The sequence below is a fragment of the Selenomonas sp. oral taxon 920 genome, from assembly GCF_001717585.1.
GTDB lineage: Bacteria > Bacillota > Negativicutes > Selenomonadales > Selenomonadaceae > Centipeda.
In genome coordinates this window covers 1,416,513-1,472,004 of record NZ_CP017042.1, presented here as the reverse complement: position 1 = coordinate 1,472,004, position 55,492 = coordinate 1,416,513, and the positions used below count along the sequence as shown (strand labels likewise).

Here is a 55,492-nt window from a genome sequence, read left to right as displayed (position 1 = left end):
TCGGGACAGCAGAGGACATCGGCAAGCCGGTTGGCAGCGATGAGAAGAACCATAAGTCGACCTATGTGAGCCTGACCTCTCTCGCGGAGGCGCAGGAACTTGCACGCCGTACAGCAGCAGAGGCGGAGGCGGCACTTAGGATCTTTGGCGATGAGGCTTCCTTCCTGCGCGACCTCGTAGCGTATCTGGTCAATCGGAAGCAGTAGGGGATATTTTGAAGAAAGAGCGTTTGGATGTGCTGCTCGTGGAACAGGGATTTGCACCCAGTCGGGAGCGTGCGAAGCGGCTCATCATGGCAGGGCAGGTGCTCGTCGATGAGCAGCGGATCGATAAGGCGGGCACAACGATTCCTGCGGATGCCGCATTGCGCGTTGTCGGTGAGGATCTGCCCTATGTCAGCCGCGGCGGGTTGAAACTCGAAAAGGGGATGGCGGTATTCGGTGCCGTCCTCGCGGATAAGACAGCGGCGGACATCGGTGCCTCTACGGGCGGCTTTACGGACTGTATGCTCCAGAACGGTGCGGCGAAGGTATTTGCGATTGACGTCGGGTACGGGCAGCTCGATTGGAAGCTGCGCACGGACGCGCGTGTCGTCAACATGGAGCGCACGAATATCCGCAATGTCACGTCGGAGATGTTGGGTCAGATGCTCGATTTTGCTTCGATTGACGTGGCATTTATCTCACTCGACAAGGTGCTGCCCGTGGTTCGAACATTGCTCGCAGAAGACGGCGCGTTGATCGCGCTCATTAAGCCGCAGTTTGAGGCGGGGAAAGGGCGCGTCGGCAAGAACGGCGTTGTCCGTGATCCCGCCGTGCATGAGGATGTGATTCGCACAGTCCTTACCGTGGCAGAGGAGCAGGGCTTTTTCCCTGCAGGATTGACGTTTTCCCCCGTGAAGGGACCCAAGGGGAATATTGAATACCTCCTGTATCTGAAAGTACAGGGGGAGGGGCAAGAGCCGTTCGATGCGGCTTCCGTGCATGAAATTGTGACAGAGGCACATCGCACGTTGGATGGATGAGGTGCGGACAGTTGATGACGGTTGCGGTTTTTCCAAATTTAATCAAGCCGGAGACAAGTGCGGTTCTTCGGCGGATTTGTGCATTCTTCGCCGCGCGGGGCGCACGTATCATGCTGCCGCGGGCGCGTGCGGCAGAGTTCGGTATGGCGGACTGCGGCGTGGACGGGATCGAGCGGCTTCCGGCAGACGTTGCACTCAGCCTCGGCGGAGATGGAACTCTGCTCGGCATCTGCCGCAGGTATGCCGAGAATCCCGTACCCGTCTGCGGCATCAATATGGGGACGCTTGGCTTCATGGCGGACATCGAGCAGAACGAATTGGAGGAACGGCTCGAGAAACTCTGTATGGGCGACTACCATGTGGAATGGCGCCGTTTTCTTGCAGGCTACGTCACAAAGCCGGATGGTGCGGAGCATTTTTTGGGCCTCGCCATCAACGATATCGTTGTGATGAAGGGAGATCCCGCACGCATTATCTCACTTGGTCTTGTGGTCAACGATACACCGCTTGTCGAGTGCAAGGCGGACGGCTTCATCGTTGCCTCACCGACCGGTTCCACGGCGTACTCACTCTCGGCGGGCGGTCCCATCATGAATCCGATGGTAAAGGGGATCGTACTCACGCCGATCTGTCCGCATACACTCAACATCCGTCCGCTTATCATCCGCGAGGAGGACGCTGTTCACATCCATCTCGTTGACACGCGCCAGAGCATTATTGTGACCCTCGACGGACAGGAGACAACGCCGATTCATCCAGACGACACTGTCACCGTCAAATGCTCGGATGTGCGCGCGGGCATTGTCAAATTTGAGGACAAGGACTACTATCAGATTCTGCGTACGAAACTTTGGAAAAACTGCTAGGAGAGAGAGGAATGAAAAGTCGGCGCCACGAGCTTATCAAGAAGATCATCGGTGAGGAGATCATCGAAACGCAGGAAGCGCTTGCAGAGGCACTGTGTGCGCGGCATATGCGCGTCACGCAGGCGACCATTTCACGGGACATCAAGGAGCTATACCTGATTAAAGTGCCTGCGGGCAATGGTCGCTATCGCTATGCTGTGTCTCCGCACGAGAGTGTACGCTTCTCTGAAGGGCGGATGAAGCGCCTCTTCAAGGACAATGTGACGTTCTGTAACCACAGTGAAAACATTGTCGTCGTCAAGACCATTCCGGGGGAGCAGCAACGGTTGCGGCGGCGCTGGATTCCTCGGATTGGCCGGAGATCATCGGTACGGTCGCGGGGGACGACAGCATCTTCGTGCTTGTCAAACCGAAGGACGCGTCAGAGGAGATCGTCGCACGTATTCAAGGCCTCATTCGCTGAGGGGAGGGAACACCATGCTGCAAAGCCTGCGCGTGTGGAATTTTGCGCTGCTGGAAGAGGTAGCCGTTGCGTTCGGTGCGGGGCTCAATATCCTCACAGGTGAGACCGGTGCGGGGAAGTCCATCCTGATCGACGCGCTCGGCGCGATCCTCGGACATCGTATCTCCGCCGACGCAATTCGGAGCGGCTGCGATGCACTGCGTGTCGAGGCAGTATTTTTGCTCGATGAGAAGGAGACAGAGCTCCGTTCCTTGCTCGCGGATCAGGAGATCGAATGCGAGGATGAGCTGATCATTCTGCGCAAGGTGGCACGCACGGGCAAGGGATCGATCCTCATCAACGGGAACCATGTTACGCTGACCTTTTTGAAAAAACTGGCTCCTTACCTTGTGGACATTCACGGACAGAACGAGAACCTTGCCCTCCTGCGTGAGGATGCACAGCGGGACCTGCTCGAGGGCGGGGACAGTGATCTGCGTGCGCATCTTGCGGCATATACAGCGGTCTATGCGGACTGGAAGGAAAAGACGCGCATACGGGAGGAGCGTGCCGAGGAGATCGAGGACATCGGTGCACGTCTGGATATGCTGCGCTGGCAGGAGCGGGAGATGGCCGAGGCGGATCTGACAGAGGGCGAGGATGAGGAGCTCGCGGCGGAGATTCGTCGTCTTTCCAATGCAGAACGCCTTGTGGAAAATGCGGCCGAGGCAGGGAATCTCCTCAGCGAAGATGGGGAGGCAGGGATATCTGTCCTATCCGCGCTCGCACGCATCACGCATGCACTCGATGAGATTGCGCGCTATGACGATGGGCTCGCGAATGCGCAGGCGATGATCGAGGAGGCATACATCTCGCTTCAGGAGGCATCCTATGAGGTGCGTGACTATCTCGACGGCATTGATGCGGATCCTGCGCGGCTCGATCAGATACAGATGCGCATGGATGTCATTGATCGTCTCAAAAAGAAATACGGCGGGACGATTCCGGCCGTACTCGATCGGCTTGCTTCCGTTCGGAAAGAACTGGAAAGCATCGATAACTATGATGTAGATATGGAGCAGCTTGAGAAGGAGATTGCTGCCCTGCATGAACGACTCAAAGCCCTCGCGGCAGGGCTTACTGCACGCCGGCAGGAGGTCGGCACCGTGCTCTCTGCCGACATTGCGCGTGAACTGCAGGGCCTTGGTATGGAAAAGGCGCGTTTTCGCATTGTCGTTACCCCCGAGGAGAAGTACACAAACCGTGGTGCGGACAGTCTCAGCATGCTTTTTTCGGCAAATGTGGGCGAGGAGGAGAAGCCCCTCGAGAGGGTCGCCTCGGGCGGCGAGCTCTCACGCATAGCGCTCGCGATCAAATCCATCATCGCGGCGCGCGACACGGGCGGGATGAGCATGGTGTTCGATGAGATCGACACGGGCATTGGCGGGCGCACCGCCCAGATGGTCGCCGAACGCATCGCCTTTGTCGCGCACTACAAGCAGGTCCTCTGCATCACACACCTTCCGCAGATCGCGTGTATGGCGGACGAGCACCTATACATTGCAAAATCTGTCAAGGGGGACACGACCATAACACAGGTGACGGCACTCTCCGACGAGGAGCGCGTGCGCGAGATCGCACGCATGGCATCGGGCGATGATGTCACCGAAGCGGCACTGGCAAATGCACGTGAAATGCTTGCGGGAGCAGGGAAGAAGAAAGCTGCATTTCAGACGAAGAAAAAAGCAGCAAAGAAATGAGAGGTTTACCAATGAAGACATATGGAATGAAGCGTATGCTGACTGTCGGTCTCGCGGCTTCGGTGCTCTGTATGGGAAGCGTCCATGCAGCGGAGAATCCGCAGCAGATCCCGTCGCCGCTCGTTACGTATACGAGTGTGCGCGACGCATGGGCAGTCGTAGGATTGCCTGTCTACACGCCGACACTCCTGCCTGTCGGCTACGCGCAGAAGGACATCATTGTCATCGACAAGAGCATCGCTGAGATCTTCTACCGCAATGACGCGGGCAAGGAGATACTCTTCCGTATGGCGAAGGGCGATGCGGACATCAGCGGGGACAGCACCGTCTATGAGGTCAATCAAGTCGTGCAGATTGGCCGCCAGTATATCCGCGTCAAGGGAACAGAAAAGCTCGTCAGTCTCGCCCTCTGGTCGCGCGGCGGCTATACCTTCTCCCTCTCGTTTGAGGAACCCATTCCTGTCGAAGCCGTCCAGGCCATCGTCAGTACGCTTCCTTGGAGCTAACAGACGGAATATTATTGATTTCCTGTTTAACAACGGTACCACTGAAAACCTCATACTTGTGTAACGGCACCGCCATTTCCGGCGGTGCTTTTATCGTTGGAAAGATTCATCAATAATGCAAGACATTGGATCATACAGTGCAAATGACACGGAATTTTTCGCGGGGATGTGCTATTCTATAAAACATGGGAAGCTTTGAGGAAGCAAAGCCCGTTAAGATGGCGCGGCTGATTTATCGGTGCTTCCATACTTCAAAGCCAGCAGCCGGCAGTGAGGAGAGATGGGATTGAAGAAGATTGCGTTCTACGGCAAGGGCGGCATCGGAAAGTCGACGACGGCGGCGCATGTGTCTGCCGCATTCTCGCAGATGGGGCGGCGGGTCTGCCAGATTGGCTGTGATCCGAAGAATGACTCGACGCGGCTGCTGCTCGGACGCATTGCGCCGTCCACGGTACTGGATGTGGAGCGCGTGAAAAAGGGGACACAGCTGACGCTCGGCGATCTTGTGCATATGGGGTGGAACGGCATCCGCTGCATCGAGGCGGGAGGCCCGGATCCCGGTGTCGGGTGTGCGGGGCGCGGCATCAATGTCGCGCTTGAGCGTCTGAAGGCACTGCATGCCTTCGACGATGTCGATGTGGTTCTCTACGATGTGCTGGGCGATGTGGTCTGCGGCGGCTTTGCCGTACCGATCCGCGAGGGCTATGCATCGGAGATCTATATTGTCTCTTCGGGCGAGCTCATGTCGCTCTATGCTGCAAACAACATTGCCAAGGGCGTGTGTCGTTTCGCCGCACGCGGGGAAGTAAAGCTCGGCGGCATCATCGGCAACGGACGTGATGTGCTGCATGAGGAGGAGCTGCTGACGGCGTTTGCCGCGCGGCTCGGGACGCAGCTCATCGCCTATATCCCACGGTCGCGTGCTGTGCATGAGGCGGAGATTCACCGGCAGACGCTCATCGCCTACGCACCGGACGCAGAACAGACGCAGTGCTATGTGCAGCTGGCAAAAGACATTGACCGCAACGAACACTTTGCGGTGCCGACACCGATGGCGTTTGAGGAATTGGAGGACTTGGTGGAGCAGTATGGCGATTGAGGTAAAACGCGCAGGCGTGCGGCGTGCGCAGTGCAGCTGCAGCATGCCCGCTGTCTGGTGGGCGCTCTCGTACGTGCGGGGAGCACTGGTCATCTTTCACAGTCCGCGCTCCTGCGCCCATGTGGTGCGTGAAAAGGATGTCGGCAGCTTTCATCGTCTGGTCGGTGCGGGCACGTATGCACCGCCGTCGCCCGTACCACTCCTCACGAGCGGCATCGGCGAGGGGGATGCGGTGTTTGGTGCGGTGGATCGGCTGCGTGCGTGCGTCCGCTATGCGGCGGAGAAGTACCATCCGCGTGCTGTCTTTATCGGAGGTTCCTGCGTGAGCGGCATCATCGGAGATGATACGCGGGCAGTGGCGGAGGAGATGGAGGAGGAACTTGGTCTGCCCGTTGTGGCAGTCCCCACGAGCGGTTTTTTAGACAATGAGTCCTTTGACGGCTATCTCTCGGTTGCGCGTGTGCTGACCGACCGCTTTATGCAGCCGCCCGCGCGGATGCGGCAGGGGACGGTGGCGTTTCTCGGGGACTATGGCGGCTTCTACAGTGCCTATGTGCAGGAGCTGAAGCGTCTGCTCGCGGGGATCGGGCTGCAGCTTACGGTACAGTTTCCCACCTATACGCCGCTGGATGAGATACAGGCGGTACCGGAGGCGGAGCTGCTCATTGTGCTCGGCAGTGCGATGTCGGACGAGAAGCAGGAGATGCTCATCGCGTTTGCAGAGGAGCTGCATACGCGCTTTGGCACACCGTACTTTGCCGAGGCGTTTGCAGGCGGTGCGGAGGAGACGGCGCATTGGCTGCGCTGCATCGGTGCACAATGCGGGCGCGCGTCGGAGGCGGAGGAGGTGATCCGACGTGAGGAGGAGGCGTTCGAGCGCGTTCTCGTGCGTGCGCGGGAGATGCTTGACGAGCGGCGTACGGTGCTCGTCGTCGGGCGCGAGCTGCACTGGCTGCAGCCGGAGATTCTCCTGCGCCTGATCGAAAAGGCGGGCGTATATCTCGCCGGAATCATCCTCCTCGCGCTTTTTACCGAGGAACAGCGTACAGCAGTGGAGGAAGGGCTGCGTCAGTGCACGGACGTACCGATCCTTGCGGTGGAGGATCCTGCGAGTGAGGAACTGCTGCGGTCGGTGGATTTCGTCTTTACCACACATGAACTCGTGGACGCAGAGCTGCGGCAGATCCTGCTCGGCAAACTGCCCACGGTCGGCTGGGCGATGGAGCGGCAGCTCATCGAGGATATGGAGCATGTACTCTATCGGCATACGGACAGAGGAGGGTTGATCTATGGATGAGGAATTTCTCTCCTTCGACGATATGTCCGTGTGGATGGAGAGCTGTGCACTGACAGGCGCGGCGGCGTTCTTCGCAGGGCTGCGCGGCTGTGCCGTGATCGTCAACGGGCCGCTGTGGTGTTATCTCTTTACGCAGCGGCACATCGAGCAGAGCCAGAGCGACATCTCGCACCGCATGAAGTGTACGCAGCTCGACAACGATGCAATCGTGTTCGGTGCGGAGGCGTATCTGCGCGAGGCACTGCAGCCGCATATTGAGCAGCCGCCCGCGCTGCTCGCCGTCATCAGCGGCAGCTCTGCGAGCCTGATCGGCGACGATGTGGGAGCGATTGCACGTGCGGCGGGGGTGACCTGCCCCGTAGTCGCCATTGACAGCGGCGGACTGATCGGCAGCTTTGCAGACGGATGGGCGCGTGCCTCCTGCGCGACGCTCGATGTGTTGCTCAGAGAGACACGGGGAGAGGTGCGGCGCGGGGTCAACCTCATCGGCATGACCTCGTCCTACTACAACGGTGAGAACGATGCACGGGAGCTTGTACGCCTGTTGACGGGGGCAGGATATGAGGTGCGCCACGTATTCGGCTGCGATATGCCGCTCGCGAGCATTGACGATCTTGCACAGGCAGAGCTCAATATCGTTGTGCATGACGAGCTCGGACTTCCGGCGGCAAAATATATAGAGGAGCGCTGCGGCACGCCGTATATCGCGCCGCTTCCCCCGTACGGCCGTGCGGGAACGCGGCGGTGGCTTGCGGCGATCTTTGCCGCGCTGCCGCCCACGCGCGGGGAGGATGCCGTGGCGGAGATTGCGGCGGCGGAGCGCAGGGATTTCCTGCGGATCAACGATCTCAAGAATACCTGGGGAGAACTGCTCTTTGATACCGCGCTCATCCGTACACCGCGCTCGACGGCGTGGGGACTTGCCGAGGCGCTGCGGACAGAGTGGGCGGATGTGCGCCATCTCGCGGTTGCAGCGCAGCTGCGCGAGGACGCTGCCGCCGCACAGATCGCGGACGAGCAGCTCTCGGAGACGGACACGGCGCGGGCACAGGAACTCCTCACGGCAATGGAACGTGGGCTGCTCATAGGGAGCAGCAGCGAGTCCGTGCTTGCCGACCCACACAGGATGCTCTACATTCCCGTCGCCTATCCCGTCGTGGATCGTCTGCATATCTCGGATCAGCCGTTTATGGGGCTGCGCGGCGCACGGCACATCGAGGACACGCTCTGGAACGGGAGCGTCCTCAGGCGCGAGCTATCTGTCCGCGCAGGTCTGCACGGATAAGACGGTTGTTTTATGAAATAAGCATTTTCTTTCGTCCCTATTCACTGTTGAATCTCATAGGCGGCTGTGTTATCCTAAAGTCAACATAAGGGATGAATGGAGGTGTTTTTGTGAACTACTGGAATCTTTACGACGAGATCATCGATGAGCTGCCGCAGGATATCCACATCGATGACTATGCTGTCGGGCGTCCGTGGACGTACGTCCGCGCCGGTGATCTGGTCGGTGTCTGCATGACAATCCCTGCGTACAGCCGTCCGCGTCTGCGCAAGGAGAGCTTTCTCGGCTGTTCGCTGCGTGAGGTGGGAGAGTATGTGCGCTCGTGGCAGGGACAGGAGGCATCCATTGCCGCCGCTGCCATCAACGCCTTTTACAATCAGCCGTCGAAGGTAGAGGCGATGCAGGGATTTCACGGAGACAATGCCTCTGCCAAGACACTTGGCGAGCGCAAGAAGCTTGAAGCATTCGCCATGTACATGGAGCAGATTCGCGGGAAGAAGGTTGCTGTTGTCGGACATTTTCCCCATTTCCAAAAGAAATGGGAGCCGATCTGCGAGCTTTCCATCCTTGAGATGCAGCCCGAGTGGGGGGACTATCCTGCGGAGGCGGCGGAGTTCCTTCTGCCGCAGCAGGACTTTGTCTTTATAACGGGAGCGACGTTTGCGAATAAGACTCTGCCGCGCCTCTTGGAGCTCGCAAGGAATGCGGTAACCGTTCTCGTCGGGCCCTCGGTGCCCATGCACCCCTGCCTCTTTGACTACGGGGCAGACGGGCTTTCGGGATTCACTGTAACGGATGCCGCGCTTGCCGCTGATCTCGTGCATTTCGGCTATGAGACCGATATTGCAAGCTGCGGTAAGATGGCAGATGTTCTTCCGCATCTGAATTGAATAACGGAGTTGTCGTACATTTTCGCAGCTTACGGCGGCCATTAAAAAGTGAATGCTGCATGAAGGTTCGAAAACCCTCGTGCAGCATCCACCTTTTTGTATCCGGCGGTATAGGTAATTACACCATTTCTTTTTCCCATAAACGAATGGTGTTGAAGTTGAGCTTGTCCGCCGTGCTTTCAATCAGCGCGATCTCCTCCGGGGTGAGCGTTATCTTCATTGCCTGTACGGCATCTGTGACATGGCTCTTTTTTGTCACACCAATGATGGGCAGCGTGCCCTTGCCGATCGCCCATGCGAGGGGGATCTGCGCGATGCTGACCTTGTACTTGTCTGCGAGCAGTTTGAGCGAAGTGTTCAGCATCTCGATTTTATCCATGATGGGATTGTAGATTGCTGCACGTTCAGAGTTGTTCGGCATAGGATTCAGCGTGCTGTACTGCCCCGAGAGCGCACCCTGCTCGAGCACCATGTACGAGAAGAATCGGATGTCGTTTGCGCGGCAGTAGTCCAAAATCCCCGACTCCTCGGAGGAACGGTTCATGAGACTGTAGTGGTTCTGTACCGCACCGAGTTTTCGCCCGTGCGCGCGAAGGATTTTGTCCGCCTCCTTGATCTCTGTGAGATTGTGGTTTGAGACACCGATCATCGGCGCATCGGCTTTGCCCTCAAAGAACCTCGCTATGCGTTCAATCCAGCGCGGAGCTTCTGTTGTGTTATGCAGCCAGTAGATGTCCATGGTCTCCACGCCGAGCATCTTCCGCTGCATTTCCCACATATCCGCCACGGGGGTGTCCGAGGACGGATCCAAGCACTGTGGCGTGAGCTTGTCCGCGATCAGATAGGAGTCGCGTGCACGTCCTTTGAGGAATGCACCGAGCATCTGCTCCGATGTGCCCATGCCGTATGCGTACGCCGTGTCCCAGAGATTCAGCCCGTGAGCCATCGCATCGTCAAAGACGGGGCGCAGCTGCTCCTCTGTGTAGTTTGTGCCGAATGTGCCGTCGTTGCCCCATGCCCATGCACCAAGCGCAATCTTTGGCAGATCTGTCATTGTGGATCCCTCCCATTTTGTAGAAACAATTCTCTTGCTACGAGGTATAATTTACTGTATGAGGTATTCGGTGCATCAGAGGTGTTTTCCTTTGTCGATAGTTTTTTTTCTTGCCTTGCATGGAGAAACAGCGTACAATCAAAGCGGAAGTTGGATGTATTATGGTATAGGAGGAAGACCTCGCGACTGGTCGCTTGTAATCGCCAATTCGCCGGGCATCATCTTTGGTCTGACGGCTGCGATTACCGCCCGGCTTTAAAAGTGCATAATATCCATTCGGCAGCTGCATCCAGAAGGGGGACATCTTCTTTCTCGGGCGTGAGAATGCGAGCGTCGTTGCCTACGAATGTGAGTGTACGTGGCAGAAGCTTCGCGTCTGCTGCAACTTCCGTGCGGCGAAAGTCGCACGGATGGAGAACAGACGCGCGGCACCCACGGATACGGGCCGGTCGAAACTCTTCGACAACTAGGAGGGCCTTGCGGCGGATCTGCACTCGTACGAGATCGTCGTGCGTGAAAAGTAACTTATACAGATGAATATGGATTTTCAACAACCGCTCATTGGACAGGATGGGCGGTTGTTTTTCCGCTGTAAACAGATAGTTGTTGTCCAAGTATGATTCCACGAATGGAAGTACTTGACGGAATGATATGAGATAAGGTATCATACACAGTGCAGAGATAGTTTCATTATCATTTGCATTGATAATAATGTGGGTTTTAGGAGGTATCTTGATTGACACTGAAGGATGGGAAGACAGGAATGACACTGAAGATTCTGCAAATCGGTGAGTCACCGCTCAAGCAGCGTCTCATGTCGATGGGACTCATTCCGGGAACGAAGGTGACGGTTCTGCGCTCAGCCCCCATGGGGGATCCGATCGCGATTGGCATTCGCTCGTACAATCTCGCGCTGCGCCGTGAGGATGCAGTACTTATATCCGTCGAGCAGGTCGGTTAGGGGAGGGCCGGAATATGTCAACACTTGCAGTCGCTCTGACCGGCAATCCGAATACCGGTAAATCGACCATTTTCAACGCGCTGACGGGAGCACGTCAGAAAATCGGCAACTGGCCGGGGGTTACGGTCGACAAGAAGATCGGCCACACGCATTATAAGGGGCGGGCAATTTCCATCGTTGATCTTCCGGGGACGTACAGCATCAACGCACGCTCGCCGGAGGAGAAAATCGTCATTGACTATCTGACGAATACGAAGCTGGATCTCGTCCTGAATGTTGTGGACAGTTCAAACATCGAGCGCAATCTTTTCCTCACGGTGCAGCTCCTTGAGAAGGGGATTCCGCTCCTCATCGACCTCAATATGCAGGACGATGCACAGCGGCGCGGCATCAAGATCAACACGGCGAAGCTCGAAGAGGCACTCGGCATGCCCACGGTCGAGACGACGGGGCGCAGCAGCAAGAGTACAAAGACGCTGCTCGATGTCTTTACGAGTACGGTCATGGCGAGGTATCAGCCGAGTGATCTTGTCAAGGAGCACATTGCGAAGATCCATGAAATCGAGGGCAGTTCGCGTACGGAGGCGGAGAAGGAGGAGGCGATCATTGAGGCGCGCTACGCACTCATCGATCAGGTCATGGCGCAGGCGGTGACGGTTCAAAGTGTCGGTGCAACGCGCTCGGAGAAGATTGATCGTTTCCTTGCAAATGGAGCTCTTGCGCTGCCGATCTTCTTCCTGATTCTCTATGCTGTGTTTCAGATCACGTTTACATGGATTGGACAGCCCATTGCCGACGAGCTTGAGGTACTCATCAATGATGAGTTCTTGAACTTTGCAAAGGATTCGCTTGTGGCGGCGGGGGTTGCGGACTGGATGGTCTCGCTCGTCACGGACGGCATCATCGCGGGTGTCGGCTCGGTGCTGACATTCGTCCCGCTCATCTTCGTCCTGTTCTTCTGCCTCTCGTTCCTCGACGGCACGGGCTACATGGCGCGCATCGCGTTCATCACCGATCCGATCATGCGCCGCTGCGGTCTGACGGGCAAGGGCATCATGCCTCTGATGATGGGCTTCGGCTGCGCTGTTCCTGCCATCATGGGTGCACGTGCGCTCGACTCGGAAAAAGACCGCATGGTCTCGATCCTCGTTACGCCATTCCTGACGTGCGGTGCGAAGCTGCCGATCATGGCACTGTTTGCAGCGATGTTCTTCCCCGATAATGCGGCGAACGTTGTCTTCCTCATGTATGTTATCGGCATGGTCATGGCAATCGTTGTGGCAAAGCTGCTCGGCTCGACCATGTTCAAGGCACAGGGCTCAACCTTCCTGTTGGAGCTTCCGCCGTACCGTATGCCCGATATGAATTCGGTTCTCTTGGAGACATGGGATAAGGGCAAGGGATACCTCATCAAGGCCGGTACGATTATCTTTGCGGCATCGGTCATCCTCTGGTTTATGTCGAACTACAACTTCAGCGGGCCGTGCGAGATCGAGGAGAGCATTCTCGCAACACTTGGCAGCTGGATGTCTGTGCTCTTCACATTCCACGGCTTTGCAACGTGGGAGGCCGGCGCGGCTGTCCTCTCCGGCATCATGGCGAAGGAGACGGTTGTTGCGACAATCGGCATTCTCTACGGTGTTGCCGATGTCTCGACAGAGGCGGCAGATGCAGTCGATACGGCTTCCACGATGCTCCAGACGGGAATGGGCGCAGCGTTTACAAGTCTTTCGGCACTTGCCTTCATGGTGTTCTCACAGCTCTACACGCCGTGTGTCACGTCACTCGGTACGCTCAAGAAAGAGACGGGCGCGTGGAAATGGGTCGGCTTCTCTGCCGTCTATATGTTCGCGATTGCTTGGTTTGTTTCACTTCTCGTCTATCAGATCGGTCGGACACTCGGATTCTGATGAAAGGATTCGTTTTCTGAGGAGGGATTCCTATGGCGACCTATGTCGTTGGTGCATTCGTGGCGGTCGCACTCTTTTTTGCAGTCCGCCACGTCTATCGGAACTTTTGTCTGGGCAGGGAGGACTGCTGCGGCAGCAGCTGCTCGTCCTGTGACGAACCACCTTCTTGCTGCCATTCATCGGAACAACTGAAAAAATAAGACAAGCGCGCTCTCTAGGGGGGCGCGCTTTTTGCTGTGTGCAAACGAGCACAGGGATATCGCATATGAAGGAACGCTGAAAATAGTGCCATGTTTGCGGATATCATTCGCCGGATTGTGTCTTTCGGATTCGCTGTGCGATCAGCGCGAGTACAGGCAGCTCGATCAGCGGGCCGATGATGAGGGCGAGTATGGTCAGAGGGCGGTCGGGGAATGCAGCAGCGGCGATTGCCAGTGCGAGCGGTGAGTTGCGTGCGAGGGTGGTGAAGCTGAGTGCCGTGAGGTCTGCGCCACGAAATCCCAGCCGTGTGCCAAGACGGCGTACGAACACATAGTTGACGATGAAGAAGATCAGCATGACGAGGAGCATATCGGCGAAGAGCTTAGGATGTGCACACAGCAGCGTGCTTTCCGATGCAAACATAGCAAGGACAGCGGTCATGAGAAAAGCGAGCTGCAGCCCGTCTCCCCATCTGCGGAGGTGTGTGATGCCATGTGCCGCGCGCGGAAAGGAACGTCCAGGTATTCGGCTGCATACGGCAAGAGTCAACGGCAGGAGCAGCACAATCAGCGCGCTGCGAACAACCTCTGCATCGGTCATGTGGACAATATCCCCGTAGAATAGAGCCAGATCGACGGGCAGGAGCAGGATTTGCAGTGTGAGGTTCAGCGGCAGGATTGATGCCCCGAGCACGGTGTTTCCACGCGCCTGTGCCGTAAAGACAAGGTACCAGTCCGTGCATGGCGTTACGAGAAGCATCATCAGGCCGATCTGCATATCAATGCTTTCATGAAAGAAAAGAAGTCCCAATGCATAGGAAAAAACGGGAGTCCACAGGAAATTGACAGCGACGGCGGTCAGCGTGAAGCGGACATTCTGAAACGCCGCACGCAGCTTGCTGCCGTCGGCGGAGAGAAAGACCATGTAGAGCAGTGCCGCCAGTGAGGGCGTAATGATATGAGCAGAGGCTTCGCGGAGTCCCTCCACAGATCCGAGAATAATCCCTGCCAGTGCCGCTGCAATGATGAGCAGCGGCTGATATATTGCAGAAAAAATCATCCATTCACCCCCTCTGCAAGAACATAATTATAGCATACTTTTGCATACGAGAATTTGTTATGGTCGAGCAACCTTGCAACATAAGACTTACATTGAGTGTGTGCAAGAATCTTTGTATCGCTCTTGAAGAATCAGATCTTCAATGTGCAGGGGTACACAGAACCTCATGGTGGTGTCTTGGCAAAGATATTTTACAGGTTTGATTCTGTATAGTCTCCTTCTTTGCGTATCCGATTTCGTTTTACAATGAACCTCCTACAGAGCCGTCCCACGGAAATTGGGAATTAAGCCCTTGCGCGCCGTCCTCAAACATGATATACTAACCCTTGTCGCGTGAGCGTGTGCTTTTTTCGTGCGCGCTCACATAGGAGTAACTCTGCCGCTGCACAAAGCGGCGGCCATAGACCGAAGAGGAGGTGATTTCGTGAGATTGTACGAAGTCATATTTATTGTGAAGCCGATGGAGGAAGAAGCGACAAACGCCGTCATCGAGAAATTCACAAAGCTCATTCAGGCAAACGGCGGTAAGATCGAGAAAGAAGACCGCTGGGGCAAGAAGCGCCTCGCCTATGAGATTAAGGACAACAGTGAAGGATACTATGTTCTGCTGTACGTCAATGCAGAGCCCGCCTGTGTCGCTGAGTGCGACCGCGTGATGAAGATCACGGACGAGCTTTTGAAGCACATGATCGTCCGTGCGGACGGCGTCGAGGAGTAATCGACTGACGGGAATCCATGCAGGAGAGAGAAACCGATGAACAGAGTCATATTGATCGGTCGCCTTGCGCGCGACCCGGAGATTCGCTACACACAGAGCGGCAAGGCGTTTTGCCGCTTCACGATCGCGGTGGATCGTCGCTTTTCGCGGGCGGCACAGCAGGAAGGTCAGCAGACGGCGGACTTTATTCCCGTCACTTGCTGGGAAAAACTTGCTGAAATCTGCGGAAACAATCTGACGAAGGGGCGCCGCGTCGGCGTTGAGGGGCGCATCCAAGTGCGCAGCTACGACGGCAATGACGGACAGCGCAAGTATGCGACGGATGTTGTGGCGGACAATGTCGAGTTTCTCGATTCCAAGAATGCCGGCAGTTCCTCTGGCGGCTATGACGCGCCGATGGGGCACAGTGCCGCGCCCGCTGCGGGCGGCGGTACACCGGATATGATGGGTCCCGTGATTCCTGACGACGACATTCCATTCTGAGCGCGTGATGCTCAGTACATCCCGTAATAAGGAGGGACAGCGAAATGATGAAACGAGATCGAGGCCGTAAGCCTCGTCGTAAGGTCTGCTCGTTCTGCGTGGACAAGGTGGATCATATCGACTACAAGGACGCCGCAAAGCTGCGCCGCTTCACGACGGAGCGCGGCAAGATTCTGCCGCGCCGTATTTCCGGCAACTGCGCGAAGCATCAGCGTCAGGTGACGCTTGCGATCAAGCGCGCGCGCAACATTGCGCTTCTTCCGTTCACAGCGGAGTAAGGGAGACCTCAGCGTCGCACCTGATCGGTGCGGCGTTTTTAATTTCATAACTCTAACGCATTGTTTACCTCCGCTTAAATACACTCCAACCCAAAGGCAGTAGGGTAAAGGTGGGAGGAACACGTGGCAAAGGAGCAAAGATCATGAAGAACAAAAAATATATCTCTGGTGTTTTGGCTGCAGCTTTGGGGCTTGGCATTATGGCGGTATCTCCTGCGGCGGAGGCGACACCTGTTTATCAGCCGCTTGAATGCATCAGCGGTGCAGCGAATGAGTACAGCTTCCGCATGAAGGAGGAGGATCGCGTGCACGAGCAGAATGTGCGCAAGATCCGCTTTGAGTTCCAACGTGACGGCGATCAGGCGAAGTATGACCGAGCGATGCAGGAGGAGCAGAAGCGCCACGATCAGGCGGTGAAGAGGATCAAGAGAGACTACAGAGATCGGACACCGTGGAAGCATTGACCATTGACAAATAAAAGAACTTATCCCATGTCGACCTGTCACATGGGGTAAGTTCTTTTATTTGTGCAGTTCCACTGCATCCAATACACGCCCGTCTAAAGTCTCACAGCGGATGTGAAGGCGCTGTGTGTCCGCTTCCATATAGAGGTAGTTGGACGGTGTGGGATCGGGACCGGCGATGATGTCGTATGTCTCTGCGGGGACGTTGAAGTATTGATTCCCCGCAGGTCCCGCGAGGAGGTAGAGAGTTCCATTCTTGTCCGTCTGACGTGCGCGCATTTGACGGCGGCGGTAGGCGTGAACGTGTCCTGAGACGACGAGATCGATGCCGAGACGATCGAATGTGTCCAAAAAAACCTGTCCCACGTCGCTGATGCCGTGATTTGTATTCTGCTCGACCTGATAGTCACCGTAGGCGAGAATATCCTTGTGCATGAGGACGAGCTTCCACGGTGCTGTGCTTGCCGCAGCATCCTTTCTTAGCCAGTCCATCTGCTCTGCCCTCAGTGCCGCGCCGCGTTCCTCCGCCTCAAGGAACTGGGTATCGAGGACCATGCAGTGCACCGCGCCGAGGTCAAAGGAGTAGTAGTGTCCGCGAAAATCACGGCTGCCGTTGTCGGGCAGGGCAAAGGTGCGGAGATAGCGGACGGGCGGCACGGCAGTCCACTGCAATCCGTAGTATTCGTGATTGCCAAGGACGGGGATGTGGGGATGGCGGGCGAGCGGTGCACCTGCCGCCTCCATCGCCTCGAAGAATGAGCGCCAGTGCCATGCGGACTCCCCGTTGTCCGTGAGGTCGCCGACGATGGCGGCAGCGTCAGCGTCCGGATGACGCTGCCATGCCGTCTGATAGGTCGTGCGCCACACATCGTAGCTCTCGCCGCACTGACTGTCCGAGAAGAGCAGGGCACGTACCGGATTACCCACACCGAGTAGTGGGATCCATTCCGTCGCACTTCCCGCATGCGTGACGCGGTAGGCACTGTCCTCAGCGAAAGAAATCTCTGCATGATAGATAAACTGTACCTCGTCGTCCATCGAAAGATAGGTGTAGGCGGGGATCAGGCTCTCCACTTGCTTGTGGGGGCTGCGCAGCTCAACGCGCACATTTTGGAGCAGCTGCGGGCTGTCCCACTGAATCATGCGCGTGCGTGCGGGATTCGCCGTCACGATCTGGCGCAGATGATGGATGCCGTCAGCAGCGGCGTGGGCAGAGCGGGACGAAAAGAGACCGCCGAAGCTCATCGTGAAGATGGTCTTGGCGGCAGCCTGCAAAAACGAGCGTCGCGTCATTCTTTTTTCTCCATTTCCTGTGGGACAGCCTCTTCACGCATGAGATGTTTCTCGTAGCGAATGGCAGCGTAGATCAGGATACCGGCGGCGATGATGACAATGATGAGGCGCGTGTTGTTCTCCTGCTGCATGATGATGTCATGCCCGATGATTGCCTCGATGCCCGTCGAGGGGAATTTGCCGACGAGCGAGGCGAGCACATAGTCGCGGAAGCGAATCGAGGAGAGGGCACCGACGGCGTTCATGACGGCAGAGGGGAGATAGGGCACCATACGTCCGATCAGCATGATGAAGAAGCCCTTGCTGCCGCTGTATTGATCAACCTTTGCGAGGAAGGGGCTCTTCGCGATTGCCTTTTCCGCCGCTTCGCGGAAGTAGAAGCGCATGAGGGCGAATGCAATCGTAACTCCGACTGTCTCTGCCACGCAGGAGAGGATGATGCCGGGAACGATGCCGAAGAGAATGACGTTCGCCGTCGAGAAGATGACGGCAGGCGGGAAGCCGAGCGCGTTCGTAAAGAGGGTGAGAAGGAAGGCGAAAACGAGTGCGCCTTCACCAAACGAGCGAATGTACTCCACCGTTGCAGGGATATCGCCGCTGGCGAGCAGGGCGAACATCTCGGGCAGAAATTCTGGTGCGATGAGGTGGATGATGACGAAGAGCAGGACAATCGCCAGCGCGGCGCAGACCTTCAAAACGCCCATACCCATTTGCTGTTTCATGAAAATTGAACCTCCTAGGTGGTCAGCACCAGCGTGAGTGCACCGAGAATCAGCGCAATGCTGAATCCCTGCATGGCGTTTGCGATGCTCTTTCCATAGGTTCGGGAGTATCGTGCGACAATTTTTCGCAGCTCGAAGATCAGGAAGGAAAGGCAGAAGAAGATGAGCGGCAGATCGCCCTCCGTCCAGCCGTAGGCAAAGATCAGCGCGGAGAGAACGATGCCCGTCTGCTCGCCGCGTGAGAAGATGCGCTCGGGTTCCTTGTCGTGTTCCCGTGCGTCGATCTGCGCACGCGTGAGTGGAATGCCCATTTCATCGACCTTCTCCTGATCGCGGTCGAACCAGCGGTAGTGAAACCCCATCGTTCTTCACCTCCTGTGTGTTATGTTGCGATACGCCGCTGTGCGGGATTCGGATTTGGTTTCGGCAGATCGGGACGTTTGCTCGGCTTGATGTTCGGCTTTGCCGGTGGGGGCTGCACGGGCGGGTTGGGGCTGCTCGGTGTCGGATGTGAGGGGCGTGTCATGCCGTTCCTGCGCTGTGTCTCCTCCATCTGTGCGCGGATGCGTGCACGCTGTGCTTCCTGTGCCTCGCGTTCACGCTGCGCGATGCGCAGACGCTCCGCTTGCAGCTCCTCGGATGCGTAGTAGAGACGTGCCTGTTGGACAATATCGGGCATCTGGGCGTAGAGATAGCGGCCGGGACAGGCGGTCGCGTTGAGGTCGCGGTGTCCCTTGACCGTACCCTGCCACCGTGGGTCGAGCTGATAGATCGTGCAGAGCGAGGCGATGAGATGCGCCGCTGAGGATTTCTGCGCCTCGGTTGGAGCCCCGATCTCGAAATTGCCTGCGAGATTGATGCCAACGGTATGGTTGTTTTCGCCGTAAACATGCGCACCGATCGTGCCGAGCGGTCGACCTTCCTCGATCGTGCCGTCTTTGCGGATGAGGAAGTGATAGCCGATGCCTGCCCACCCTTGATTCAAATGCCATTCATGTACGGTTGCTGCTGCGACGTCGTCGTCGTTTGGCATGCCGATGTGATGGACGACGATACAGTCCGTCACAAAGCGGTTTTCAAGAGATTTGAATTTCAAATGTGTCGGGCGAATGCTGACACCCGGCAGTACGGATGGTATGTACCATGATGCCTCCGCTGCGGAGGGGAAGAGGGGGAAGACAGCGGCACCGATGCCGATGAGCGCCAGACGGCGTAAAAAATCTCTACGATTCATGGGGGATCTCCTGATAGGTATACGTTTGGTTTGATAGGTGGAGCTCCCTGTCATGAAGGGCAAAAAGGGTCGAGCGATGTCCGACGCTGATGATGCTTGCGTTGGGGAGTTCCTGATATAAGAGTTGATAAAGAGCGTGTTCGCGTGCCTCATCGAGGGCAGATGTCGCCTCGTCGAGGAAGATCCAGTCGGGGCGGATGAGCAGGATGCGGGCAAAGGCAAGCCGCTGCTGCTCGCCGAGCGAGAGGATGCGGCTCCAGTCGTCTGCATCGTCAAGGCGTGCGGAAAAATGCGTCAGTCCGACCAGCCCAAGAACGCGTGTAATCTCCGTGTCGGGCGCTGTCGCCGTGCGCGGATAGGAGAGCGCGCGGCGCAGAGTCCCAAGGACGAGATATGGGCGCTGCGGGAGAAAGAGGCGAGAGGAATCCTGCGGCATTTCGACTGTGCCGCTGCCGTACGGCCAGATCCCTGCGAGTGTGCGCAGCAGCGTGCTCTTGCCCGCCCCTGAGGCTCCCGTCACAAGGATGCGGCTGCCGTGTGGCAGCGTGAGCGTGCATGCTGTGAGAAGAGGTGCGCCGTCCGGCAGGGCGATCGAGAGATTGTGCAGCGCAAGTGCATCTCCTGTGCCTTCTCTGTGTACAATATTGCTCGTGACGCGAGCGGATTCCTCCATGTGCTCCGTAAAGCCGGAGAGTCGCTGAATCACGGCTGCAAGTTCGGCAATCGAACCGTAGGAGTCGACAAAGAATGAGAGCGCATCCTGCACACGGCCGAATGCAGATATCGTCTGCATGAGCCCGCCGAGCGCCATTTCGCCTGCGTAGTAACGCGGAGCCGCCATAATGAGCGGGAAGATGATCGCGAGCTGACCGTAGCCGTTGACGTAGAAGTTCAGCAGCTTCGTGCGCCGCATGAGCCCCCAGTAGTTCTTGATGACGTTTGCAAAACGCTCCTTGAACCCGACACCCTCCGCCATCTCACCGCGATAGAATGCGATGCTCTCGCTGTTTTCGCGCACGCGCATCATACTGAAACGGAAGTCCGCCTCATAGCGCTGCTGGTCGAAGTTCAGGCGGATGAGCTTCTTTCCGACGACGTGGACGAAGTATGTGCCAAGCCCCGAGTAGAGGAGGGACAGCCAGAACATATAGCCGTAGATGGTAAACTCTGTGCCGCCGACGGGGACGGTGATCGCGCCCGAGAGATTCCAGAGCACGACGGCGAAGGCTCCGAGCGTCGTCAGCTGTTTGAGGATGCCGATGAGCAGCGTCAGCGTCAGGCTGACGAACTGGTTGATGTCCTCGCTGATGCGCTGATCGGGGTTGTCCGTGTCGCTGCGCAGGACTTGCAGACGGTAGTAGACCTGTCCGTGCATCCAGCGTGCGAGGTACTGCTCCGTCATCCATGTGCGCCAGTTGATCGTAAGCATTTGCCGCAGATAAACAGCGTAGACTGCAATGACAATATAGATGAACGCGAGTCCCGTGAACTCACCGATGAGCGGCCAGAACGATGCCCAGTCATACGCCTGCAGCGCGTCGTAGAAGACGCGATACCAGTCGTTGATCCGCACGAGCAGATAGACCATGATAAGGTTGAGCGCGATGACCGAGGTGAGCAATCCGCGTGCCTTCCACTTTTCGGGGGAACTCCAATATCCTTTGAACAGATGCCAAAAACCGCGTGCAAGAGGGAACTTCAATCCATATCCTCCTTCATTGAACGAACGGTTTTCATTATAATATTTTTTCACATGGTCTGCAAGACATTCGGTGCTGATAAAGCATTATAATGATATTTGTTATCGTTGACGCAAGAATAAATATATAGTAAAATAGGGGAAATTATCAGACGATGATTGCACTGTCATGCCCCACAGGGGAAAGAAAGGTTGTACGAATGGAGTTTATTTCACAAGGCTTTGATTTTTTTCGGCAGGGTGGTCTCGTTATGTACTTCCTGCTTGCGGCATCCATTTTTGTTGTCTTTATCGGCATTGAGCGCGCATTCTACTTTGCCCGCGCAGATGCGGGACGCGCATTTGCACGGGAATTCATGCTGAATATTTCCAACGAGCGCTTCAAGGAGGCAGTCGAGCTGACGAACACGCAGCGCGGTTCGATTGCGGACATCCTGTTTGGTGCTGTTACGAAGAACAGCAAGAACTCGCGCAAGATGTCCTCCTACATGGAGATTCAGTCCGGTATCGCACTTTCGAAGCTGCGCAGCCGCATGTACTATCTGAGTGTGATTGTCACAATGGCGCCGCTCCTCGGGCTCCTTGGTACGATCAGCGGTATGATCTCGACGTTCAGTGTCTTCAACATCGAGGCGGGGGAGCCGAGTGCCATTACAGGCGGTGTCGGCGAGGCCCTCATTGCGACGGCAATGGGGCTGTGCGTTGCGATCATCGCGCTTGCCGTACACGCGTATTTCTCGCAGCGCATTGAGAACATTGTCACGGATATGGAGATGTGCTTCTCGGCTGCTGAGAGCAGCCGTGTAGAACTGGCGCGTGCGGCAGGAGTCAAGGGCGTGATTGATACCTCTTTGCATATGGGAGAATCGGTGGAAGGTGATGGGGTATGAGGCTGCGCGACAGGAGGGCGTTTGAAAAGCCTGAGATCATGATCATCCCCATGATCGATATCATGTTCTTCCTGCTTGTGTTCTTTATCATGAGCACGCTCTACATGGTGAACCTCAAAACCGTGGATGTGAATCTGCCAAAGGCACAGACGGCACAGACGCAGCTGAACGTGACCTATCTCGTTACCGTGCGCAAGGACGGCTCGCTCTGGCTTGAGGATCAGCAGATCGACGAGGCGACGCTCCTGCGCCGTGCGCGTGTCGAGAGCCAGAAAAATCAGCGGTTCGCCGTTGTTGTCCGTGCAGATGGGGATCTGAACTACAGCGGTGTCATGGAGCTGCTGGACAAGTTCCGCAGGGAAGGGATCACGCGGTTCGGACTTGCGGCGGAATGAGGATGTATATGAAAAGACCGAAGTCATTGCGGCTTCGGTCTTTGTGTTATGGGGATATTTCGAGATTCGGATGCGACTCCATCCGAATCTCGAACGTGCGTGGCCACGGATAGTATGCCGTGATATTGCTCCGCACCGCACGCAGCCGTATATTGTTTTGCACAAACGGGGCGCGAAATGCGGCGGTGGATTCATAGCTGCGGATGCGGCGGTTCAGATCGTTTGCGAGCAGATCATTTGCCCAGCGCCAGCTGCGCGTGAGGTCGAGGTCGGCAGTGTTCCGATAGCCCGCATTGCGGAGCGCATCGTTGACGCGGTCGATCGTCTCCTTCAGATAAAATTCGTCCTCTGCGATGCGTCCCGTGAGAAACGCGAGATTTGCATAGGCGGCACGCGCGCGCTCCTCTGTGTTTTCAGCTCTCTGCATGGCACAGTGATAGAGGACAGCCTGCGCGAGTGCCGTACCGATCGCGTTGCTCGCCGTATTCCATCCCGCATATGCCGCGAGTGCATTTACAGGTACGTTCTTTCCCACCAGAATCGGGAGCAGCGTCTCCTCCGCGTGAAAGTGACGCGAGAGATCGACGAGCGCAACGGGTGTCCTTGCTGCCAGCATATCCTTGACGGCGGCTGCGGCGGGGGCTCGCGTGCCGAGCGTATCCGCACCGCTGTCTCCCGCCGAGATAAGGAGGGTAAGGTCGCTGCTCGTGCCGTTCTCTGCGAGAGCTGTGCCGAGCATTGCAATCTTCTCCCGTGCCGTCACATCGTTCGAGACCGCCATGAATGGGAAAATCATATCTGCCATATCCGCCCGCGCATAGCGCAGGGCGATGCGCGGAACAGCACCGCCGTGTGTGCGCAGTTCATCCACGGAGAGCCGTGTAAGCATGGAGAGCGCGATCTCGTCCGCGCCGTGCACGATCATCGCCCGCTCTTGGGCGATGTTCTTTTGTGCAAGCAGGGCGGCAAGTTCCTTTTTTTTCAGATTGCCGACGGAGTACTCCTCGCCGTCGTCCTGCCCGAGGATGAGACGCGTGAGCACCCCCTCCTCCGTGAGCTCGATGAGCATGGAGGCAAGAGCCGTGCTCTCATCGAAGTGCGCAAGATATTTTTCCAGATCGTCGGGCGGGAACTCTCCGCGCAGCCGCTCCATCTCGTCCTCATCGACGGGCAGTCCTTCGCCTGCACGTCCGAGGAGACGTGCATAGGCGAGCAGTGCGCGTCGCTCACGCCAGCCCTCGATCCCGTCCTGCGGAATCGCACGCGGCAGGATGTAGAAGGCGTGCAGTGGTGTGCTTGGATGCGCCGCGTGCAGGGTGCGCAGATATGCGGCAAGCTCGTTGATGTCGGCATGAGAAATATGTGCCTCACGTGCTGCGAGCAGTCCCCCCGAGAGCAGCTGATCAATCGAGAGAATGACGGCATCCGCCCCGCCCGCTTGTTCCGCAAGCCAGTGGCGCAGTGCTTTTGTGTCGCCGGGCTTCGAGTAGTAGTCCATATACTCTGTCGGCGGCGTTATGATTTCGCGCCCGATAATTTTTCCGCCATTTACAACAAACTCTCTGCAGGGGGGGCGTGAGTCGAGCGGTACGAGGAGAATCGGATGCTTCCTCGCATCATGCTCCATTTCCGTCGCAGTGGACAGCGTGCGCCACTCATCCGCATCGGTCGGATGAAATACAATGTGAAAGAGGAGGAGGGAGAGCATAAGAAAAACGGCGACAATCCCGAAATCCTTTCTCATGCAACATTCTCCTCTCTTTTGCTGCGTCATTCGTGTCCATCAAAAGTATTTTACTGGATACCGCTGTGTTCTGCAATCCCGTGTTTCCTGTCGAACGATTTCCTCTACGAAAAGGTGCAGGGAAAAATGCACAAAATCATGCGCAGTGCTTGGTAAATGTGACCATAGCAAATGAAATGAAATACAACGAGATCGGAGGGATGACCTATGACGACAATGAATAATTTACGCACATAGGCGAACTGAGAATATCGACCTGTTGAAATACGAATGCGAATTGTGGTAGAATAGGAAAGCCTATAGTAGAATAGCGGGAGGAATGCGATGCGGATCATTACGGGCAGTGCGCGCGGCACACGTCTGAAATCCCCTGCGGGGGAGGGGACGCGTCCGACGGCTGACCGCACGCGTGAGGCTCTCTTTAGTATGCTTGGCGCACGCGTCTATGATGCACAGGTACTCGATCTCTTCGCAGGGACGGGGGCGCTTGCACTTGAGGCACTCTCTCGCGGAGCGGCGCGCGCCGTGCTTGTGGATCGCACAACATACGCGATTTTGGCGGAGAATGTCCGTCGGACGAAGATGGAGGCGCACGCAGAGCTGCGCCGCGGCGATGTCTACGGGCAGCTTGCAGCTCTTTCGCAGGAGGGGTGCACATTCGACCTCGTCTTTGCCGACCCGCCGTATGCTCGCGGTGACAATGCACGTGTTCTCGCCGCAATGTCGGAGGGAACTCTGCTCTCTGCAGACGGGCTGCTCATTCTGGAACAGGGCGCGGACGAGGCTCTGGTTGAGCGGCGCGGCAGACTGTCGCTCGTGCGTGAGCGGCGCTATGGTGCGGCGCGCATATGTTTTTATGCCGAGGAGGTGCAGGAATGAGACGAGCGGTATTTGCCGGCAGTTTTGACCCCGTGACCACGGGGCATATCGACATTGTGGAACGCGCGGCGTCCATGTTCGATGAACTCATTGTCTGCATTTTTCACAACGTCCAGAAGGAGGGGTGCTTTCCTCTGGATGACCGCATTCACTTTCTGCGGGAGGCGACCTCTCACGTACCGAATGCACGTGTGGATGTGTTCTCCGGTCTCCTGACGGACTACATGAAGCAACAGAATGCACGCGTTGTTGTGCGTGGTTTGCGTTCGGTGAAGGACTTCGAGTATGAGGAGAATCACGCGGCGATGATCCGCCACCTCATGCCGGAGAGCGATACGATTTTTTTGCTGACGCGCCCCGATCTGACCTTTGTCAGCTCCTCGGGGGTGCGTGAGCTCATCCGCTTCCGCGGACCGGTGCAGGGGATTGTGCCTCCGTCGGTGGAGCGGGCAATATTGAAGCTGTATGGAAGGCCGTCTCGTGGATAAGATGCTCGAGGCTGTGCAGGAAAAGGAGATAGATTTATGGCTGTAGTTGATACGCTGAAAAAGCTCGAAGATCTGGTTGCGGATGCATCACACCTCCCCTTCAGCGACAAGGCTCTTGTGAATGATGATGAGATTGTGCATCTCGTGGAGGAGCTGCGCATGGATCTCCCGAAGGAGCTGAACCGTGCGGCGGAGATTATGCAGGAGCAGGAAAGCATTATCAATCGTGCGCGTGAGGAGGCAAAGGAGATTGTCGACTCTGCGCAGGCACGTGCGAATCAGATGCTTGAGGACAGCGAGATTGTCATTCAGGCGAAGGAACGCGCGCGCGCAATCATGCAGCAGTCGCAGGACCAGGCGCGTGAGATCATGGAGCAGGCGCAGACGAGCGCAGCGCGTCTCCAGAGTGATGCGGATGCCTATGCAAATCAGGTATTCGAGCAGCTGATCGCACATGTCGGCAGCACCTTCAAGGGCGTGCAGCAGGCGGAGATGGGACTGAATCAGGCGATGAATGTCCTGCGCACCGCAAAGGCGCAGATGAACGCCCCGCAGGATGAGGTGGCGGAACTCTAAAAACCCTCCTTGACAACGCCGAAAACCGCCGCTATAATGTGAAAGGTCATGCGTTATGATGAAGCTGGATGTTGCTGAGGGAGTATTTCCCCTTGGTGAGAGCCGCACATTCTCATTTGTCATTGCACCGGAATCCCTGGATCTGGGGGACGATACCGGGCACTTGCGTGGGGAGATCTGTGTGGATGGAACGGTGATGAACACCGGATCGTCCATGCGTGTTGCGGGGACTGTCCGCACATGCCGAAGCTTTGTCTGTGACCGCTGCCTCGCAGAGGGGGAGCGGGAAATCACGCTTGATTTTTCTGAGGACTATGCGAAGACTCCGGGAGAAACGGATGAGGCAGCAGTCTGTGATGGTGAGACCATCATTCTGGATGACCTCGTGCGTGATACCCTCCTTGTGGCTGAGCCGCTGCGTGAGCTGTGTAAGTCTGATTGCAAGGGGCTTTGTCCTATATGCGGGCAGAACCTCAACGAGGGATCGTGCAGCTGTGATACGTTCGTGCCCGATCCTCGACTGGCGGCTTTAGAAAGCCTACTCAAAAACGATTAAGGAGGTGTATCCAAAGTGGCAGTACCAAAGAGAAAGACGTCGAAAGCACGCCGTGACCGCCGTCGTGCAAATTGGAAGCTCGAAGCGCCGCACTATGTATCGTGCCCGCAGTGTCATGAGCCGAAGCTCCCGCATCACGTGTGCATGGAATGCGGCTATTATGACGGAAAGCCTGTGGCCGAGGCGGCTGAATGAGAACCGTTCGGAGCTGCTGTGAGAAGTCGGATTGACTTTTTGCAGCGGCTCTTTTTTATTTTTTAATCCGTTCCTCTTGCAATTCTTTTTAGTACCTAGTATAATGCGTTCATATTGATAGCAGCAGGTGCTAAAAACAACGAATTTGTGTACGCAGCTATGTGTTGCGGATAAATTCGAGAGAGGAGCGGCGCGATGACGGAGAAGAAACGACGGCGGCAGGAGACGCTTGTCATGGCCGTACGGAAGGAACCGTTCCTGACGGACGAGGCGCTTGCGAAAAAACTTGCCGTAAGTGTACAGACAGTACGGCTCGACCGTACAGAGCTCGGGATTCCCGAGCTGCGCGCCCGCGTGCGCACGCTCGCGGAGAATGCGCGCGAGAAGGTACGCGCCATTCCGCACACCGAGGTGATTGGTGATCTCCTCTCTCTCGAACTGGGCGTACGGGGGACATCGGCGCTGCGCGTGACAGATGATCTCCTCTTCGCGGACTTGGATATTGCACGCGGCACAGCGCTCTTCTCTCAGGCAAACTCACTCGCGCTTGCGATTATTGACGCGCCCATCGCTATGACTGGAGTTGCAAATGTAAAGTACAAGACGCCGATCAAGAAGGGGGATACGGTCATCGCACATGCGGAGATCGTAAAGGTGCGCGGGAATAAAATCTTTGTCTGGGTCAAAACCTATCGAGAGGATAAAGAAGTCTTTCGTGCAAAGTTTATTGTGGTATCTCTCGAGCGATGAGAGAACGGCATGGGGGAAGGGAGTGCAGGATGCGTATAGCGATTGACGCTATGGGCGGTGATTTCGCCCCGAAGGAGATTGTACAGGGCTCGGTGGACGCGGCGAAGAAGTACGACTGCGAGATTGTGCTGATCGGCGATGAGCAGCAGATTCGCGCAGAGCTTCACGGCGAGGATCCTGCAGCTCTGCACATTTCCATCGTTCATGCCTCCGAGGTGATCGGTATGGATGAACATCCTGCTGAGGCAGTGCGTTCCAAGAAGGATTCCTCCATTGTCGTCGCGACGCGGCTGGTGAAGGAGGGCAGCTGTGACGCGGTGTTCTCCGCCGGCTCGACGGGCGCGGCAGTTGCGGCGGCGCAGCTTATTCTGCACCGCATTCGCGGTGTCGGGCGCCCCTCGATTGCAACGCCGATGCCGACACCCGAAGGTGTGACGCTCATGCTCGACTCGGGTGCCAATGTGGACTCAAAGCCCGAACACCTTGTACAGAGTGCGGTCATGGGATCGCTCTATGCACAGCACGTCTTCGGCATTGCGCACCCGCGCGTGGGACTCCTCAATATCGGTGAGGAGGAGACGAAGGGAAACGAGCAGGCGAAGGAAACCTATCCACTGCTCCAGACGGAGCCGAACATTCACTTTTGCGGCAATGCAGAGGGGCGTGATGTCCCGAAGGGAAACTTCGATGTCGTCATTTGTGATGGATTTGTTGGGAATGTTGTGCTAAAATTTGCGGAGGGGCTTGCAAAAACAATTCTTGGACTCATTCGGGAGGAGATTCGCGGAGCAGGGCTGATGGCCAAACTCGGAGCACTGCTCCTCATGCCGACGCTCCGCCGCCTCGGCAAGCGGCTCGATGTCAGGGAGTACGGCGGCGCGCCGCTCCTCGGTGTGAATGGCTGCTGCGTGATTGGGCACGGTTCCTCGGATGCCAAATCCGTTGCAAGCGCGATCGGCGTGACCGTGGACTATGTGAATGGGAAAGTGTTGGATCAGATCCGTGATGCTCTGGCGAAGGAGGGGGAGAGAGACCGTGCCTAAGATCAGTGCAGGCATCCTTGGGACAGGCTACTACGTTCCGGAACGGGTGCTGACGAATTTCGACCTTGAGAAGATGGTTCAGACGAATGATGCGTGGATTGTTGAGCGCACGGGCATTCACGAGCGCCGCATTGCAGCGGATGGGGAGCCGGTTTCCGTGCTTGCACAGCATGCGGCGGAGATGGCGCTTGCAGATGCGGGGGTGGATGCCGCAGATCTCGATCTGATCATTATGGCAACTCTCACATCCGACCGCATCATCCCGTCGACGGCGTGCGTCCTGCAGGATCGTCTCGGGGCAAAACGTGCGGCGGCGTTCGATCTCTCGGCAGCGTGCTCCGGTTTTGTCTACGCTGCATCGATTGCGGCGCAGTTTATCGAGAGCGGCATCTATCGTCATGTTCTTGTGATCGGCGGCGAGGTGCTCTCCAAGGTTGTTGACTGGCAGGATCGCAATACCTGTGTTCTCTTTGGGGACGGCGCGGGTGCGGCTGTGTTCGGACCGGTCGAGGAGGGGTACGGCATCCGCTCCTTTGATCTCGGCAGTGACGGTTCGGGCGGAGATGCACTCGATATCCCGTCGAGCGGCAGCCTTTGCCCTGTGACACCTGAGACAATTGAGCAGCGTCTCAATTTCGTTCATATGGACGGCAAGGCGGTCTTTCGCTTTGCAACCAAGGTTATGGGACGAACGGTGGAGACCTCCCTTGAGCGTGCAGGAATGGAGCGCGCAGAGCTCGACTACCTCGTTCCGCATCAGGCGAATATCCGTATTATCCAGGCGGCAGCCAAGCGACTTGACATGCCGATGGACAAAGTCATTATAAATATTCATCGTTACGGCAATATGTCTGCCGCATCCATCCCTGTCGCCCTCGCGGAGGCGGCGCACGCGCAGCGGTTCAAAAAGGGAGACAACATCGCCCTCGCAGGTTTCGGCGCGGGACTTACATGGGCATCGTGTATTATGAAGTGGGCGAAGGAGGAAAACGGTTAATGTTTGAAAACAATCCGATTTGTCAGATGCTTGGCATCAAGTATCCAATCTTCCAGGGCGGCATGGCATGGATTGGCACAGCAGAACTTGCCTCTGCCGTTTCCAATGCGGGCGGGCTTGGTCTGATTGGCGCTGGGCATATGCCCCCCGATGCACTCAGGAACGAAATTCACAAGGTTAAGGGGTGGACAGAGAAGCCCTTCGGCGTGAATGTCATGCTCATGAGTCCCTTTGTCAAAGAAGTCATGCAGGTGGTGCTGGAGGAGCGTGTTCCCGTCATTACGACGGGCGCAGGAAACCCCGGCGAGTATGTGCCGGCGCTCAAGGAGATCGGCTCAAAGGTCATCCCTGTGGTTGCATCCGTGGCTCTGGCGCGTCGGCTCGTGCGCACAGGCGTGGATGCTGTGATCGCAGAAGGGACGGAATCCGGCGGTCACATTGGTGAGATCACGACGATGGCGCTCCTGCCGCAGGTGGTTGACGCGGTCGATGTACCCGTCATCGGTGCGGGCGGTATCGGTGACTCGCGCGGCATGGCAGCAGCGTTCGCACTGGGCGCACAGGCAATCCAGATGGGTTCGCGCTTCGTGCTGAGCGAGGAGTGTATTGCACATCCGAACTACAAGAATGCTGTGCTCAAGGCGAAGGATCGTTCGACTGTCGTCACGGGGCGTTCGCTTGGACATCCCGCGCGTGTCCTGCAGAACAAGCTCTCCCGTAAATATGAGGAGATGGAGGCGGCAGGCGCCTCGAACGAGGAGCTCGAGCAGCTCGGCGTCGGCAGTCTGCACCGTGCGACGCACGAGGGTGATGTCGACAACGGATCCGTCATGATCGGCGAGATCTCCGGCATGCTTTCGGACATCAAGCCAGTCGCGCAGATCATAGAGGATATTGTAAATGGTCTGCCGGGGGCATTCGATGCCGCGCGCAAGACCTGTGAGTGAGGAACTGGGCTATGGGAAAACTCGCATTTTTATTCCCCGGACAGGGAGCGCAGGTCGTCGGCATGGGAAAGGACTTTTTCGACACCTATGACCTCGCAAAGAAGCGTTTTGCCGAGGCGGATGAGGCACTTGGCTACTCCATTCGCAAACTCTGCTTCGAGGGACCTGCTGATCAGCTGCAGCTGACCGAGCATACGCAGCCTGCGATCCTCACAGTGGCGGTTATTGCCGCTGAGCTCCTGCGCGCTGAGGGCGTAGAGCCTGAAATTGCAGCGGGGCACAGCCTCGGTGAGTACGCTGCACTCGTTGCGGCGGGCGTGCTCTCCTTCCAGGATGCCGTCCTCCTCGTACACAAGCGTGGTGCCTATATGCAGGAGGCTGTTCCTGTCGGTGAGGGCGCGATGGCTGCGGTCATCGGGCTTGACGATGAGGTGATCATCGAGATCTGCGCTGCGGCAAGCACAGTGGGCGCTGTTCAGGCGGTCAACTTCAACTGCCCCGGACAGACTGTCATTGCGGGTACGGCAAAGGGCGTGGAGAAAGCAGTTGAGATGCTGCAGGAAAAGGGAGCAAAGAAGGCGGTCATTCTGCCGGTCTCTGCACCGTTCCACTCGACGCTGATGGAGCCTGCCGCGAAGAAACTCGCAGCGGAGCTTGACAAGGTAGAGCTGCACGATGCGGTGTTTCCCGTCGTCTCAAACTATACGGGCGGACTTCAGCAGACGGCAGCAGAGATCAAGGCGAATCTCGTGGCGCAGGCGGATCATCCCGTGCGTTGGATCGCGTGCGTCAATACGATGCGCGAATTCGGTGCGGATACCTATGTCGAATGCGGCCCGGGCAAGACGCTTGCGGGCTTCAACAAGCGCATTGACAAAGCACTGAAGAGCCTGAACGTCGAGAATGTGGAATCACTGCAAAAAACACTTGACACACTAAAGAAGTAATGATTAAATGAATTCGGTGCGATTAAGGAGGAAATCCATGCTTCTTAATGGTAAAGTTGCTCTTGTTACGGGCGGTTCTCGCGGCATTGGGCGAGCGATCGCCATTCGGCTCGCACAGGAGGGGGCGAAGGTCGCCGTCAACTATGCGGGCAATCAGGCTGCTGCTGAGGAAGTCAAGTCGATCATTGAGAAGCAGGGCGGTACGGCACTGCTCGTTCAGACGGATGTCTCGGACAGCGCTGCTGCAGCTGAGATGGTCATGCGCGTACACAGTGAACTTGGCGGACTGGATATCCTCGTCAACAATGCGGGCATTACGCGCGACACACTTCTCCTTCGTATGAAGGATGAGGATTTTGACGCGGTTATCGCTACGAATCTCAAAGGCATCTATGCCTGCACGAAGGCTGCTGCGAAGTTTATGACGAAGCAGCGCAGCGGCCGGATCGTGAATCTCTCCTCCGTGGTCGGTGAGATCGGCAACGTAGGACAGGCGAATTACGCCGCGGCGAAGGCGGGCGTGATCGGGTTCTCGAAGGCGGCGGCGAAGGAGTTCGCTCCGCGTGGGGTTACGGTCAATGTTGTTGCGCCCGGCTTTATCGACACCGATATGACAGCGGTTCTCAAAGATGAGATCCGCGCAAAGCTCATTACGGGCATCCCTCTCGGGGCGCTCGGAACACCGGAGCATGTTGCCGATGCCGTACTCTTCCTTGTGAGTGATGCGGCATCGTACATTACCGGCCAGACGCTGAATGTAGACGGCGGCATGGTTATGTAGCATAGAACAATATCTATTAAAGGAGGTGAAAACGCATGGCAACGTTTGACAAGGTTCGCGACATCGTTGTGGAACAGCTCGGCTCTGAGGCTGATGAAGTCACCCTGGAGTCCACCTTCATTGACGATCTTGGCGCAGACTCGCTCGACATCGTTGAGCTCATTATGGCTTTCGAGGAGGAATTCAATGTAGAAATCCCCGATGAGGCTGCTGAGAAGATTAAGACGGTTCAGGATGTCGTCAACTACATCGATCAGAACAAGTAAGACGCTGTGACCTATGGTCACAATTGAGCACAAAACTGGTCTTTTAGGGAAATCCCGTGACAGCTCAGGCGCACGGGATTTTTCTCAAAAGACATATGACTTTGCATATGATCAGGGCGGCGTACGCCCTGCTGTGATACATCCGCCTTCCATCCGGAGGGATACTCAAAGGACAATGGTTGGAGGGGGAGCCAAAACTTCTTGCGGAGAGAAAAGGTGCTCGATGAACACCTTGCTGCTGTGTAGCATACTCTCCCGATTGGAGGGCTTATATGAGACTACCCGAGGTGAGGATTGGCAATAAAGTTGCCACCGTCCCCATCATTCAGGGCGGTATGGCGATTCGCATCACCACGGCGCGGCTCGCAGCCGCTGCTGCAAATGAGGGCGGAATCGGACTCATCGCGGCCTCCGGCATGAAGCCGCAGGAACTGCGCTATGAGATTCGGCTCGCGCGCTCACTTTCTCCCAATGGGATCATCGGCATCAACGAGATGGTCGCGGCAAGCGACTTTTCGGATGCCGTTAAAACTGCGATTGACGAGGGGATTGATCTCGTTGTCGCCGGTGCGGGATTCTCCCGTGATATGTTTCAGCTTGGCAAGGATTCCGGCACGCCGATTGTGCCAATTGTCTCCACGGCGAAACTGGCGAAGATTGCCGAAAAGCTTGGCGCGGCTGCTGTTGTCGTCGAGGGCAAGGAGGCAGGTGGGCATCTGGGGACAGATCAGTCCGTACGAAATATCATCTCCGATGTCCGTGCGGCAGTGAAGATTCCGATCTTTGCAGCAGGCGGTGTGCTGACGGGACAGGATATTGCCGACCTGCATAAGATGGGTGCGGATGGCGTACAGCTCGGCTCACGCTTTGCAGCGTGCGTGGAGTCCAACGCGGCTCCGTCGCTCAAAAAATATTATTTGAAATCCAAGAAGGATGATATCGTTATCATTCACAGCCCTGTAGGGCTGCCGGGACGTGCCGTGCGCACACCGTTCTCTGCGCGGATTATGGAGGGCCCCGTACCTCCGACGGTCTGTGACCGATGCTTGAAGCAGTGTGACCATCACTTCTGCATCATCCGCGCACTCTCTCGTGCGCAGCAGGGCGATCTCGAGACAGGTCTTGTCTTTACCGGTGAGTTTATGCCGCGCATTGACCGGATCTTGACGGTTCATGAAATCTACGAAGAGCTGAAGCAGCAGCTTGCGGCAGCGAACTAGGGTGTGCACTCTGGGAAAGGAGTCGATTGGTTTGAAGAAGAGAATTGTCGTCACGGGGGTTGGCCCGATTACGCCGATCGGCATTGGAAAGGACGCCTTCTGGGAGGCACTGCTTGCAGGCAAGAACGGCATTGATCGCATCACCCGCTTTGACGCAACGGACTACGCTGCGCAGATTGCAGGCGAGGTCAAGGATTTCAGCATCGACGGCTATATTGACAAGAAAGAGGCAAAGCGCATGGACCGCTATGCCCAGTTTGCCGTCGTGTCTGCGGGTATGGCAATCGCCGATGCAGGTCTTGATCTCGACCATGTGGATCGTGACCGCATTGGTGCCTATGTCGGTGCAGGCATCGGCGGAATTGAGACAATGCACAGTACATATGAACGGCTCTTTGACAAGGGCCCTGAGCGTGTCAGTCCCTTCTTCATTCCCATGATGATTGCCAACATGGCGGCGGGGCAGGTTGCAATCAACTACGGTCTGCACGGCCCTGTGTCCTGCGTGGTCACGGCGTGTGCGACCGGTGCAAACTGCATCGGTGATGCCTACCGCGTCATGCAGCGCGGCGAGGCAGACATCATGATTGCAGGCGGTACGGAGGCAAGCATCTCCGAGGCAGCGAGCGCGGGCTTTGCTGCGATGAAGGCACTCTGTACGGATCACAACGACGATCCGGCGCATGCTTCCCGGCCGTTCGACAAGAATCGTTCGGGCTTTGTCATGGGTGAGGGTGCGGGTCTGGTTGTGCTCGAAACACTCGAACATGCCGAGGCACGCGGTGCACACATCTATGCCGAGCTTGTCGGCTACGGTTCGAACTCGGACGGCTATCACATTACGAGTCCCGCCCCACACGGCGCATACCAGGCAAAGTGTATGCAGCTTGCACTCAATGATGCTGAGCTGAGGCCGGAGGATGTGGACTATATCAACGCACATGGCACGTCCACGCATATGAACGATCTCTGTGAAACGGAGGCGATCAAGACGGTCTGGGGCGCGGCGGCGAAGGATGTTGCCGTCTCTTCGATTAAGTCGATGACGGGGCATCTCCTCGGTGCTGCGGGCAGCGTCGAGTTGATCACAGCGGCTCTTGCAGTCGAGAACGATATGCTCCCTCCGACGATCAACTACGATACACCGGATGAGGGGTTGGATCTTGACTATGTGCCGAACAAGGCACGTGCGAAAACGGTGCGTGCAGCGATCTCCAACTCTTTTGGCTTCGGCGGGCACAATGCCTGTCTCGTCGTCAAGAAGTATCAAAAGTAATCCAATGGCACATGAAATAACGAAGGAAAGGCGCGCGGCACTCGTGCGCCTTTCTGCGCAGATCGGCGTAACCTTCAGCGAGCTCTCCCTGTTGGATGAGGCGCTGACGCATCCTTCTTACACAAATGAAGCGAAGGATGCCGTGCCGCATAACGAACGCCTGGAGTTTCTGGGTGATGCCGTGCTGGAGCTTGCCTCCAGCACGTATTTGTATGCGCAGTATCCGGAGTGCTCCGAGGGTGAGCTGACGAAAATGCGTGCGAGTCTCGTGCAGAGCGAAACACTTGCCCGACTTGCACGCAGGCTCCATCTAGGCAGCTATCTCCGCCTCGGGCGTGGAGAGCTGCACAATGGTGGAGCCGATCGGCAGAACAACCTCGAGAATGCCTTTGAGGCGGTGATTGGTGCCGTCTATTTGGACGGCGGCTGGGAGGCGGCGCAGGACTACGTGACGCGTCAGCTTGCCTCTGAGGTGCTCTCTGTAGAGCGAACGCACGTTGCGCGCGACTATAAGACAGCCCTGCAGGAGCATATCCAGCAGAAACGCCATGTGAGTATTGTGTACGAGCTGACCGGCGAGACAGGTCCCGATCATGACAAGCGATTCACCACGCGTGTCCTCATCAGCGGACAGCCGATGGGAGAGGGGACGGGGCGCAGCAAGAAGGAAGCGGAACAGCAGGCAGCCGCCGCTGCGCTGGCAGAGATTATCAACTAAATTGGATTCTGCAGCTGCCTCCCCATAGGGAGGCTCTTTTTTATCGGTGCAAAAAATATATTACTCAAACTTCGCAGATAAACAAGCTGAGAATCTGCTTTTCGAGAAAAGATCTGATGAAGCTGACGTTGGAAAAGAAAACAGCGCACGGCGGGGATCCCGTCATGCGCTGGATGGCAGACAATATCTTTATTCACAACGACTCTGCAGGGAACATCAAGGCGGACAAGGAGAAAGTACGCACAGAAGATTGACAGTGTGATTGCTCTCATCATGGCATTCGATCGTACGATCCGCTGAGGGAATGATACGTCGGAATCGGTGTATGAAAATCACGATGTGCGGGTATTTTAGATGGTGATAATCATCAACAAAATTGATACAGTAGGTTCTCGGATATCCAGAACTATTTTATAAACTGCACGGCTTTCTCGTAAATCTCGCCATAGTGGTTGTCAGTGACATTTATAAGTGTGTCTCTCAAAAGTTTAAATTTCATTCCATTTTCTGTAATTGTACCTTTTGGATAAATGCAGTGGACTCCGGCATCATTTCCTCTTTCTTTGGTCAACTTACCGGGAAGATCATGTGCCAATATGTATTCAACCATTGCATTATCTCTTAGACTGTATGCCAGACCGTTTTCTCTTTTATAAAAATAAAAATCATCTGCAATTTCTTGCCTTTGAGGAGAGCGCTTTTCCCAATCCCAAACCTCAATGACGCGAACTTTCAATAATCCGCCCGTTTTATCACTGCCTGCTCCGAACCATGAAACTTGACTATCATCTACGTATAGCGTCCTGGTAACGCCGCCCGCCCCTCGATAATCTTTTGTATACGATGAAGTGACATAGTGATGTGCAGCCTGAACCTCACTGCTGAAAATCAATAAGCAAAAACTTGCAACTACCCCTAATAATATGTTCTTACGCATACCACATTCCTCCTAAGCGCATTAGCTGAGACTTTACTTAGTTCATTCGTCGAAATCAGACAAATCCCTGCTTATATTATGAACACTTTATTGATTGGAGTGTGGTTTTCATAAATCTATTCAGCAGAATTTTTCGTTTACAGGACAAGCCTCAGAATTATTTTGGCGGCTTGTCCTTTTTATTTGGGCAGACGGCGGCGAGTAAGGCGTCAATGAGGAGCCCTTACGTCTTTGGGCACTCATTCATCGCCCGCACCTTGGCGCATTGCTCAGGGGTGAGGGCGATCTTGCCGCGGTCGAGGGAGAGGAGTCCCTCTGCACGGAGGCGGTCAACGCTGCGGTTGACCGTCTTTAGGCTCGTGCCGATGGCATCAGCAATGTCCTGTCGGCGCATGGGAAACCGGACAGCGACATCGCATGCGGGCAGATTTTTTTGCAGGTAGGCGAGGAGGCGCGATTGAACCGTCATGTATTTGATCTGACCGTATTCGTCCGAAACAGGCCAAGATTTTCGTGCGATCATACAGGCGACGGCAAACGCTGCTCCCGCGTCGCGTTGGAGCCACGCAGCGAACGCGTCGATGCTGACGGCAAGCAGATCGCACACCGTCTCCGCCTCACACGTCGCGGCGTAGTACGGCGTGCCTGCAAGAGCCTCGTACTCGCCGAGGAATGTGGGCGGGTCGGCGATGGCAAACACATACCGATCGCCGCTTGAGAACTCATTGATGATGCGCACGCGCCCCGCGAGGAGGATGTAGACCGTGTCGGCATGCGTCCCCTTGCAGCGGATGATCTCGTCGGGCTGGAATGTGAGCGGCCGCGCAGCGTGCAGCAGGTGTGGCGGTATCTCGGGGAACGACGGCAAACGCATGATGACTCTCCTCCCAGTGCAGTCTCTTCCTATTTTAACGAAAAAAACGCGCGCTGAAAAGTCATATGTCCTTTTTTTTCGTTTGGCATATTTGGTACAATCAAAAAAGAAAGGGGAGTGCGGTATGCGTTCGGACAGCGTGCAGAGCAAGCGTGTGGAAGTGATGGCAGGGCTGACATCGTTCTTTGCCATCTCGTACATCATCATCGTCAACCCGTTGATTCTTGCAGACGGCGGAATCCCGGCGGAGCTGAGCGTGTTCGCGACGATATTCGCCTCGGCGGTCGGGTGTCTGCTGATGGCACTCTGGGCGGATGCGCCGATCATCTTGACCCCCGGCATGGGGATCAATGCATTCTTCACATATACTGTCGTGATGAACATGGGGTTCCGTTGGCAGGAGGCACTTGCCATCTCGCTCGTCTCGGCACTCATCTTCTTCGCGCTGGCGGTGACGCGCGCGGGCAGGGTTCTGGCGGATGCTGTGCCGAAATCGTTGAAATACGCAGTGACGGCGGGCATCGGGTTGTTCCTCGTGGAGATCGGACTGGAGAAGGCGGAGCTGATCCGTGCCGGCGAGAACTCGATCCTCGCGCTCGGTGATCTGCAAAATCCGTCTGCGCAGCTCGCGCTTCTCGGTCTCGTGTTGAGCCTGCTGTTCTACCAGCAGCGGGTGAAGGGCGGTTTTTTCATCGCCATCCTCATTGTGACGGTCATCGCCAATGTGTTCGACCTCGTCCACGCGAATACGATTGAGATTGATATGACGCGGCTCGGCGAGTACGGCGCACTGCTCTTTGTAGAGGACTTCTCCTCCGTGCTGACGATTTCGTTCTGGCTTGCAGTATTCTCGATGACGATGATCCTCGTCTTTGAGTCCATCGGATTGCTCGAAGGACTGCTGCCCGATACGGAGAAGTTCCGCAACGCGTTCCGCGCCTCGTCGCTGACAGCCGTGTTCTCCTCGGTGCTTGGGACAAGCCCGACGGTTGCTGCCGCAGAGAGTGCGGCGGGCATCGTAGAGGGGGGACGGAGTGGACTGACGGCACTCATCGGCGGCGCACTGTTCCTGCTCACGCTCGTATTCATCCCCCTGCTCGCCTACGTTCCGCAGGCGGCTGTTGCGCCGGTCATCATCATCACAGGGGCTCTGATGATGCAGCAACTTGAAAATATCCACTTTCAGGATTTCTCAGAGTGGTTCCCGGCGTTTCTCATCATCGTGCTCATCCCGCTGACAAACAGCATCTCGACGGGTTTGGCGTTCGGTTTCGCCGCGCACCCGATGATGAAGGTGTTTACGGGCCGCCGGCGCGAGCTCGGCACGCTCTCTTACGTCCTCGGCGTACTGTTCCTCCTGCAGCTTATCTTTGAAGCGATGCAATGAGCGCACTCCACTAGGGTATAGACCGCTATGTCGGTTTTCGATAAATGTTCTTCACTGTCATGAAAGAGAGGTACACATCATGCCAACCCCACACATTGCAGCTGCAAAGGGCGAAGTCGCCGAGCGCATTCTCCTGCCGGGTGATCCGCTCCGCGCCAAGTACATCGCCGAGAACTTCCTCGAGGGTGCGAAAGAGTACACGAACATTCGCAACATCCTCGGCTACACCGGCACATACAAGGGGCATCCCATCTCCGTGCAGGGGACGGGCATGGGGATGCCGTCGATCTCCATCTATGTCAACGAGCTCATCCGCGAGTATGGCTGCAAGACGCTGATCCGCATCGGCAGCTGCGGCGCATGCCACAAGGACATCCACATCCGCGACGTCCTCATCGCGCAGGCGACGACGACCGACTCCTCCATGCCGCGCAACATCTTCGGCTCTGCGGTCAACTTTGCGCCAGTCGCGGACTTTGATCTGCTGCGCTCCGCATATCAGGCCGCCGTCGACAAAGGCATCGCCGTGCGCGTCGGAAATGTGATGTCGCAGGATCGCTTCTACGATGACGAACTCGACATTCAAAAGCTCGCGAGCTACGGCGTCCTTGGTCTGGAGATGGAGGCAGCGGCACTCTACCTCATCGCGGCGAAGTTCGGCGTGCGCGCGCTCGCACTCTTTACCGTCAGCGACCACCTCGTCAGCGACGAGCCGCCTTCCACGGCAGAAGAGCGTCAGACATCGTTCAGCGAGATGATTGAGATTGCACTGGAGGCGTCGATCGCCTAATCATAGGAGGAGATAGCAATGACCGGTATCAAACGTGTATTCCTCATCGTCCTCGACAGCTTCGGCATCGGGTGTGCACCGGACGCAGCGGACTTCGGCGACGGGCGCTGCAGCACGCTCGCATCGCTGACGACATCGCCGGAACTGCACGCACCGAACCTCACGAAGCTCGGTCTCTTTAACATCGACGGCGTCGGCTGCGGTACGCCCGCAGACAGCCCCATCGGTGCTTTTGCACGGCTGCGGGAGCTCTCACGCGGCAAGGACACGACGATCGGACACTGGGAAATCGCAGGCATCGTCTCCGAGCAGCCCATGCCGACGTATCCGAACGGATTCCCGACGGAGATCCTCGAGCGGCTCTCGGCGGCGTGCGACGGGAAGAAAATGCTCTGCAACAAGCCCTACTCCGGCACGCAGGTCATCCACGACTACGGGCGCGAGCAGGAGGAGACGGGCGGACTCATTGTCTACACGTCGGCGGACAGCGTGCTGCAGATTGCGGCGAACGAGGCCGATGTCCCCGTCGAGCGTCTCTATGACTACTGCCGTTCGGCACGCGAGATCATGCAGGGCGAACACGGCGTCGGACGCATCATTGCACGGCCGTATGTCGGCAGCTATCCGAACTACGAGCGCACAGCGCATCGTCACGACTTCTCCCTCGACCCGACGGGCGAGACAATGATGGACGCGCTCGTGCGGCAGGGGCGTGAGGTCATCGCCGTCGGCAAGATCAGCGACATCTTCGCGGGGCGCGGCATCACGCGCAGCACGGGTGTCAACGAGAACAACGCCGACGGCATGGAAAAGACACTGCGCATTCAGCAGGAGGACTTTACGGGGCTGTGCTTCGTCAACCTCGTCGATTTCGACATGACGTATGGACACAGGCGCGACATCGCGGGCTATGCGCGCGCGACAACGGAGTTCGATGTGCAGCTCGGCACATTCATGGAGCATATGCGCGAGGACGATGTGTTGATGATTACGGCCGACCACGGCTGCGACCCCGGCGCACCCGGCACAGATCACACGCGTGAGTACGTGCCGCTCCTCGTCTACGGCGCACCGATCCGCAAAGGGGTCAACCTCGGGACGTACCCGACCTTTGCCATGATCGGCGCGACGGTGGCGGATGCGTTCGGTGCGGGGCTGACGACGAAGGGCGAGAGCCTGCTGCCGCGCATTCTTGCACACTGAGGAGGACGTACCCATGCGCATGTATGACCTGATTACGAAGAAAAAGCACGGCGGCGCGCTCACTGCCGAGGAGCTGCGCTGGATGGTCGAAGGCTACGTCGCAGGCAAGATTCCCGACTACCAAATGTCCGCCATGCTGATGGCAATCTGGTTCAGCGGCATGACGGCACAGGAGACGACGCAGCTGACGATTGCAATGGCGGACTCGGGTGACCGCGTCGACCTCTCGGCGATTGCCGGCAAAAAGGTGGACAAGCACTCCACCGGCGGCGTCGGCGACAAGACGACGCTCATCTGCGCCCCGATTGTCGCCGCCTGCGGTGGGCGCGTCGCGAAGATGAGCGGCCGCGGTCTCGGGCACACGGGCGGCACCGTGGACAAACTGGAGGCCATCCCCGGCTATGAGACGGCGATTTCGCGCGAAAAATTCTTCTCCATCGTGAACGAATGCGGCGTGTCCGTCATCGGGCAGTCGGGCAACCTCGCGCCGGCGGACAAAAAACTCTACGCGCTGCGCGACGTGACGGCGACGGTCGACTCAATCCCGCTGATCGCGTCCTCCATCATGAGCAAGAAGCTCGCCGCCGGCTCGGACTGCATCCTCCTCGACGTCAAGACGGGCTCGGGCGCGTTTATGAAGACGCTAGACGATGCCATCGCACTTGCACAGACAATGGTTGCCATCGGCGAGGGTGCAGGGCGGCGCACCGTCGCACTGATTACCGACATGGACACGCCGCTGGGGCTCGGCATCGGCAACAGCATCGAGGTCGCGGAGTCGATGGACGTGTTGTGCGGCAAAGGACCGCATGACCTGACGGAGGTGTCGCTCCAGCTCGCGGAGAACATGCTCTACCTCGTCGGCAAGGGCACGATTGAGGAGTGCCGCCGCATGGCGGAGCAGTCGATCGCAGACGGATCGGCGTTCGAGACATTCTGCACGATGGTGCGGCGGCAGGGCGGTGACGATGCTGTGCTGCGCGACACCTCGAAATTCCCGCAGGCGGCCGTGCAGGTGCAGATCCGTGCCAATGCGGACGGCTACATCACGTCCATGGACGCGGAGAAGATCGGCGAGGCGAGCGTCGTGCTCGGTGCGGGGCGTGAGACGAAGGACAGTCCAATCGATTTCGCCGCCGGTCTCATCCTGTACAAGAAATATGGCGACGCAGTGAAGGCAGACGATGTCATCGCAACGCTCTACACGGACAGCGCACAGCGCGGCGACAGCGCGGCGCAGCTCTACCGCGAGGCGATTACCATCGGCACAGAGAAGCCGCCCGTCCGTCCGCTCGTCTATGCCCGTGTGGAGAAAGACAAGGTCGTTCGGTACTAACCACATACTCCTATGGGGGATTTTGTATGTTTTTCTTCGTCAACTTGCTCGGCCTTGTTGTGTTCCTCGGAATCGGGGTGCTCGCATCGCGGAACCGCAAGGAGATCCAGTAGCGTTCGGTCGCCTCTCTGCTCACGCTGAACCTCATGCTCGCGTGGTTCCTGACCTCGTTCGAGATTGGGCGTGAGATGATTACAGCCGCCGCAGCCGGATTCACGGAGCTGATCAACATCTCGTACGTCGGCATCGCGTTCGTGTTCCCCGACTGGGTCCACGTGCCGCAGATGAACTTCTTTGCTGCGGCACTGCTGCCGATTCTCTTCGTCGTGCCGCTCTTTGACATCCTCACGTATTTCGGTATTTTGCCGTTCGTCATTCGTTGGATTGGCAAGCTGCTCACATTTCTTACGCGCGCGCCGAAGTTCGAGTCATTCTTCGCCATCGAGATGATGTTTCTCGGCAATACGGAGGCACTCGCTGTGTCGAAACTCCAGCTCATGAAGATGAGCAAGGAACGCGTGCTGACCATCGGTCTCATGTCGATGAGCTGCGTGACGGCGGCACTTATTGCCGTCTATGTCAAGATGATGCCGGCGGAGTATGTCGTCACGGCAATCCCGCTGAATGTCATCAACGCGCTGCTCGTCTCCTCGCTCCTCCATCCCGTGAAGGTTGCACCGGAGGAGGATACGATTGCAACAATCCACGAAGGAGGCGGGCGCGAGCCGTTCTTCTCCTATCTTGCGGAGTCGATCATCGGCGCAGGACGCCTCGTGCTCATCATCTGTGCGAACGTCATCGCCATCGTTGCGCTGCTCAAGTGTGTCGACCTCCTCCTCGGCGTTCTGCACCCATCGCTCTCGCTTGAGCTCGTTCTCGGCGTCATACTGTTCCCATTCGCGTGGCTGCTTGGCCTTGCGCCGGCAGAGGCATTCCAGATTGCCCAGTACATGGGGACGAAGTTCATCACGAACGAGTTTGTCGTCATGCTGCAGATCCAGGATGTCGTCCGTACGTGGCCCGCGCATATGCAGGCCGTGATGACCGTGTTCATTACGTCATTCGCCAACCTCGGGACGATCGGCATCATCCTCGGCTGCTTTAAGGGGCTCGTTGACGGCGAGCGCAACACGATCGTCGCACGCAATGTGTCCTACATGATACTGTCCGGATTGCTGGTCTCCTTGCTGTCTGCCGCAATCTGCGGATTGTTTGTCTGGTAGGCGGAGCTTGTACCGGTGCAATCATGACCACCCGTCAAACGGGTGGTCATGATTGTATAAAAGAAAACCACGCGCCTATCGCGTGGTTTTCTTTTATCTTGATTCACTGTCCGCAAGTTCTCTCCAAGAAATAAATTGTTTTTAACCTTTTTCCTTCAGCTGTGCTTTGATAAGAAATGATAGAGGCGGCTCCGAAGACTAATTTTATACCTCGATTATTATCAGAACTCTTTAGAGTAATCTCTAATCCCTCGTCCCATGATCCAGTCAGGTTCTCCATGTACATCTTTTGCGGAAGATCCATCATAGATTTCCACTGACTCCATTTTCCGTACATTGTGTTTTCCTCCAATTCTATCATTAATCACCATATCTTGTTTTTATCCGTTTTTTGGGGTAAATTATTTCTAAAGAGGGAGACACTTCTGAGCTTTCTGAAGTGGTAAACTAAAACTGGACACAGAGGGGGTAGAAAATGGACACTGTTTGCAGTATCCTGTACACAGGATGACAGGCAGCGGACAGCCTATCTCCCGATGCAGACAGGAGGTTGCCACGTGAAGTACACCAAGGAGCAACGTTTGGACATAGGCCGTCGGATCTACGACGGCGAGCTTACGAGATATGAAGCAGCAGAAGAATATGGGATCAGCGAGCAGACCGCACGGGATTACATGCGCCACTACCGGGATGCCAACCAGCTCCCGCCGAAAAGGGGTGTGCGCAGCTGCTTGGGTCTTGCCAAGACCAAATCCATACCAGTTCCCACCGGCCTGGAAGATCTCCAGTCCATGACGAAAGAAGAACTCATCGACGCCCTCGTTATGGCAAGGATCACAGAGGCACGCTTAAAAAAAGGTTATCTGGTGGAAGGAGTTGGTGCGGAAAAGACGTTCATTCCTATCGGCAGGAAGAATACCAAGTAGTCATGGAGCTTTCCGGACAGTTCCCCATCCGGCTGCTCTGTACAAAGACCGGAATCCCACGCAGCAGCTTCTACAACTGGAAGAAGAGCGTGGAACATCCACCCGAACAGAAGAAACGGCTTGTGCAGAGCATCGGATTGTTTCAGGAATACCATGGGCGCTTTCCCTCCCATGGCTACCGCTGGCTGAATGCCAAGATCCGATTGGACAAAGGAATCGTATTTTCCGATCCCTATGCCCATAAATGCTGTAAGATCGCAGGGATCAAGAGCCTTTGCAAACATTACAGCTACAAGAAGGAGGGCGATCCGTCCAGAACCTATCCGAACTTGTTGCTTGCAGGAATCAACATCACCGGCCCCATGGAATGTGTGGTGAGTGATATGACCGCTTTTTATGTGGAGCGCACATACTACGAGCTCACACTATATATGGATTTGTGGAATGACGAGCTCATTGCCCACGCGCTCTCATCCAAGCGCGGCGATCGCATGACCTACCTCGACGGCTTGCAGGACGTGCTTGCGTTCAAGAAGCAGTATCCGAATCAGAAGCTCATCCTGCACAGCGATCAAGGCTCTGTTTACGCATCCAAGAGCTACAACGAACTCCTGCCCATGTACAACATTGTCAGGTCAATGTCCAGAGCCGGCACACCGACAGACAATGCCGCGATGGAGGCGATTAATGGTTGGATCAAGGCCGAACTCTTTACAGATTTCCATATTACTTCGCCGGAGAATGTCCCCGCTCAGGTATCCGACTACATTCGCTTCTTCAACGCGGAGCGCCCTGCATATGCCCTTGGATACCTTACGCCGAAGCAGTATCGGGAGCAGTTCGCGCCAAAGCACGAAGGTGCGGCTCCTTGATACGTGTCCTTTGAATGGAGGTCATGGATATTCTGTGTATCACATCTTCGATGAATATGTACAGTATCTCAATTCTAATGACTAATTTTTAGGTTTTTGTGTCCAGTTTTTGTTGACTAGTGCATTCCTCTCGTACATTCACTTTTCTACCATCTCGAAGCATGCCTATTTTTTTCTTTCCTTCTTTATCTGTTCTGTCTCTATCGATTTCTTTCTCTATATCTAATGAGGTGAAGTCTTTGCCCTTTGCCGTAAGAGATACATCACGTCCTGTAATAGTTGAGCCCTTGACGGTCAGATCACGCTCTTCTGCGGTGACATTGGTGTTTCCACCCGACGCGATACGGCTTCCTGCGTATTCGTGGGTCGTATTCTCCATGCGGCTGTAGGATTTGCTCGCACCAAAAGCTGATATTGAGCGAGAATGTCGCGTTTGTGAGCAGGTTCTCCTTCTTGAACGCGTCGTGAATCATCCGCCCCGTTTGGTAGGCGTAAGCAGCTTTGAGTCGGTCGTCCTGCACCTCGCCGATGCGGCTCAGTGGGGCAGAGAGCGACTGCCCAAGATCAAGGAGTCCGTGGCTGAAGTGACGGTAAGCCCTGTCGTTTTGCTTTCCTGTGTGATGCTCTCGCGGTAGACGTTGTCTTTGCCGTCAAGATGTGTCTCCTTCGCCGTGATGGTCGCATCTTTGTCCGCGAGGATTGCACTCGATGAGATATGTGCTTTTGAACACTTTTGTTTGATCTGTTGAGGTTTAGCTGAAAGGATATAGCAGCATTTTTCGATAATCAATTGTGCCATCTCTTTTTAGCGGCATAGTATAAAAAAATTCGGGCTGTATTATGGGAGGTGTTGACAGTTGTTCATAAAAGAGTTGATCTCTCTGCTCTAGGTCTGCTGTACTGTGAAGAATGGTTAATTGTTCTGCAGTATATTTTGCCAATGCTTTTGATAAATATTTGTAGTCCGGAGAGGTTAGATCGACCTTCGGATTAATCAGGAGCGTAACATGAAACGGCTCGGATTGGATGATATAGAACCCCACGCTTCCATACACATAAAACTTATTCTCCTGATAGAACAACCCCATATCCTTTTCCCATGTGTATACTTCTTTGTCAAGGACTTCATAGTGTCCGCCATACCTTGTCCATCCCTCCAAATGCATGTCCCATAGTGCCAGGTCATTATATTCATTGCAATGAACGAGTATTTGCCCTCTATGAAAAACCTCCACATAATATTTTCCGGAACTAAATGGTGCATATGGTGGATCGAACCATGTGACCAGCCAATATTTAAATCCGAATAGAATCTGATAAAGGATCCATACACTTAATAAAGTGCCGCACAGCTTGCCTCCGCGGAGAACTATCTTTTTGATACGATCTATCACCATAGGTCAATCCTCCGACAAGGAAACAGTTCCTTGAATTTCTGCTGTCCATGGGAAGGACTGTAGATATCCAAGGCTTGGAGTTTTCTCGTATGTCCTTTTTGGCATTTGCAATCGCTCTTTTTCTTGCAACGATCAGAGATAGGTGATTATATCTGCTGCGGATTTTTTGGGTACATAGTAATCTCTGCTTTCGTCTACATAGTAGTCGAGAGTATCCTCTGTCCCTGCTTCCACAATGGTACTCTTGTGATCGGGATAACCAAGAGCCAAGACCATACATACATCAAAACCTGCGGGGATTTTTACGGCTTCACTCAAAAATTTCCTGTTTATCGATCCCAGAATACAACTTCCAATGCCATGCGACCAAGCTGTGATAGCCATAGCGTCAAGGGCAATGCCTGCATCAATATCAGTGAAAGGATGGGTTTTTCCCGGTTTTAACACAACGATGTAGGCTGTGGGCTGCTGTGTTTCTGTTGGAGTACCAATTTCCTTCGGGAGTTTCGCAGCCCAACGAAAGCAGGACTGCAGTTTCTTTACGATATCAGGAGAACTAATCACCAGATATCTCAACACCTGACCATTCAAGGCGCATGAGCGCATACGAGCAGTGTCTGCAATTTCTTGCAAAACTTCCTGTGGGATAGATTCTTGCCTAAAGCGTCGATAAGAGCGGCAGCCGGTGTATAGTTTGTGTAAGTCTATCTTCATGATCTGCACCTTCCTTTAGAAACAGCCTCGTTTATTTTTCTCCGTTGCATTTGTACTTTGCTGATGATTAAGGAAGCACTGATAAATTCAGCAGCGCCATCTTGACGCATCTTTTTTGCCCGCACTGTGTCGGCAAATCCTCCACATAGCTTTGGCTATGCGTCCGGTTTGCCTCCTTGTTCGGACAAAAAAATCTACGCCAACCTGACGGACTTCATTTTATCAGCGATTTCTTAAATCATAACTTACAGAATATATTTTGTAAAGAATACGCTTATAAGCTGTATTGCTGTCTAAGGAGTGATTTTCCCCAAAAATTTCATACCAGAGAGATTCCATTCGTCAATTCGGCGTTTGGAATCTCTTTTTCTTTGCAAAGAATCATTAGGCAATCCCCTTCGTTCTGTGTTATAATTTTCTTATATTTGAAACATGGGAGGGGAAGACCGTTGTTTGCAAGGATCTATGCTGCGACGACCCTCGGGATAGACGGTCGGATGATCGACGTTGAGGTGGATGTGTCGCCCGGGCTGCTGGGGTTTGAATTTGTGGGGGATTCCACCCTTGGAGAAACTGTCATGTCTTTAACGTTCCATATACTATGAGCATCTGTTGATTCCAAATGAAAAGGGGGGATTATATGTATATGAAGCCCCTGCGCTTGATTCTTCTGCTCCTTGCGCTCGTCCTGCTCGCGGTGTTCGCCTATCGCGCGTATGTGGAGCAGGAGGGACGCGCACAGCTCCTCACGGGAACGGTGGAGGCGACGCGCGTCGAGGTCAGCGCAAAGGAGAGTGGCTACATCGACGAGATCCTCGTGCACGAGGGGATGGCGGTGCGGGCGGGCGACGTGGCGGCACGCATCGGACGGCGTGATCTCACGGCGGCGCGCCTGCGCGATGAGGCGGCCCTTGCCCATGCCCAGACGAATCTCGCGCGCACGCAGAGCGGCAGCCGCGCAGAGGACATCCGTGCGGCCACAGAGCGCACCCGCGGGGCACATGCCGCTGCGGAGCGTGCGAGCGCCGACTATGCACGCGGTACGGAGCTCCTCGCAGAGGGCGCCATTGCACAGCAGGCGTTTGACGCCCTGCGTGAGGCGCGTGACACGGCGGATGCCAATCTGCACGCACGCGAGGAGGAGCAGCGGCTGCTGGAGAACGGCAGCCGCCCCGAGGATATCCGGATGGCAGAGGAGGATGTGCGGCGGCAGCAGGCAATCCTCGCGATGGATGACTCTGTGATCGATGACCTCACCATACGCATACCGCGTAATGGTATTATCTTGACGAAGAACTATGAGGCAGGCGAGTTTGTCCGTACAGGAGCATCCGTTGCAACCCTCATCGACCCTGCGGATATCTGGATCAAGATCTATGTGACGACCGATATGCTCGGGGGCATTCATCTCGGCGATCCGGCACGCGTCTACATCGATGGGCAGGCGGAGCCGCTGCACGGCATTATTGCGGAGATCAGCGACGCGGCAGAGTTCACGCTGCGCCAGAGCATCACGAAGAATGAGCGGGCGAACCTCGTCTTTGGCGTAAAGGTCGCGGTGGATAATACCATGGGCATTCTAAAGCCCGGCATGCCTGCGGATGTAGAGCTGGGGGCGCATCATGGAACGTGAGGCGCATACGGGCGATATGCCTGTGATCGTAACGCATGAGCTCACGCGTGTCTTTGGCAGCTACACCGCCGTCGATCATCTGAACCTCTCCGTGCCGCGCGGCGCGATCTACGGATTCATCGGATCGAACGGCTCGGGAAAGTCCACGGCGATCCGCATGATCTGCGGCATCCTCCCGCCGACAAGCGGCACAGCGTTCGTGCTCGGCTGTGACACGGCGGTGCATCCGAAGCGTGTGCGTCAGTCGCTCGGCTATATGTCCCAACGGTTCAGCCTCTACACGAATATGACGGTGCGCGAGAATATGATGTTCTACGGCGGACTCTACGGCCTCACGCGCACGGAGCGGCGTACGCGCACGGAGGAAGTGCTCGTGCGCATGCAGCTCACGGAGAAAGCGGATGTGCTCGCGGGTGGTCTTTCGGGCGGGCAGAAACAGCGGCTCGCGCTCGGCTGCGCGATTCTCCACCGTCCTGCGCTCCTCGTGCTCGACGAGCCGACGTCTGCCGTTGACCCCACGTCGCGGCGGCTCTTTTGGAATCTGCTCTCGGAGATGGCGGGCACGGAGCGGACGACGATCTTCGTCACAACGCATTTCATGGATGAGGCGGAGCACTGCGATGCGATTGCCTTTCTGCAGCAGGGCAGGAAGATCGCCTCCGGCTCGCCGACGGCGCTGAAGGAGGAACTGCCTGCGCGTCTCTACGTCCTGCCGCAGGAGAGTGCGGAGGCGGGGACGGCGGCGCTGCGGGCGGCAGGCGTGCCCTATGACGAGGTCTATGTGTTCGGACGGCAGGTGCGTGCGCTTGTCTCGCGGGATGTGACGCTGCCCTCGGCGCTGGGAGCACAGGCGTCCGCGCTGACGATGGAGGATGTCTTTATCTACTACGATCGGCGGCAGAGGGGGTGAGCGGCTTGCGGATTCTGGCGCTTCTCGTCAAGGAGCTCATTCAGATGCGGCGTGACCCCATGACCGTCGGCGTGACCTTTCTCCTGCCGGTCATCTATCTCATCGTGTTCGGCTTTGCCATCCGCACGGACGTGCGGCACCAGTCCACGGTCGTATTCGATCAGTCGCGGAGCGAGGAGAGCCGCAATTTCCTCGCGGCAATGACGGCAAGCGGCTATTTTGACCTGCGCTGCATCGCGTGGAGCTACGATGAGCTGAACGAGCGGATCGAGCGCGGCGATGCAAAGATCGGCATTGTCTTTCCGCCCGATCTTGTACGGGAGGCAAACGCGGGGCACACCGTGCCGATTCAGGCGATTGTCGACGCCTCGGACTCCATCGCCTCGACCTCTGCCATCGCCGCCCTGACGGGGCTTGGCATGCGGGTGCAGCCCGTCGCTGTGCGCGGGGCGCCCGTGGCTGCGCCTGCCTACGACGTGCGCATCCGCGCGTGGTACAACCCCGATGCCGTCACCGCCTACTACATGCTGCCCGCACTCATGGGCATCATCCTCACGATCACCATGGTGCTCATGGTCTCCATGTCCATCGTGCGCGAACGCGAGGCGGGCACGCTTGAGCAGCTCCTCGTAACGCCGCTGCATATATGGGAACTGCTTGTCGGCAAGATTCTGCCCTACATCATGCTCGGCTACATCCAGACGACGATCTGCATCCTCGTCGCGCTCGCCATCTTTGATGTGCCCCTGCGCGGGAGTATCCTGCTCCTCTATGCACTCACGACACTCTTCCTTCTCGCCTCGCTCACGATGGGGCTCATGATCGCATCGCTCGCGCAGAACCAGCTGCAGGCGGGACTCATGAGCATTGCAACGCTCCTGCCGGGCATCCTCCTCTCGGGCTTCATGTTCCCGCGCGAGGCGATGCCCACATTCTTTCAGTACCTCAGCCTCGCTATCCCCATGACACACTACATCGAGATTCTGCGCATGATCTTCCTAAAGGGCGGCGGCATCGCGGCGCTCTATCAGCAGAGTGCCTTTCTCGCGCTCTTCACTTTCGTATTCTTCGGCACCGCCGTGCGGAAATTCAAGCGATCAGTATTGTAGATTCTCAGTGGAGCTTTTCCTCGATGGGGACTGGTGTCCGATCAGCGGCATTTTCCCGATGGCGAATACGGCGCGGGAACATGGGCTGACCGAGTTTACGCTGCACAGTCAAATGTGGAAGGCACTGACACCCTCTGAGTCACACACAGCAGAGCAGAAAAAGGATGCAGCCTTTACCGATGTCTTTGCGGATGTGCAGGGGCAGTATCAAGCGAAGCGTGCACTTGAGATTGCAGCGGCGGGAGGGCATAATGTCCTCATGGTCAGTGTGCCCGGCTCGGGCAAGACGATGCTGGCACGTCGGATGCCTTCAATTTTGCCGGAGTTGACGAAAGAAGAAGCCATCGAGATCACGAAGATTTACAGTGGATTTATCGAGACGTTCATCGAGAAACTGGGTGAGAAGTACAACATCCGCGAGATTGCCTTTGACCGCTGGGGCGCAGTGCAGATGGTGCAAAATCTCGAAAGGATAGGCTTCACGGTTGTCCCGTTCTGGCAGGGCTTCAAGGGTATGAGTCCGCCGACCAAGGAGCTGATGAAGCTGACGCTGGAAAAGAAAATAGCGCACGGCGGGCATCCCGTCATGCGCTGGATGGCAGACAACATCTTCATTCGCACCGACCCTGCCGGGAACATCAAGGCAGATAAGGAGAAGTCCACCGAGAAGATCGACGGCGTGATCGTGCTTATCATGGCGCTTGACCGTGCGATTCGGTGTGGGAATGATACCTCCGCATGTGTCTATGATGAGCGAGGAATTTTGTTGCTGTGAATTAGTGTTTATTCGAGCGGTTCCGGTTTTGATAGCGTAATCTTGTCATATGCTCCGTTTTTCTTATCCTCCGGATGGGGCTCCAATCCGATGATGGTAATATCTTTCTGTTCAGGTCCATACACCCAGTACATTCGCATAGCGCGACTGGTTCGATTCTCCAAATAAGACTGCCAGACCTTTCGTCCGTATCGTCTGGTTAAATCTGGGATTTCATGTGTATGGAGACTCGGATAGAACGGATTGCCAGAAAGAAGTTTTAAGGCTTTGCCCCATTTTTTATAGAGGTTGGCATCTGCTTTTGAAATACTTCCATCCATGTTCTCTTTGTGCAGACGCATCCACAGTTCAAGCATTTCAGGAATACCCATATGAATCGAAAAATCCATATTCAGAATCCGGAGAGGTCAATCGGTGCAGAAACTTTTCCTGCATTCAGATTGCGAATCGATTCATCCATCATCTGCAGAGTACGCTTTGATACTTCTGCCGGACGTATCAACTCGCGCGGCTCTAAGAGAATGATGCCGTTATCATATTCCTGGACTTCATAATAATCATATTTTGCACCACGCAATGTCAGACGCTTCTTTGAATCCAAATGAGCTTGATAGCGACCTTTGATTACAGCTTGCATCATTTACCTCCGTTCATGAAAGTGGGATTTCCCACACTTGATAGGCTTAGTATAAATCAAATTCGGATATTGTGCAAGACATGGGGATTAAAACATCACAGTGGTCAAAAAATACAAATATGAAATGGAGGTTTCCATGAACCTATTCAGCAAACTCTTTCGTTCACGGGACAAGCCTATGAATCATCTCGGCGGCTTGTCCTTTTTGTTTGGGCAGACTGCGGCGGGCAAGGCAGTCAACGAGCGGACGGCAATGCAGACGACGGCAGTCTATGTCTGTGTCCGCATTCTAGCGGAATCCATTGCGGGGCTGTCGATTCATGTCTATGCATACAAAGGGCAGGGAAAAGAGCGTGTGTATCTACCTCACTTTCGTTGGATTTTCTATATATTTTCATTATACTACAGTCCACCCAATAATATGATCAGAAACACATAAAAAACACTAACTTTAATTTTTCGACTTGCATTAACAAAAGAACTGTGCTATTATTTCTAACAGGTCGTATGAACGATATGCAGACAGAAGGGAATCACCATGACAAAGCCCCCCCATCGACAGATGAACAAATTCGGTTCTTGTCCCTTTGCTACGGCGCAAAAACTCATCGCAGGGAAATGGGCGATCCTCATCATGCGTACCCTTGCCGCCGGTGCAAGGCGCTTTGGCGAAATTCAAAAGGAAGTCGGCGCAACACAGGCGACACTTGCCACACAGCTGAAAACGCTTGAATATGAAGGCCTGCTGACACGCACCGCCTTCCCCGAAGTCCCGCCGCGCGTCGAATACGAGCTGACGCCAATCGGTTACGCGTTCACCCCCGTCCTCGATTGCATTGAAGTGTGGGGAAACCGCTACATCGACTATCTGCATCAACACACGACACAGGCAGAATCTCTGCCGCAGGAAGAACCCACTCTATCATCACATAACGAAAGGTGATGCCACATGAAAATCACATATTGGTCCGACTACGCCTGTCCCTTCTGCTACATCGGAGAGACACGCATGAAAAAAGCCATTGCCGCGATGGACACCACCGAGCCGATTGAACTTGAAATGAAAGCGTTCCAGCTTGATCCAAATGCACCGCGAAAATCCGTAGGCAACATGACCGACCTCTTCGTACGCAAGTACGGATTCTCGCCAGATGAAGCAGAAAAGCGCATCGACAGCATTACTGCCATGGGCAGACAGGAAGGACTGAACTTCAACTTTGTCGATGCCCAGTTTGTCAACACCGTGGATGCACATCGTTTGACCAAGTATGCACAAAGCAAAGAGCCGGAGAAAGCCGACCGTCTTATCGAGGTTCTCATGGATGCCTATTTCGGCAAAAATGCCGCCTTCTCCGAACCCGATGTTCTGCGCTGTGCGGCACAGTCGGCAGGTCTTAATATGGAAGAAGCGGAAAAAGTGATCAAGTTCGACACGCTCTATCTGGACGAAGTGCAGCAGGATGAAACGGAGGCCTATATGCGTGGCGTCAGCTCCGTGCCGCTCTTTATCATCGGTGATGAACGCATTGCCGGCGCAGACAGCATCACACGGATGAAAGCCGCACTCCAAAAGGCACTGGAAAAATAATTTTTGTAGGTTGTAAAATCAAGTTGCACAGGAAAAATTCCATAACGGAAGCCTTATGGTAAAATAGAGTTGAACAGACCAATCTACCAAAGGAGTCACGCTATGGAACAACTAGAGTGTACCACAAAATCGGAGCATCGCAAAGGGGCACATCTCACTTATGAAGAGCGCGTCATCATCCAGATCAGACATAGAGACGGACGCTCCCTTCGCAGCATCGCACAGGAGATCGGCTGCGCGCCCAACACCGTACACAACGAACTGAGGCGGGGCAGAGTTCTGCTCCACAACGGGAAGCGCGTGGGATACAGAGCTGTCAACGGTCAGGAAGTATACGAGAGCAACCGCGAACACTGCGGACGCCCCTCGTTGCATGAAAGCAAGAAAGCATTTCTCTCCTATGTAGTGAAGATGTTTCAGGAGATCCCTTCACCAACAAAGTGTACTGCGCCTCCTGCGGCAGCAAGTGTGAGCGTGACACTTGGACGAAGGGAACTAAGGTGTGGTCTTGCAGTCAGCCGCGCACGAAATGCGGATTGAAACGGCTGCCCGAATCCGAACTCAAGGAAGCGGCAGAATCCTTGTTCGGTGACTGCTACGAGGGCAAGATCGTGCAGAACGTCGAGCGGGTTTCCATATCCGATGATGAAGTGATTTTCCATTTGAAAGAAGGAGGCGCATACCGATGGCAAAGACAGTGCGGGTGATTCCTGCAACGCCCAGAGTGTTTCGGTCAGAGACGGCAGCGGTGCATGGGCGACGTAAAACGGCAGGGTATGCCAGAGTTTCCACCGACCACGAAGAACAGGCTTCCAGTTATGAAATGCAGATGGCGCATTACAAGAACTACATCGAAAGCCGCGCAGACTGGGATTTCGTCGGCATGTATTCGGACGAGGGAATCAGCGGCACGAACACTAAGAAACGCGATGGCTTCAACCAGATGATTGAGGATGCCCTTGCCGGCAAGATCGACCTCATCATCACCAAGTCCGTCAGCCGCTTTGCGAGAAACACAGTGGATTCTCTGCAGAACGTCCGAAAGCTCAAAGAACATGGCGTAGAGATCTATTTTGAAAAAGAGAACATTTGGACGTTCGACACGCGCGGAGATGTTTTATGCGTGAAAATGATACAAAGGTAATTGCTCCTATGCGGCGTGAATCCCTAGTTTGCGAGGGCTTTCAGAGGTTTTCTGCTCTGGAGGCGCTTTGTTTTTTGACGATGTTCACTGATTTTTCGTTTGATGGAAGCTCGACTTACTGGCA

The 55,492-nt window shown here is 55.8% G+C and carries 62 protein-coding genes and 9 pseudogenes (1 of these 71 running past the window's edge); 54 read left to right on the top strand and 17 right to left on the bottom strand.

What is annotated here, in order from left to right; translation table 11 throughout:
- The 10 genes and pseudogenes from BCS37_RS07015 to BCS37_RS06975 form a co-directional block, all read left to right on the top strand.
- A protein-coding gene (locus BCS37_RS07015; RefSeq protein WP_069180776.1) for a polyprenyl synthetase family protein crosses the window boundary here: on the top strand, positions 1-206 show its 3' portion. 670 nt of this gene lie to the left of the window's left edge; the window shows 206 of its 876 coding nt (coding positions 671-876); its start codon lies beyond the left edge, outside the window; it ends in the stop codon at positions 204-206.
- Positions 207-214: 8 nt separating this feature from the next.
- Entirely contained in the window at positions 215-1,024 is an 810-nt protein-coding gene (locus BCS37_RS07010; RefSeq protein ID WP_069180775.1) for a TlyA family RNA methyltransferase, read from the top strand.
- 11 nt (positions 1,025-1,035) lie between these two features.
- Positions 1,036-1,890 (top strand): NAD(+)/NADH kinase, encoded by an 855-nt coding sequence (locus tag BCS37_RS07005; protein WP_069180774.1) that lies wholly within the window; start codon positions 1,036-1,038, stop codon positions 1,888-1,890.
- A gap of 11 nt (positions 1,891-1,901) precedes the next feature.
- Positions 1,902-2,353: pseudogene (gene argR, locus BCS37_RS11830) on the top strand (arginine repressor).
- Between the two features lie 14 nt (positions 2,354-2,367).
- Entirely contained in the window at positions 2,368-4,092 is a 1,725-nt protein-coding gene (recN, locus tag BCS37_RS07000) for a DNA repair protein RecN (protein ID WP_069180773.1), read from the top strand.
- 11 nt (positions 4,093-4,103) lie between these two features.
- Complete coding sequence (locus BCS37_RS06995) at positions 4,104-4,598, top strand: DUF4367 domain-containing protein (protein ID WP_069180772.1); 495 nt, start codon at positions 4,104-4,106, stop codon at positions 4,596-4,598.
- A gap of 286 nt (positions 4,599-4,884) precedes the next feature.
- A complete protein-coding gene (locus BCS37_RS06990; RefSeq protein WP_069180771.1) occupies positions 4,885-5,697 on the top strand; it encodes a nucleotide-binding protein in 813 nt (270 codons plus the stop codon).
- Positions 5,687-6,994, top strand: a complete 1,308-nt coding sequence (locus tag BCS37_RS06985; RefSeq protein WP_069180770.1) for a nitrogenase component 1 — start codon at positions 5,687-5,689, stop codon at positions 6,992-6,994. The genes BCS37_RS06990 and BCS37_RS06985 overlap by 11 nt, the downstream gene beginning before the upstream one ends.
- On the top strand, positions 6,987-8,279 hold the full coding sequence (locus tag BCS37_RS06980; protein WP_069180769.1) for a nitrogenase component 1: 1,293 nt from the start codon (positions 6,987-6,989) through the stop codon (positions 8,277-8,279). Before BCS37_RS06985 ends, BCS37_RS06980 begins: the two co-directional genes overlap by 8 nt.
- 110 nt (positions 8,280-8,389) lie before the next feature.
- On the top strand, positions 8,390-9,169 hold the full coding sequence (locus BCS37_RS06975; protein ID WP_069180768.1) for a DUF364 domain-containing protein: 780 nt from the start codon (positions 8,390-8,392) through the stop codon (positions 9,167-9,169).
- A 118-nt stretch (positions 9,170-9,287) separates the two neighbouring features.
- Here BCS37_RS06975 and BCS37_RS06970 read toward each other — a convergent pair whose 3' ends face one another.
- Both BCS37_RS06970 and BCS37_RS06965 read right to left on the bottom strand, forming a co-directional pair.
- A complete protein-coding gene (locus BCS37_RS06970; protein WP_069180767.1) occupies positions 9,288-10,223 on the bottom strand; it encodes an aldo/keto reductase in 936 nt (311 codons plus the stop codon).
- Between the two features lie 242 nt (positions 10,224-10,465).
- Positions 10,466-10,837: a hypothetical protein gene (locus tag BCS37_RS06965; protein WP_159057714.1), complete on the bottom strand. Its 372-nt coding sequence runs from the start codon at positions 10,835-10,837 to the stop codon at positions 10,466-10,468.
- Positions 10,838-10,959: 122 nt separating this feature from the next.
- Between BCS37_RS06965 and BCS37_RS06960 the strand changes: the two genes are divergently transcribed.
- The 3 genes from BCS37_RS06960 to BCS37_RS11820 are packed head-to-tail and all read left to right on the top strand — an operon-like array spanning position 10,960 to position 13,294.
- The gene (locus tag BCS37_RS06960) at positions 10,960-11,184 is read left to right on the top strand and encodes a FeoA family protein (RefSeq protein WP_069180765.1); all 225 of its coding nucleotides are present in this window, start codon (positions 10,960-10,962) and stop codon (positions 11,182-11,184) included.
- A 14-nt stretch (positions 11,185-11,198) separates the two neighbouring features.
- Positions 11,199-13,094 (top strand): ferrous iron transport protein B, encoded by a 1,896-nt coding sequence (gene feoB / locus BCS37_RS06955; RefSeq protein ID WP_069180764.1) that lies wholly within the window; start codon positions 11,199-11,201, stop codon positions 13,092-13,094.
- Positions 13,095-13,126: 32 nt separating this feature from the next.
- The gene (locus BCS37_RS11820) at positions 13,127-13,294 is read left to right on the top strand and encodes a FeoB-associated Cys-rich membrane protein (RefSeq protein WP_006691608.1); all 168 of its coding nucleotides are present in this window, start codon (positions 13,127-13,129) and stop codon (positions 13,292-13,294) included.
- Positions 13,295-13,397: 103 nt separating this feature from the next.
- Here BCS37_RS11820 and BCS37_RS06950 read toward each other — a convergent pair whose 3' ends face one another.
- Complete coding sequence (locus tag BCS37_RS06950; protein ID WP_069180763.1) at positions 13,398-14,354, bottom strand: arsenic resistance protein; 957 nt, start codon at positions 14,352-14,354, stop codon at positions 13,398-13,400.
- A 424-nt stretch (positions 14,355-14,778) separates the two neighbouring features.
- On the opposite strand from BCS37_RS06950, the gene rpsF reads away from it, so the two are divergent.
- From rpsF to BCS37_RS06930, 4 genes are all read left to right on the top strand, one after another.
- Positions 14,779-15,072 carry a 30S ribosomal protein S6 gene (gene rpsF, locus BCS37_RS06945; RefSeq protein WP_040394679.1) on the top strand — a complete coding sequence of 98 codons (294 nt, stop codon included), beginning with the start codon at positions 14,779-14,781 and terminating at the stop codon, positions 15,070-15,072.
- Positions 15,073-15,108: 36 nt separating this feature from the next.
- A complete protein-coding gene (locus tag BCS37_RS06940) occupies positions 15,109-15,555 on the top strand; it encodes a single-stranded DNA-binding protein (RefSeq protein WP_069180762.1) in 447 nt (148 codons plus the stop codon).
- 44 nt (positions 15,556-15,599) lie between these two features.
- Complete coding sequence (gene rpsR, locus BCS37_RS06935; protein ID WP_006306231.1) at positions 15,600-15,833, top strand: 30S ribosomal protein S18; 234 nt, start codon at positions 15,600-15,602, stop codon at positions 15,831-15,833.
- A 143-nt stretch (positions 15,834-15,976) separates the two neighbouring features.
- Positions 15,977-16,297: a hypothetical protein gene (locus BCS37_RS06930; protein ID WP_069180761.1), complete on the top strand. Its 321-nt coding sequence runs from the start codon at positions 15,977-15,979 to the stop codon at positions 16,295-16,297.
- 57 nt (positions 16,298-16,354) lie between these two features.
- On the opposite strand, the gene BCS37_RS06925 is transcribed toward BCS37_RS06930, so the two are convergent.
- From BCS37_RS06925 to BCS37_RS06905, 5 genes are read right to left on the bottom strand one after another with little or no spacing between them, the layout of a single operon-like run.
- Entirely contained in the window at positions 16,355-17,590 is a 1,236-nt protein-coding gene (locus tag BCS37_RS06925; RefSeq protein WP_069180760.1) for a metallophosphoesterase family protein, read from the bottom strand.
- A complete protein-coding gene (locus BCS37_RS06920) occupies positions 17,587-18,312 on the bottom strand; it encodes a TVP38/TMEM64 family protein (RefSeq protein ID WP_069180759.1) in 726 nt (241 codons plus the stop codon). Before BCS37_RS06920 ends, BCS37_RS06925 begins: the two co-directional genes overlap by 4 nt.
- Positions 18,313-18,326: 14 nt before the next feature.
- Complete coding sequence (locus BCS37_RS06915; RefSeq protein ID WP_069180758.1) at positions 18,327-18,674, bottom strand: hypothetical protein; 348 nt, start codon at positions 18,672-18,674, stop codon at positions 18,327-18,329.
- A gap of 20 nt (positions 18,675-18,694) precedes the next feature.
- Entirely contained in the window at positions 18,695-19,546 is an 852-nt protein-coding gene (locus tag BCS37_RS06910) for an N-acetylmuramoyl-L-alanine amidase (RefSeq protein ID WP_069180757.1), read from the bottom strand.
- Positions 19,536-21,248, bottom strand: coding sequence for an ABC transporter ATP-binding protein/permease (locus tag BCS37_RS06905; protein WP_069180756.1), 1,713 nt, complete (start codon positions 21,246-21,248; stop codon positions 19,536-19,538). Before BCS37_RS06905 ends, BCS37_RS06910 begins: the two co-directional genes overlap by 11 nt.
- A 197-nt stretch (positions 21,249-21,445) precedes the next feature.
- Here BCS37_RS06905 and BCS37_RS06900 point away from each other — a divergent pair, with 197 nt between their 5' ends.
- Together BCS37_RS06900 and BCS37_RS06895 are read left to right on the top strand one after the other, a co-directional pair.
- Entirely contained in the window at positions 21,446-22,135 is a 690-nt protein-coding gene (locus BCS37_RS06900) for a MotA/TolQ/ExbB proton channel family protein (RefSeq protein WP_069180755.1), read from the top strand.
- Positions 22,132-22,530 carry an ExbD/TolR family protein gene (locus tag BCS37_RS06895; protein WP_069180754.1) on the top strand — a complete coding sequence of 133 codons (399 nt, stop codon included), beginning with the start codon at positions 22,132-22,134 and terminating at the stop codon, positions 22,528-22,530. The genes BCS37_RS06900 and BCS37_RS06895 overlap by 4 nt, the downstream gene beginning before the upstream one ends.
- Before the next feature lie 46 nt (positions 22,531-22,576).
- On the opposite strand, the gene BCS37_RS06890 is transcribed toward BCS37_RS06895, so the two are convergent.
- Positions 22,577-24,274: a DUF4127 family protein gene (locus tag BCS37_RS06890; protein ID WP_069180753.1), complete on the bottom strand. Its 1,698-nt coding sequence runs from the start codon at positions 24,272-24,274 to the stop codon at positions 22,577-22,579.
- Positions 24,275-24,598: 324 nt separating this feature from the next.
- Here BCS37_RS06890 and rsmD point away from each other — a divergent pair, with 324 nt between their 5' ends.
- The 16 genes and pseudogenes from rsmD to BCS37_RS11815 form a co-directional block, all read left to right on the top strand.
- Positions 24,599-25,153, top strand: a complete 555-nt coding sequence (rsmD, locus tag BCS37_RS06885) for a 16S rRNA (guanine(966)-N(2))-methyltransferase RsmD (RefSeq protein WP_069180752.1) — start codon at positions 24,599-24,601, stop codon at positions 25,151-25,153.
- Entirely contained in the window at positions 25,150-25,641 is a 492-nt protein-coding gene (coaD, locus tag BCS37_RS06880; protein ID WP_069180751.1) for a pantetheine-phosphate adenylyltransferase, read from the top strand. The genes rsmD and coaD overlap by 4 nt, the downstream gene beginning before the upstream one ends.
- Positions 25,642-25,677: 36 nt before the next feature.
- Entirely contained in the window at positions 25,678-26,217 is a 540-nt protein-coding gene (locus tag BCS37_RS06875; RefSeq protein ID WP_069180750.1) for an ATPase, read from the top strand.
- A gap of 55 nt (positions 26,218-26,272) precedes the next feature.
- Positions 26,273-26,773 (top strand): YceD family protein, encoded by a 501-nt coding sequence (locus BCS37_RS06870; RefSeq protein ID WP_069180749.1) that lies wholly within the window; start codon positions 26,273-26,275, stop codon positions 26,771-26,773.
- Between the two features lie 15 nt (positions 26,774-26,788).
- Positions 26,789-26,968 (top strand): 50S ribosomal protein L32, encoded by a 180-nt coding sequence (gene rpmF / locus BCS37_RS06865; RefSeq protein WP_006306287.1) that lies wholly within the window; start codon positions 26,789-26,791, stop codon positions 26,966-26,968.
- Between the two features lie 195 nt (positions 26,969-27,163).
- On the top strand, positions 27,164-27,718 hold the full coding sequence (gene fapR / locus BCS37_RS06860; RefSeq protein WP_069180748.1) for a transcription factor FapR: 555 nt from the start codon (positions 27,164-27,166) through the stop codon (positions 27,716-27,718).
- A 29-nt stretch (positions 27,719-27,747) separates the two neighbouring features.
- Positions 27,748-28,761 carry a phosphate acyltransferase PlsX gene (plsX, locus tag BCS37_RS06855; RefSeq protein ID WP_069180747.1) on the top strand — a complete coding sequence of 338 codons (1,014 nt, stop codon included), beginning with the start codon at positions 27,748-27,750 and terminating at the stop codon, positions 28,759-28,761.
- Positions 28,754-29,758, top strand: coding sequence for a beta-ketoacyl-ACP synthase III (locus tag BCS37_RS06850; protein WP_069180746.1), 1,005 nt, complete (start codon positions 28,754-28,756; stop codon positions 29,756-29,758). Before plsX ends, BCS37_RS06850 begins: the two co-directional genes overlap by 8 nt.
- Complete coding sequence (gene fabK / locus BCS37_RS06845; protein ID WP_069180745.1) at positions 29,758-30,705, top strand: enoyl-[acyl-carrier-protein] reductase FabK; 948 nt, start codon at positions 29,758-29,760, stop codon at positions 30,703-30,705. The genes BCS37_RS06850 and fabK overlap by 1 nt, the downstream gene beginning before the upstream one ends.
- A gap of 11 nt (positions 30,706-30,716) precedes the next feature.
- Complete coding sequence (fabD, locus tag BCS37_RS06840) at positions 30,717-31,652, top strand: ACP S-malonyltransferase (protein WP_069180744.1); 936 nt, start codon at positions 30,717-30,719, stop codon at positions 31,650-31,652.
- A 37-nt stretch (positions 31,653-31,689) separates the two neighbouring features.
- Positions 31,690-32,433, top strand: coding sequence for a 3-oxoacyl-[acyl-carrier-protein] reductase (fabG, locus tag BCS37_RS06835; protein ID WP_069180743.1), 744 nt, complete (start codon positions 31,690-31,692; stop codon positions 32,431-32,433).
- A gap of 35 nt (positions 32,434-32,468) precedes the next feature.
- Positions 32,469-32,699, top strand: coding sequence for an acyl carrier protein (locus BCS37_RS06830; RefSeq protein WP_006689543.1), 231 nt, complete (start codon positions 32,469-32,471; stop codon positions 32,697-32,699).
- A gap of 272 nt (positions 32,700-32,971) precedes the next feature.
- On the top strand, positions 32,972-33,919 hold the full coding sequence (locus BCS37_RS06825; RefSeq protein ID WP_069180742.1) for an NAD(P)H-dependent flavin oxidoreductase: 948 nt from the start codon (positions 32,972-32,974) through the stop codon (positions 33,917-33,919).
- Positions 33,920-33,950: 31 nt separating this feature from the next.
- Positions 33,951-35,195 (top strand): beta-ketoacyl-ACP synthase II, encoded by a 1,245-nt coding sequence (gene fabF, locus BCS37_RS06820; protein ID WP_069180741.1) that lies wholly within the window; start codon positions 33,951-33,953, stop codon positions 35,193-35,195.
- Between the two features lie 4 nt (positions 35,196-35,199).
- Positions 35,200-35,913: a ribonuclease III gene (rnc, locus tag BCS37_RS06815; RefSeq protein ID WP_069180740.1), complete on the top strand. Its 714-nt coding sequence runs from the start codon at positions 35,200-35,202 to the stop codon at positions 35,911-35,913.
- A 107-nt stretch (positions 35,914-36,020) separates the two neighbouring features.
- Positions 36,021-36,213: pseudogene (locus BCS37_RS11815) on the top strand (terminase TerL endonuclease subunit); the annotation flags it as partial.
- 106 nt (positions 36,214-36,319) lie between these two features.
- On the opposite strand, the gene BCS37_RS06810 reads toward BCS37_RS11815, so the two are convergent.
- On the bottom strand, positions 36,320-36,850 hold the full coding sequence (locus BCS37_RS06810) for a hypothetical protein (RefSeq protein ID WP_069180739.1): 531 nt from the start codon (positions 36,848-36,850) through the stop codon (positions 36,320-36,322).
- Positions 36,851-36,960: 110 nt separating this feature from the next.
- Between BCS37_RS06810 and BCS37_RS12380 the strand changes: the two are divergent.
- Positions 36,961-37,059, top strand: a pseudogene (locus tag BCS37_RS12380) (phage portal protein); the annotation flags it as partial.
- Positions 37,060-37,073: 14 nt separating this feature from the next.
- Here BCS37_RS12380 and BCS37_RS06805 read toward each other — a convergent pair.
- The gene (locus tag BCS37_RS06805; protein ID WP_069180738.1) at positions 37,074-37,724 is read right to left on the bottom strand and encodes a Crp/Fnr family transcriptional regulator; all 651 of its coding nucleotides are present in this window, start codon (positions 37,722-37,724) and stop codon (positions 37,074-37,076) included.
- Positions 37,725-37,848: 124 nt separating this feature from the next.
- Between BCS37_RS06805 and BCS37_RS06800 the strand changes: the two genes are divergently transcribed.
- The 5 genes from BCS37_RS06800 to BCS37_RS06780 all read left to right on the top strand — a co-directional run bounded on the left by BCS37_RS06800 (position 37,849) and on the right by BCS37_RS06780 (position 43,663).
- On the top strand, positions 37,849-39,111 hold the full coding sequence (locus tag BCS37_RS06800; protein ID WP_069180737.1) for an NCS2 family permease: 1,263 nt from the start codon (positions 37,849-37,851) through the stop codon (positions 39,109-39,111).
- Positions 39,112-39,190: 79 nt separating this feature from the next.
- Positions 39,191-39,901: a purine-nucleoside phosphorylase gene (gene deoD / locus BCS37_RS06795; RefSeq protein ID WP_069180736.1), complete on the top strand. Its 711-nt coding sequence runs from the start codon at positions 39,191-39,193 to the stop codon at positions 39,899-39,901.
- An 18-nt stretch (positions 39,902-39,919) separates the two neighbouring features.
- Positions 39,920-41,104 (top strand): phosphopentomutase, encoded by a 1,185-nt coding sequence (locus BCS37_RS06790; RefSeq protein ID WP_069180735.1) that lies wholly within the window; start codon positions 39,920-39,922, stop codon positions 41,102-41,104.
- Between the two features lie 13 nt (positions 41,105-41,117).
- The gene (locus BCS37_RS06785; protein ID WP_069180734.1) at positions 41,118-42,440 is read left to right on the top strand and encodes a pyrimidine-nucleoside phosphorylase; all 1,323 of its coding nucleotides are present in this window, start codon (positions 41,118-41,120) and stop codon (positions 42,438-42,440) included.
- 146 nt (positions 42,441-42,586) lie between these two features.
- Positions 42,587-43,663 (top strand): nucleoside transporter C-terminal domain-containing protein, encoded by a 1,077-nt coding sequence (locus BCS37_RS06780; RefSeq protein WP_237142698.1) that lies wholly within the window; start codon positions 42,587-42,589, stop codon positions 43,661-43,663.
- A 103-nt stretch (positions 43,664-43,766) separates the two neighbouring features.
- Here BCS37_RS06780 and BCS37_RS06775 read toward each other — a convergent pair whose 3' ends face one another.
- Positions 43,767-44,000 carry a hypothetical protein gene (locus BCS37_RS06775; RefSeq protein ID WP_069180733.1) on the bottom strand — a complete coding sequence of 78 codons (234 nt, stop codon included), beginning with the start codon at positions 43,998-44,000 and terminating at the stop codon, positions 43,767-43,769.
- A 220-nt stretch (positions 44,001-44,220) separates the two neighbouring features.
- On the opposite strand from BCS37_RS06775, the gene BCS37_RS06770 reads away from it, so the two are divergent.
- Both BCS37_RS06770 and BCS37_RS06765 read left to right on the top strand, forming a co-directional pair.
- A complete protein-coding gene (locus BCS37_RS06770) occupies positions 44,221-44,589 on the top strand; it encodes a hypothetical protein (protein ID WP_006696607.1) in 369 nt (122 codons plus the stop codon).
- Positions 44,553-45,461: pseudogene (locus BCS37_RS06765) on the top strand (IS3 family transposase); the annotation flags it as partial. The gene BCS37_RS06770 and the pseudogene BCS37_RS06765, both read left to right, overlap by 37 nt.
- Before the next feature lie 88 nt (positions 45,462-45,549).
- On the opposite strand, the gene BCS37_RS12260 reads toward BCS37_RS06765, so the two are convergent.
- From BCS37_RS12260 to BCS37_RS06755, 3 genes are all read right to left on the bottom strand, one after another.
- Positions 45,550-45,840, bottom strand: a complete 291-nt coding sequence (locus BCS37_RS12260) for a hemagglutinin repeat-containing protein (RefSeq protein WP_083205783.1) — start codon at positions 45,838-45,840, stop codon at positions 45,550-45,552.
- 373 nt (positions 45,841-46,213) lie between these two features.
- Positions 46,214-46,858: a hypothetical protein gene (locus tag BCS37_RS06760; protein ID WP_069180732.1), complete on the bottom strand. Its 645-nt coding sequence runs from the start codon at positions 46,856-46,858 to the stop codon at positions 46,214-46,216.
- Between the two features lie 132 nt (positions 46,859-46,990).
- Complete coding sequence (locus BCS37_RS06755) at positions 46,991-47,572, bottom strand: nitroreductase family protein (protein WP_069180731.1); 582 nt, start codon at positions 47,570-47,572, stop codon at positions 46,991-46,993.
- 449 nt (positions 47,573-48,021) lie between these two features.
- On the opposite strand from BCS37_RS06755, the pseudogene BCS37_RS12375 reads away from it, so the two are divergent.
- The 5 genes and pseudogenes from BCS37_RS12375 to BCS37_RS12350 all read left to right on the top strand — a co-directional run.
- Positions 48,022-48,126 (top strand): annotated as a pseudogene (locus BCS37_RS12375) (magnesium chelatase domain-containing protein); the annotation flags it as partial.
- Between the two features lie 86 nt (positions 48,127-48,212).
- Complete coding sequence (locus BCS37_RS06745) at positions 48,213-49,205, top strand: HlyD family secretion protein (protein WP_069180729.1); 993 nt, start codon at positions 48,213-48,215, stop codon at positions 49,203-49,205.
- Positions 49,195-50,115, top strand: coding sequence for an ABC transporter ATP-binding protein (locus tag BCS37_RS06740; RefSeq protein ID WP_069180728.1), 921 nt, complete (start codon positions 49,195-49,197; stop codon positions 50,113-50,115). The genes BCS37_RS06745 and BCS37_RS06740 overlap by 11 nt, the downstream gene beginning before the upstream one ends.
- Positions 50,116-50,159: 44 nt before the next feature.
- Positions 50,160-51,224: an ABC transporter permease gene (locus BCS37_RS06735; protein WP_069181570.1), complete on the top strand. Its 1,065-nt coding sequence runs from the start codon at positions 50,160-50,162 to the stop codon at positions 51,222-51,224.
- A gap of 160 nt (positions 51,225-51,384) precedes the next feature.
- A pseudogene (locus tag BCS37_RS12350) lies at positions 51,385-51,999 on the top strand (terminase TerL endonuclease subunit); the annotation flags it as partial.
- An 8-nt stretch (positions 52,000-52,007) separates the two neighbouring features.
- Here the strand turns inward: BCS37_RS12350 and BCS37_RS06725 are convergent.
- A complete protein-coding gene (locus BCS37_RS06725; protein WP_069180726.1) occupies positions 52,008-52,388 on the bottom strand; it encodes a hypothetical protein in 381 nt (126 codons plus the stop codon).
- Between the two features lie 2 nt (positions 52,389-52,390).
- Positions 52,391-52,639 (bottom strand): hypothetical protein, encoded by a 249-nt coding sequence (locus BCS37_RS06720; protein WP_237142697.1) that lies wholly within the window; start codon positions 52,637-52,639, stop codon positions 52,391-52,393.
- A gap of 133 nt (positions 52,640-52,772) precedes the next feature.
- On the opposite strand from BCS37_RS06720, the pseudogene BCS37_RS06715 reads away from it, so the two are divergent.
- The 6 genes and pseudogenes from BCS37_RS06715 to BCS37_RS06695 all read left to right on the top strand — a co-directional run.
- Positions 52,773-52,994 (top strand): annotated as a pseudogene (locus tag BCS37_RS06715) (phage portal protein); the annotation flags it as partial.
- 180 nt (positions 52,995-53,174) lie between these two features.
- Complete coding sequence (locus tag BCS37_RS06710; protein ID WP_009646046.1) at positions 53,175-53,579, top strand: winged helix-turn-helix transcriptional regulator; 405 nt, start codon at positions 53,175-53,177, stop codon at positions 53,577-53,579.
- Positions 53,580-53,585: 6 nt separating this feature from the next.
- Entirely contained in the window at positions 53,586-54,224 is a 639-nt protein-coding gene (locus tag BCS37_RS06705) for a DsbA family oxidoreductase (RefSeq protein ID WP_069180724.1), read from the top strand.
- Positions 54,225-54,326: 102 nt separating this feature from the next.
- Positions 54,327-54,764, top strand: coding sequence for a helix-turn-helix domain-containing protein (locus tag BCS37_RS12250; RefSeq protein WP_071585447.1), 438 nt, complete (start codon positions 54,327-54,329; stop codon positions 54,762-54,764).
- A pseudogene (locus BCS37_RS11785) lies at positions 54,647-54,931 on the top strand (zinc ribbon domain-containing protein); the annotation flags it as partial. The gene BCS37_RS12250 and the pseudogene BCS37_RS11785, both read left to right, overlap by 118 nt.
- Positions 54,910-55,356, top strand: a pseudogene (locus tag BCS37_RS06695) (recombinase family protein); the annotation flags it as partial. The pseudogenes BCS37_RS11785 and BCS37_RS06695, both read left to right, overlap by 22 nt.
- Positions 55,357-55,492 lie beyond the last annotated feature (136 nt).

Coding starts and splice junctions, on each gene's coding strand:
- recN (WP_069180773.1), top strand. CDS start 2,368: ATGCTGCAAAGCCTGCGCGTGTGGAATTTTGCGCTGCTGGAAGAGGTA.
- BCS37_RS06995 (WP_069180772.1), top strand. CDS start 4,104: ATGAAGACATATGGAATGAAGCGTATGCTGACTGTCGGTCTCGCGGCT.
- BCS37_RS06985 (WP_069180770.1), top strand. CDS start 5,687: ATGGCGATTGAGGTAAAACGCGCAGGCGTGCGGCGTGCGCAGTGCAGC.
- BCS37_RS06980 (WP_069180769.1), top strand. CDS start 6,987: ATGGATGAGGAATTTCTCTCCTTCGACGATATGTCCGTGTGGATGGAG.
- BCS37_RS06970 (WP_069180767.1), bottom strand. CDS start 10,223: ATGACAGATCTGCCAAAGATTGCGCTTGGTGCATGGGCATGGGGCAAC.
- feoB (WP_069180764.1), top strand. CDS start 11,199: ATGTCAACACTTGCAGTCGCTCTGACCGGCAATCCGAATACCGGTAAA.
- BCS37_RS11820 (WP_006691608.1), top strand. CDS start 13,127: ATGGCGACCTATGTCGTTGGTGCATTCGTGGCGGTCGCACTCTTTTTT.
- BCS37_RS06950 (WP_069180763.1), bottom strand. CDS start 14,354: ATGATTTTTTCTGCAATATATCAGCCGCTGCTCATCATTGCAGCGGCA.
- BCS37_RS06940 (WP_069180762.1), top strand. CDS start 15,109: ATGAACAGAGTCATATTGATCGGTCGCCTTGCGCGCGACCCGGAGATT.
- rpsR (WP_006306231.1), top strand. CDS start 15,600: ATGATGAAACGAGATCGAGGCCGTAAGCCTCGTCGTAAGGTCTGCTCG.
- BCS37_RS06930 (WP_069180761.1), top strand. CDS start 15,977: ATGAAGAACAAAAAATATATCTCTGGTGTTTTGGCTGCAGCTTTGGGG.
- BCS37_RS06925 (WP_069180760.1), bottom strand. CDS start 17,590: ATGACGCGACGCTCGTTTTTGCAGGCTGCCGCCAAGACCATCTTCACG.
- BCS37_RS06920 (WP_069180759.1), bottom strand. CDS start 18,312: ATGAAACAGCAAATGGGTATGGGCGTTTTGAAGGTCTGCGCCGCGCTG.
- BCS37_RS06915 (WP_069180758.1), bottom strand. CDS start 18,674: ATGGGGTTTCACTACCGCTGGTTCGACCGCGATCAGGAGAAGGTCGAT.
- BCS37_RS06910 (WP_069180757.1), bottom strand. CDS start 19,546: ATGAATCGTAGAGATTTTTTACGCCGTCTGGCGCTCATCGGCATCGGT.
- BCS37_RS06900 (WP_069180755.1), top strand. CDS start 21,446: ATGGAGTTTATTTCACAAGGCTTTGATTTTTTTCGGCAGGGTGGTCTC.
- BCS37_RS06895 (WP_069180754.1), top strand. CDS start 22,132: ATGAGGCTGCGCGACAGGAGGGCGTTTGAAAAGCCTGAGATCATGATC.
- BCS37_RS06890 (WP_069180753.1), bottom strand. CDS start 24,274: ATGAGAAAGGATTTCGGGATTGTCGCCGTTTTTCTTATGCTCTCCCTC.
- rsmD (WP_069180752.1), top strand. CDS start 24,599: ATGCGGATCATTACGGGCAGTGCGCGCGGCACACGTCTGAAATCCCCT.
- coaD (WP_069180751.1), top strand. CDS start 25,150: ATGAGACGAGCGGTATTTGCCGGCAGTTTTGACCCCGTGACCACGGGG.
- BCS37_RS06875 (WP_069180750.1), top strand. CDS start 25,678: ATGGCTGTAGTTGATACGCTGAAAAAGCTCGAAGATCTGGTTGCGGAT.
- BCS37_RS06870 (WP_069180749.1), top strand. CDS start 26,273: ATGATGAAGCTGGATGTTGCTGAGGGAGTATTTCCCCTTGGTGAGAGC.
- fapR (WP_069180748.1), top strand. CDS start 27,164: ATGACGGAGAAGAAACGACGGCGGCAGGAGACGCTTGTCATGGCCGTA.
- plsX (WP_069180747.1), top strand. CDS start 27,748: ATGCGTATAGCGATTGACGCTATGGGCGGTGATTTCGCCCCGAAGGAG.
- fabK (WP_069180745.1), top strand. CDS start 29,758: ATGTTTGAAAACAATCCGATTTGTCAGATGCTTGGCATCAAGTATCCA.
- fabD (WP_069180744.1), top strand. CDS start 30,717: ATGGGAAAACTCGCATTTTTATTCCCCGGACAGGGAGCGCAGGTCGTC.
- fabG (WP_069180743.1), top strand. CDS start 31,690: ATGCTTCTTAATGGTAAAGTTGCTCTTGTTACGGGCGGTTCTCGCGGC.
- BCS37_RS06830 (WP_006689543.1), top strand. CDS start 32,469: ATGGCAACGTTTGACAAGGTTCGCGACATCGTTGTGGAACAGCTCGGC.
- BCS37_RS06825 (WP_069180742.1), top strand. CDS start 32,972: ATGAGACTACCCGAGGTGAGGATTGGCAATAAAGTTGCCACCGTCCCC.
- rnc (WP_069180740.1), top strand. CDS start 35,200: ATGGCACATGAAATAACGAAGGAAAGGCGCGCGGCACTCGTGCGCCTT.
- BCS37_RS06810 (WP_069180739.1), bottom strand. CDS start 36,850: ATGCGTAAGAACATATTATTAGGGGTAGTTGCAAGTTTTTGCTTATTG.
- BCS37_RS06805 (WP_069180738.1), bottom strand. CDS start 37,724: ATGCGTTTGCCGTCGTTCCCCGAGATACCGCCACACCTGCTGCACGCT.
- BCS37_RS06800 (WP_069180737.1), top strand. CDS start 37,849: ATGCGTTCGGACAGCGTGCAGAGCAAGCGTGTGGAAGTGATGGCAGGG.
- deoD (WP_069180736.1), top strand. CDS start 39,191: ATGCCAACCCCACACATTGCAGCTGCAAAGGGCGAAGTCGCCGAGCGC.
- BCS37_RS06790 (WP_069180735.1), top strand. CDS start 39,920: ATGACCGGTATCAAACGTGTATTCCTCATCGTCCTCGACAGCTTCGGC.
- BCS37_RS06785 (WP_069180734.1), top strand. CDS start 41,118: ATGCGCATGTATGACCTGATTACGAAGAAAAAGCACGGCGGCGCGCTC.
- BCS37_RS06780 (WP_237142698.1), top strand. CDS start 42,587: ATGCTCGCGTGGTTCCTGACCTCGTTCGAGATTGGGCGTGAGATGATT.
- BCS37_RS06775 (WP_069180733.1), bottom strand. CDS start 44,000: ATGTACGGAAAATGGAGTCAGTGGAAATCTATGATGGATCTTCCGCAA.
- BCS37_RS12260 (WP_083205783.1), bottom strand. CDS start 45,840: ATGGAGAATACGACCCACGAATACGCAGGAAGCCGTATCGCGTCGGGT.
- BCS37_RS06760 (WP_069180732.1), bottom strand. CDS start 46,858: ATGGTGATAGATCGTATCAAAAAGATAGTTCTCCGCGGAGGCAAGCTG.
- BCS37_RS06755 (WP_069180731.1), bottom strand. CDS start 47,572: ATGAAGATAGACTTACACAAACTATACACCGGCTGCCGCTCTTATCGA.
- BCS37_RS06745 (WP_069180729.1), top strand. CDS start 48,213: ATGTATATGAAGCCCCTGCGCTTGATTCTTCTGCTCCTTGCGCTCGTC.
- BCS37_RS06740 (WP_069180728.1), top strand. CDS start 49,195: ATGGAACGTGAGGCGCATACGGGCGATATGCCTGTGATCGTAACGCAT.
- BCS37_RS06735 (WP_069181570.1), top strand. CDS start 50,160: ATGCGGCGTGACCCCATGACCGTCGGCGTGACCTTTCTCCTGCCGGTC.
- BCS37_RS06725 (WP_069180726.1), bottom strand. CDS start 52,388: ATGGATTTTTCGATTCATATGGGTATTCCTGAAATGCTTGAACTGTGG.
- BCS37_RS06720 (WP_237142697.1), bottom strand. CDS start 52,639: ATGATGCAAGCTGTAATCAAAGGTCGCTATCAAGCTCATTTGGATTCA.
- BCS37_RS06710 (WP_009646046.1), top strand. CDS start 53,175: ATGACAAAGCCCCCCCATCGACAGATGAACAAATTCGGTTCTTGTCCC.
- BCS37_RS06705 (WP_069180724.1), top strand. CDS start 53,586: ATGAAAATCACATATTGGTCCGACTACGCCTGTCCCTTCTGCTACATC.
- BCS37_RS12250 (WP_071585447.1), top strand. CDS start 54,327: ATGGAACAACTAGAGTGTACCACAAAATCGGAGCATCGCAAAGGGGCA.